The organism is Candidatus Dependentiae bacterium, assembly GCA_018266175.1.
Classification (GTDB): Bacteria; Babelota; Babeliae; order Babelales; family RVW-14; genus JAFEAY01.
Map to the genome: position 1 here is coordinate 173,015 of JAFEAY010000021.1, position 57,671 is coordinate 230,685.

Annotated in this window: 45 protein-coding genes, 1 tRNA gene and 1 other RNA gene (2 of these 47 running past the window's edge); 23 read left to right on the forward strand and 24 right to left on the reverse strand. The window is 37.0% G+C overall.

The features are described from left to right. The 3 genes from JST56_04895 to JST56_04905 form a co-directional block, all read left to right on the forward strand. Positions 1–2,036, forward strand: the 3' portion of a protein-coding gene (locus JST56_04895; protein MBS1988305.1) for a DUF1343 domain-containing protein. The gene continues 646 nt to the left of window position 1, outside the view; 2,036 of the gene's 2,682 nt are visible here — the last part of the coding sequence; the start codon falls outside the window, past its left edge; its stop codon occupies positions 2,034–2,036. A gap of 90 nt (positions 2,037–2,126) precedes the next feature. After that, a complete protein-coding gene (locus tag JST56_04900) occupies positions 2,127–2,651 on the forward strand; it encodes a hypothetical protein (protein ID MBS1988306.1) in 525 nt (174 codons plus the stop codon). Between the two features lie 21 nt (positions 2,652–2,672). Next, positions 2,673–3,200, forward strand: a complete 528-nt coding sequence (locus tag JST56_04905; protein MBS1988307.1) for a hypothetical protein — start codon at positions 2,673–2,675, stop codon at positions 3,198–3,200. Here JST56_04905 and JST56_04910 read toward each other — a convergent pair whose 3' ends face one another. Together JST56_04910 and JST56_04915 are read right to left on the reverse strand one after the other, a co-directional pair. Then, a complete protein-coding gene (locus JST56_04910) occupies positions 3,201–4,319 on the reverse strand; it encodes a hypothetical protein (GenBank protein MBS1988308.1) in 1,119 nt (372 codons plus the stop codon). 148 nt (positions 4,320–4,467) lie between these two features. Further along, entirely contained in the window at positions 4,468–5,394 is a 927-nt protein-coding gene (locus JST56_04915) for a hypothetical protein (GenBank protein MBS1988309.1), read from the reverse strand. Positions 5,395–5,560: 166 nt separating this feature from the next. On the opposite strand from JST56_04915, the gene JST56_04920 reads away from it, so the two are divergent. Both JST56_04920 and JST56_04925 read left to right on the forward strand, forming a co-directional pair. Then, positions 5,561–6,202, forward strand: coding sequence for a hypothetical protein (locus tag JST56_04920; protein MBS1988310.1), 642 nt, complete (start codon positions 5,561–5,563; stop codon positions 6,200–6,202). Further along, positions 6,199–9,840, forward strand: coding sequence for a mechanosensitive ion channel (locus JST56_04925; GenBank protein ID MBS1988311.1), 3,642 nt, complete (start codon positions 6,199–6,201; stop codon positions 9,838–9,840). Before JST56_04920 ends, JST56_04925 begins: the two co-directional genes overlap by 4 nt. 55 nt (positions 9,841–9,895) lie before the next feature. Here the strand turns inward: JST56_04925 and ssrA are convergent. From ssrA to JST56_04940, 3 genes are all read right to left on the reverse strand, one after another. Continuing rightward, positions 9,896–10,273, reverse strand: a transfer-messenger RNA (tmRNA) gene (gene ssrA, locus JST56_04930). A gap of 112 nt (positions 10,274–10,385) precedes the next feature. Beyond that, entirely contained in the window at positions 10,386–11,267 is an 882-nt protein-coding gene (locus tag JST56_04935) for a hypothetical protein (protein MBS1988312.1), read from the reverse strand. A 213-nt stretch (positions 11,268–11,480) separates the two neighbouring features. Further along, entirely contained in the window at positions 11,481–11,960 is a 480-nt protein-coding gene (locus tag JST56_04940; GenBank protein ID MBS1988313.1) for a hypothetical protein, read from the reverse strand. 179 nt (positions 11,961–12,139) lie between these two features. On the opposite strand from JST56_04940, the gene rsmA reads away from it, so the two are divergent. Both rsmA and JST56_04950 read left to right on the forward strand, forming a co-directional pair. Further along, positions 12,140–13,021, forward strand: a complete 882-nt coding sequence (gene rsmA, locus JST56_04945) for a ribosomal RNA small subunit methyltransferase A (protein MBS1988314.1) — start codon at positions 12,140–12,142, stop codon at positions 13,019–13,021. A gap of 76 nt (positions 13,022–13,097) precedes the next feature. Further along, complete coding sequence (locus JST56_04950) at positions 13,098–13,790, forward strand: hypothetical protein (protein ID MBS1988315.1); 693 nt, start codon at positions 13,098–13,100, stop codon at positions 13,788–13,790. A gap of 11 nt (positions 13,791–13,801) precedes the next feature. Here the strand turns inward: JST56_04950 and JST56_04955 are convergent, their stop codons facing one another. After that, on the reverse strand, positions 13,802–14,893 hold the full coding sequence (locus JST56_04955; protein MBS1988316.1) for a hypothetical protein: 1,092 nt from the start codon (positions 14,891–14,893) through the stop codon (positions 13,802–13,804). Between the two features lie 138 nt (positions 14,894–15,031). Here JST56_04955 and ppsA point away from each other — a divergent pair, with 138 nt between their 5' ends. Continuing rightward, complete coding sequence (gene ppsA / locus JST56_04960; protein ID MBS1988317.1) at positions 15,032–17,425, forward strand: phosphoenolpyruvate synthase; 2,394 nt, start codon at positions 15,032–15,034, stop codon at positions 17,423–17,425. A gap of 75 nt (positions 17,426–17,500) precedes the next feature. Here ppsA and JST56_04965 read toward each other — a convergent pair whose 3' ends face one another. Next, on the reverse strand, positions 17,501–17,965 hold the full coding sequence (locus JST56_04965; GenBank protein MBS1988318.1) for a hypothetical protein: 465 nt from the start codon (positions 17,963–17,965) through the stop codon (positions 17,501–17,503). Between the two features lie 573 nt (positions 17,966–18,538). Between JST56_04965 and JST56_04970 the strand changes: the two genes are divergently transcribed. From JST56_04970 to JST56_04985, 4 genes are all read left to right on the forward strand, one after another. Beyond that, positions 18,539–19,396: a F0F1 ATP synthase subunit A gene (locus JST56_04970; GenBank protein ID MBS1988319.1), complete on the forward strand. Its 858-nt coding sequence runs from the start codon at positions 18,539–18,541 to the stop codon at positions 19,394–19,396. After that, positions 19,393–20,352, forward strand: coding sequence for a hypothetical protein (locus tag JST56_04975; GenBank protein MBS1988320.1), 960 nt, complete (start codon positions 19,393–19,395; stop codon positions 20,350–20,352). Before JST56_04970 ends, JST56_04975 begins: the two co-directional genes overlap by 4 nt. Positions 20,353–20,376: 24 nt before the next feature. Next, positions 20,377–21,552, forward strand: coding sequence for a glycosyltransferase family 4 protein (locus JST56_04980; protein ID MBS1988321.1), 1,176 nt, complete (start codon positions 20,377–20,379; stop codon positions 21,550–21,552). A 115-nt stretch (positions 21,553–21,667) separates the two neighbouring features. Continuing rightward, positions 21,668–21,946: an acylphosphatase gene (locus tag JST56_04985; protein ID MBS1988322.1), complete on the forward strand. Its 279-nt coding sequence runs from the start codon at positions 21,668–21,670 to the stop codon at positions 21,944–21,946. 32 nt (positions 21,947–21,978) lie between these two features. On the opposite strand, the gene JST56_04990 is transcribed toward JST56_04985, so the two are convergent. Next, positions 21,979–22,053: transfer RNA gene (locus JST56_04990), tRNA-Glu, on the reverse strand. A 67-nt stretch (positions 22,054–22,120) separates the two neighbouring features. Between JST56_04990 and JST56_04995 the strand changes: the two genes are divergently transcribed. Both JST56_04995 and JST56_05000 read left to right on the forward strand, forming a co-directional pair. Next, positions 22,121–25,051: a BamA/TamA family outer membrane protein gene (locus JST56_04995; protein ID MBS1988323.1), complete on the forward strand. Its 2,931-nt coding sequence runs from the start codon at positions 22,121–22,123 to the stop codon at positions 25,049–25,051. A 155-nt stretch (positions 25,052–25,206) separates the two neighbouring features. Then, positions 25,207–26,328, forward strand: a complete 1,122-nt coding sequence (locus JST56_05000) for a hypothetical protein (protein MBS1988324.1) — start codon at positions 25,207–25,209, stop codon at positions 26,326–26,328. 35 nt (positions 26,329–26,363) lie between these two features. Here JST56_05000 and JST56_05005 read toward each other — a convergent pair whose 3' ends face one another. Both JST56_05005 and JST56_05010 read right to left on the reverse strand, forming a co-directional pair. Further along, positions 26,364–27,155, reverse strand: a complete 792-nt coding sequence (locus tag JST56_05005; GenBank protein ID MBS1988325.1) for an ABC transporter permease — start codon at positions 27,153–27,155, stop codon at positions 26,364–26,366. A gap of 25 nt (positions 27,156–27,180) precedes the next feature. Then, a complete protein-coding gene (locus JST56_05010) occupies positions 27,181–28,125 on the reverse strand; it encodes an ABC transporter ATP-binding protein (GenBank protein MBS1988326.1) in 945 nt (314 codons plus the stop codon). Positions 28,126–28,363: 238 nt separating this feature from the next. On the opposite strand from JST56_05010, the gene JST56_05015 reads away from it, so the two are divergent. Then, positions 28,364–29,593, forward strand: a complete 1,230-nt coding sequence (locus JST56_05015; GenBank protein MBS1988327.1) for an ankyrin repeat domain-containing protein — start codon at positions 28,364–28,366, stop codon at positions 29,591–29,593. Positions 29,594–29,717: 124 nt separating this feature from the next. Here the strand turns inward: JST56_05015 and JST56_05020 are convergent, their stop codons facing one another. The 7 genes from JST56_05020 to JST56_05050 all read right to left on the reverse strand — a co-directional run bounded on the left by JST56_05020 (position 29,718) and on the right by JST56_05050 (position 38,811). After that, on the reverse strand, positions 29,718–30,737 hold the full coding sequence (locus JST56_05020) for a ribonucleotide-diphosphate reductase subunit beta (GenBank protein ID MBS1988328.1): 1,020 nt from the start codon (positions 30,735–30,737) through the stop codon (positions 29,718–29,720). Positions 30,738–30,765: 28 nt separating this feature from the next. After that, on the reverse strand, positions 30,766–33,303 hold the full coding sequence (locus tag JST56_05025) for a ribonucleoside-diphosphate reductase subunit alpha (GenBank protein ID MBS1988329.1): 2,538 nt from the start codon (positions 33,301–33,303) through the stop codon (positions 30,766–30,768). 674 nt (positions 33,304–33,977) lie between these two features. Beyond that, a complete protein-coding gene (locus JST56_05030) occupies positions 33,978–35,132 on the reverse strand; it encodes a branched-chain amino acid transport system II carrier protein (GenBank protein ID MBS1988330.1) in 1,155 nt (384 codons plus the stop codon). A gap of 115 nt (positions 35,133–35,247) precedes the next feature. Next, positions 35,248–35,469 carry a hypothetical protein gene (locus tag JST56_05035; GenBank protein MBS1988331.1) on the reverse strand — a complete coding sequence of 74 codons (222 nt, stop codon included), beginning with the start codon at positions 35,467–35,469 and terminating at the stop codon, positions 35,248–35,250. 196 nt (positions 35,470–35,665) lie between these two features. Further along, positions 35,666–36,697, reverse strand: a complete 1,032-nt coding sequence (locus JST56_05040; GenBank protein MBS1988332.1) for a hypothetical protein — start codon at positions 36,695–36,697, stop codon at positions 35,666–35,668. 142 nt (positions 36,698–36,839) lie between these two features. Continuing rightward, positions 36,840–38,486, reverse strand: coding sequence for a chaperonin GroEL (gene groL, locus JST56_05045; GenBank protein ID MBS1988333.1), 1,647 nt, complete (start codon positions 38,484–38,486; stop codon positions 36,840–36,842). Between the two features lie 28 nt (positions 38,487–38,514). Then, positions 38,515–38,811, reverse strand: a complete 297-nt coding sequence (locus tag JST56_05050; protein MBS1988334.1) for a co-chaperone GroES — start codon at positions 38,809–38,811, stop codon at positions 38,515–38,517. A 435-nt stretch (positions 38,812–39,246) separates the two neighbouring features. On the opposite strand from JST56_05050, the gene JST56_05055 reads away from it, so the two are divergent. After that, a complete protein-coding gene (locus tag JST56_05055; GenBank protein ID MBS1988335.1) occupies positions 39,247–40,368 on the forward strand; it encodes a hypothetical protein in 1,122 nt (373 codons plus the stop codon). Between the two features lie 185 nt (positions 40,369–40,553). Continuing rightward, positions 40,554–41,252 carry a dual specificity protein phosphatase family protein gene (locus JST56_05060; GenBank protein ID MBS1988336.1) on the forward strand — a complete coding sequence of 233 codons (699 nt, stop codon included), beginning with the start codon at positions 40,554–40,556 and terminating at the stop codon, positions 41,250–41,252. On the opposite strand, the gene JST56_05065 is transcribed toward JST56_05060, so the two are convergent. After that, positions 41,249–42,088 (reverse strand): hypothetical protein, encoded by an 840-nt coding sequence (locus JST56_05065; protein ID MBS1988337.1) that lies wholly within the window; start codon positions 42,086–42,088, stop codon positions 41,249–41,251. The genes JST56_05060 and JST56_05065 overlap by 4 nt on opposite strands. 91 nt (positions 42,089–42,179) lie before the next feature. Continuing rightward, positions 42,180–43,274 carry a hypothetical protein gene (locus tag JST56_05070; protein ID MBS1988338.1) on the reverse strand — a complete coding sequence of 365 codons (1,095 nt, stop codon included), beginning with the start codon at positions 43,272–43,274 and terminating at the stop codon, positions 42,180–42,182. Positions 43,275–43,384: 110 nt separating this feature from the next. Between JST56_05070 and JST56_05075 the strand changes: the two genes are divergently transcribed. The 3 genes from JST56_05075 to JST56_05085 are packed head-to-tail and all read left to right on the forward strand — an operon-like array spanning position 43,385 to position 46,140. Beyond that, a complete protein-coding gene (locus JST56_05075; GenBank protein MBS1988339.1) occupies positions 43,385–44,650 on the forward strand; it encodes a pyridoxal-phosphate dependent enzyme in 1,266 nt (421 codons plus the stop codon). Continuing rightward, positions 44,650–45,495, forward strand: coding sequence for a deoxyribonuclease IV (locus tag JST56_05080; GenBank protein MBS1988340.1), 846 nt, complete (start codon positions 44,650–44,652; stop codon positions 45,493–45,495). Before JST56_05075 ends, JST56_05080 begins: the two co-directional genes overlap by 1 nt. Before the next feature lie 18 nt (positions 45,496–45,513). After that, positions 45,514–46,140, forward strand: a complete 627-nt coding sequence (locus tag JST56_05085; protein MBS1988341.1) for a hypothetical protein — start codon at positions 45,514–45,516, stop codon at positions 46,138–46,140. Between the two features lie 78 nt (positions 46,141–46,218). Here the strand turns inward: JST56_05085 and JST56_05090 are convergent, their stop codons facing one another. The 5 genes from JST56_05090 to nusA all read right to left on the reverse strand — a co-directional run bounded on the left by JST56_05090 (position 46,219) and on the right by nusA (position 53,191). Next, entirely contained in the window at positions 46,219–47,238 is a 1,020-nt protein-coding gene (locus JST56_05090) for an ABC transporter substrate-binding protein (GenBank protein MBS1988342.1), read from the reverse strand. 303 nt (positions 47,239–47,541) lie between these two features. After that, positions 47,542–48,531, reverse strand: coding sequence for an undecaprenyl/decaprenyl-phosphate alpha-N-acetylglucosaminyl 1-phosphate transferase (locus JST56_05095; protein MBS1988343.1), 990 nt, complete (start codon positions 48,529–48,531; stop codon positions 47,542–47,544). 21 nt (positions 48,532–48,552) lie between these two features. Further along, entirely contained in the window at positions 48,553–49,704 is a 1,152-nt protein-coding gene (gene lpxK, locus JST56_05100) for a tetraacyldisaccharide 4'-kinase (protein MBS1988344.1), read from the reverse strand. 2 nt (positions 49,705–49,706) lie between these two features. Beyond that, positions 49,707–52,058, reverse strand: a complete 2,352-nt coding sequence (locus JST56_05105; protein MBS1988345.1) for a translation initiation factor IF-2 — start codon at positions 52,056–52,058, stop codon at positions 49,707–49,709. Positions 52,059–52,087: 29 nt separating this feature from the next. Then, a complete protein-coding gene (gene nusA, locus JST56_05110) occupies positions 52,088–53,191 on the reverse strand; it encodes a transcription termination factor NusA (GenBank protein MBS1988346.1) in 1,104 nt (367 codons plus the stop codon). 612 nt (positions 53,192–53,803) lie between these two features. On the opposite strand from nusA, the gene JST56_05115 reads away from it, so the two are divergent. The 3 genes from JST56_05115 to JST56_05125 all read left to right on the forward strand — a co-directional run. Continuing rightward, positions 53,804–54,847, forward strand: a complete 1,044-nt coding sequence (locus tag JST56_05115; GenBank protein ID MBS1988347.1) for a C40 family peptidase — start codon at positions 53,804–53,806, stop codon at positions 54,845–54,847. Between the two features lie 23 nt (positions 54,848–54,870). Then, positions 54,871–56,001 (forward strand): C40 family peptidase, encoded by a 1,131-nt coding sequence (locus tag JST56_05120; protein MBS1988348.1) that lies wholly within the window; start codon positions 54,871–54,873, stop codon positions 55,999–56,001. 110 nt (positions 56,002–56,111) lie between these two features. Beyond that, positions 56,112–57,671: the 5' portion of a hypothetical protein gene (locus JST56_05125; protein ID MBS1988349.1), read on the forward strand. Its footprint extends 3 nt past the window's final position; the window shows 1,560 of its 1,563 coding nt (coding positions 1–1,560); the start codon lies at positions 56,112–56,114; its stop codon lies beyond the right edge, outside the window.

Consider the following 57,671-nt stretch of genomic DNA (forward strand, 5'->3'; position numbering starts at 1 on the left):
AAGACCTCTTTGATGAGCATAAACAACCGTTTGAACGTGCATTACAAGCCGGAATTCCTATGATTATGGCTGGGCATGCTATCTATAATCAATTTGGCGATCAGCCGGTAACGCTCAACAAAAATGCTACCGATTATCTGAAAAAAATTAACCCTGATGCTCTGTTAATCACTGATGATTTTTGTATGCAAGGAGTTCGAGAAAATAGAATGTTGGAAGACGCGTTTAAGGAGTCGCTCAATGCTGGGTATCACCTGATTATTTTCTCGCCTGCACATGCTCCAGAATTTATAAAAAAAAACTCTTCTCAGATTCAGCTTCAAAAACTTTTAAACGATCTTTCTTTGATTTGTGACAAAACTCAAATAGGTAATGGCATTAAGCACATTAGCCGCATTAAAGAAAAATATCTTGCTCAAAAAATGTCTTTCGCTGATCTTGACGAAAAAAAGCTCAGTGTATTTATTGCAAAACGCTGCTTACAAACAGATGACATTAAGCACCAACTCACAGGCCCTGTAGCGCTTATTTCTTTACGATTACCTAAAATTCGTACTGCTGAAGCCTGGTTCATAGACAACAAACAAAGTTATTTGTGTCAAAAACTCAATACAAAAAACATTCAAGTAGATGAGCACATTCTTGATCCAACAAGTAAAGACAGCATTCAAGAACTTGAATCGCTTATTGCTGAGTTTAAAAAAAAATCAACACAAAAAATTCTAGTTCAAACCATGTTTTACGGTGGGGGTGCATGGAATGCAATCCAAAAACAATGGCTTGAAAAGCTTGCACCATTGCAAGATCAGCTGATCATAATTTCACTTGGACACCCCTACGAACAAACAATACTACCTGATGCAACGGTTATTCATATTGGATCATTTCAAAAACCATTACTCGATAATTTAGTTGAAGCTCTCCAGAGAAAACCACTTCAAACAGGCGCAGATAAACTTGCTGCAAAACCTGAAGCGTTTTTAACAGGAAAAAAATTTGGTCTTTTATGTCATAGATGCAGTGTTGCCCAGAAAAATGGTATATTAAAATTTTTGCCAGACATTTTAAAAGAGTGGGCTGATCAGCAAAAAGAACCAACCCAGCTTGCTGCTCTTTTTTCTCCAGAACATGGCTTACTCGGAACACAAGAAGCGTTTGCGTTTATCAACTCAGAGCATAAAAGCCAATGGGGTTGTCCAAACTATTCACTGCATGGCAATAACAAAAAACCAACGCCTGATATGCTCAAAAATCTTGATCTGCTGATTATCGATTTACAAGAAGTTGGAACACGCTGCTTTACCTACTTAAGCTCAATGAAGCTTGTTCTTGAAGCGGCTGCTGAGCAGAAAGTTCCTGTTTTAGTACTCGATCGACCAAATCCACTCGCACTGTGGGGAGCTGCTGGCCCAGACCTTGAATCAGAGCATGAATCGTTTCTTGGAAAAGTTCAGACGAAATTTTTGCATGGATTAACAATTGGGAAACTTGCCCAAATTATGAACCAAGAAATTAATGCACAACTCCAGGTGCTTTTATGCGAAAACATTGCCCAAGATCATTTTTTATCAAAAGTGTTTATTCCACCCTCACCAAACATCATGAGTATTGATCATGCCTATGCATATCCAATGACCGTTTTTATTGAGGGAGTTAACTACTCAGAAGGACGCGGTACCAATTACCCTTTTCTGCAAATAGGTGCCCCCTGGGTTGATGCAGACCAACTTGCAGGAACGCTCAATCAAAAAAAACTATCTGGGATTTTCTTTGAAGCAATCAGCTTTACTCCTCGCTCTATTCCTGGAGTAGCAGATAAGCCTAAACATCAAGATAAGTTATGCCATGGCGTTTTTATCCATATCCACAATCGAGAAAAAACAGAACCAATGATAGTCGCAAAAACTATTTTAGAAACTCTTTTTACGCTTTATCCTGAAAAAACTCAATGGATTACTTATGGCAAACGATACGCTCTAGACTTGCTCGCAGGAACAAGCTCGTGGCGAAAGCATATTGATATCGGCAGAGCCTAGAAAATTATTTCTATTGACAAATTCAATTCATTTTACTAACGTATCAGAAACAAATCATTAATGAATCATATTTCTTACATGAAAGATTTCATGAAAATTTTACGCAATAGTATTTTCATACTCATTATCATACTTACAAGTACTCCATTATTTTCGCTTACTGCAGATACTAATCAGATCAATCACGGAGAGAAAGAAGATATTGAGACACTTACTCAGGAAGCTCGCGCTCTCATCAAAGCACTAGGAAATAAATATATAGATTTTGTTCGTACTGATGAGTCTAAAAGTATATTGAATCCGATGCTTAAATATCTGGCTATGGTGCCCGCTTCTGTGTTTATTGGAGCTGGAGTAGGACTTGGTGCAGCAGCATGCATAAACAGCAGTCCTGATAGATCAGTTGAATTTATTGATGTAGCAGCAAAACTCCTTTTTTTTGCGATAATAACGCCATGTGCAAGTGGGATTATTTATTTTATTTTAATGAAACTTCTTCAAGATCCTCATGTAAGCACAGACAGCCTTAAAGAAGTTATAGCTGAACTTCGGCAGATTGACAGTCATATTTCAGCTGCTGTACGAGCATCTGCTAGACGTGCAAGCTCAAAATAACTATTAATGACGAAAGATCCTATGAAATATTTACATACCAATGATTTTATACTGATTATTATCCTTGCAGGAATGTCACAGTTTTCACTTACTGCAGATATTGCTGGAATAAATCAGGGCAGCGCAATAAATCTTGAGAATCAGATTGAAAATGCGCATATTCTTATCAAAAAATTAAAAACTAAATATGGCACTGATAAGCCTCAGAGCCCTTTAAATCCTATACTTAAGCAGCTTGCTATGATATCAGCAGCCACAGCTGTTGGAGCTGGAACTGCATATTCAGTAACAGATAAAATACATGATTTCGGCAATAGGTGGGATTTGTTCCCGATGCTCCAGAACTTTCCCTTCGAAAATCTAGATCACCAAATCGTTGCTTTTATCTGTGGCCTTGGAACAGTCGGGCTTGGTGTAGGAAGTATTACTTATTTAATCTTAATCAAGCTTTTTCAAGATCCTTACGTAAACACACAAGAGCTTAAAGACGTTGTAGCTGAACTTCGCGAGATTGAAAAACAAATTATATCCGCTGTGCAGCTACAATAATTATCGATACAAAATAAATGCATCGGCAAATTGCGGCGATGTTTTCATATACTGAGAAAAATGTTGCCGGCTGGTAAAAAGGCCGGCAAATAAATCAAGTTGATAGAGATTATTTGAAAATGCACTTCCAGTATCTGCAAGAACCCCAAGTTTTAATGAATTTTTACCGGTGATCGGATCTGGATACTTTAACGCAATCAGTTTTCCAATCCCTAAATTTTCAATATCTCCAGCAAACACAACCTGTGCACGCTGAGCAATCAACTTTGCGGCCTCGTTGGCTGGAGCACCTGAGCACGCAACACGCCTATAAAACCAGTAACGTTTTTGATCTTTGGGATCTTTAATAGCCTTGTCGTAAACAATACCATTATCACAGTCAAGTCCAAAAACATCGACATTTCCATTAGGCATTCGAACAGCAATAGTCCCCTGCATAAGCGCATCTTCAATTCCATCCCGACTCAACCAAACTAAAGGCTTTGCCTTTCCATATCGCACCGCTGAGTCAAGTGCTCCTGCAAGTACCTGATGTTTGGTGTATTTTTTTTGCAAACCAGGATCTCTCAATTGATAAAGAGCATAGGGGAAGTTGGTTGTTTTAACAGAACTTCCTTCAACGCAAAATACCGCATAATTTGTCAGCCTAATGCGTCCATCAGTCGGAAAATCAGAATTATTTTTAGATGCCTGCCTTGAATCTGCAGCCCATTTTAATGCTTTAAAATTTTCCTGAATAAACTCAGGGTCAAGAATTCTAAAATTTCCTGAGGGCAAATCTCGCTCAATAGTTGCAGCCACAAATTCAAGGGTCTGCCGGACGGTTTGGCACGAAAGCCAGTCATTAGTTGGATACAAACTTGCAGAAGCACTGTATGTATCAAAATAACGCAAAGTATCTTTTATTATAGTAAGCAAAGCGCGCGGCTCAGTTACAACCTCCTGCATAGCATTAAAAGCCCGCCTTACAGGCGAAAAAAAATGTCGAGCCTGTGTAATCTTTTCAGCTGCAACAGCCCCAAGCTTTCCAGAGTAAAGATTATCAATATGAAAAGCCGAACAATAACCTAAACTTATTGTAATAATAAAAAGAATAGCCGCAGTACATTTGATGGTCATAAAAATCCTCCCCAGAATCAAAACGGATGACCCTTTTCTATAACCAGCTCATCAAAAAATAATACTGCGTGTCAATATTTAATAAAATTTGCACTAACTACAGCAATCAATCATAAGCTATTTAATATTTCAAACTGAAACAATTAATCTAATAAGCCTCTTCTTTACCGGAAGCTTGAGGCAACTGGCGCTCGATTGCTTGTTGAATCTCTTGAAACTGCCCCTTCAAAATCTGAGCTTGATTGCGGACATCTTGAAGTTGGCTATTCACACTATTAAATTGCTTATCAAGGCGCATAAATTGCTCAGAATTTATTTGCTCCTGATTGCGTGCTTGCATGAACTGAGCGCTACCTTGCTGAGTTTTTTGATTTACAGCACCAGATAAACTTCGCCTTATTGCTCTTTGAACCTGCAAACGTTGAGCTGTATTAATTCGTTGCGCATTAATTTTTGCTAGCTTATCAGTAAGATCATTCGCTAGCTTATCTTTTTCAAAAAGAGCATTTTTTGCTGTTTGCAACTGCTGAAGCAATGATTGAGCCTGTATTGCTTTTTGTTCTTTTTCTGGCGAAGAATACCTCTTCTGCCTAATACCATCAGCTTTTACCTTAAAATTCTTCCATACTTTTTGTTGCATCTTTAAATATTCTTGTTCTTGCAGAATCGCTAACATATGTTGTTTACGACTATCTTCATTTAAGCGTTCTTCTAATATTTTTTGAGATTTTTTTTGAATGTCAGTTAAAATTCGATCTTCAATTTCTGGGCCTGTACTTTGAAAATCATTTGAAACTATTTTACTTTTTGCTATTTTTTCAGCCTCAAATTCTGTCGCTAATGTACTCAGAGACTCACTCTCTTTTTTATGAGCTATAAAATCTGTCACATCTTCACGCTCTTCTTTTGTATCAAAAGAATTTGAAAAATCGGTGGTTTGAAAAGCACTATGGAGGCTTTCAACAATTTCACTCGGATTATCCTCATAAACAAATGGCTCAAATGAAGCAATCAAATCAACAACAAAAATCTTAGCTAATAAAAGCAATATTATTGGGTAGCTTATGGTTTTCATTAAAATCTCCTTTTTGGAATGATAGGTAATAATCCAGGATTCTATTTTTTCAGGAATTAATTGATCTTTGCAATCTTTTTTAAACAAAGCTAACACCCAGGAAAGTCTCATGATAAAATAAAAAAGAAATAAAAATATCACAAAATAGCAAGTCGTACTGGATTTTATGGATAACACGAGAGAACAAGGCTTTATTGTGCGGCGTTTTCTGCCTCATAAACAAAAAATAAGCGTCATAACTAACACTATGGGTAAAATTTCCCTGGTTATTAAAAATCCTATAGTTTGTAGCCGGTTCTGGCCAGGAATGCTTATCAACTTTGCATTATCTGAAAAAAATAACACCTTTCACCTAGCCCAAGAATTAGAAATTATCGATCTTTTTGCCTATTCATCGCCAGATGATACTCAATGGACACAGCAACTATTAGAACTTTGCTACTTTTTTGTTCCAGCAAATAGCATGTGTGATGATATTTATCACTTCCTCTCTCAATGCCTTTGGCTTGCACGTCAAAAAGATCGCTTTTCCTCTTTACCGGAAGAACTTTATCTCATGAGTTTTATTCGTTTTTTTATACTGGTTGGCTTCTATCCAGCAGATCATATTCTTCAGCTTGGAATTTTATTTGAAAACTTCCTTACAAGCTCTATTGACTTTAATGACCCTCAAAACATAAAATCAGTCAAAGAATACCTTTATGCTCTCCATGAGAAAAGCATTCAAGATGCGCATCTATGGATAGCAGATTGCATAAAAAGCCATCCTAATTTTGCATCATTCAAAACGATGGATATACTACGATGATTAATAGAAAAAAGCTTAAGATTATAGGGGTTGACATGCGTCGATTATCCACGCTCAAAGTTATTATAGTTGCAATGACACTCCTTGTTTATTTGCCAGGTCACTGCCTTCTTCCATTTGCTGAAGTAGACAAAGCTGTTGCTCTTACTTTTTTTAGCGCAATTGAACAGCGAAAAAAACGAATTGAGGAACTTGAAAAACAGCTTACGGCTTTCAAAAAACGAGCTGAAAATGAAAATGTTTCTCTCACTAAAACAATTACCAAAGTTAAACTTGATATTAACAATGTTCAATTGTTACTTAAAAAAGCATCCGATGAAAAATCAACCGATGTTGATTATTTAAATAAGAAATTGATGCTCCTTTACGACCGCAAACAAAACATTAGCCGAACTCAGGAACTTTGGAAAAATGGAACTGAGTTTATTGAAAAAAATATAAAAATCGATCGTGAAATCATTGAATTCCTACAAGCAAAAAAGGAAGATCTTAAGCCTGTATATTCATGGAAAGAGTTTCGCGATGCACAAATTCGAGTATCCGAGTTTTCTGCAAAAATTGACGCTTCACGAAGCAGGCGCGATCACCTTGCAAAACAACGTGATGCTGAACGAGAAAAAGTGGTCACATTACTTAAGCATATCGAAGTAAAAAATAGAGAGCGAGACAAGGTTATTGCCGGAGCTCAAAGTGGCACAACTTCTATTCAAAAAAATGAAATATCTCATGATGCGGATCTCTTGCATGAAGAAATTAATACCCTGGAAGAGCAGGCTCAATTTGCACGATTGACTATTGATGCACTTAATCTAGAGGCAAAGCTACAAGATGATGAAATCGATTTTTTCAACTATCGCCTTAACGACTTTAAATCAGTACTCGGTTTTATTGAAAAACGACTTGTTCTTGACTATGACGATGTGGAACTTGCTCGTAGCGAATGGAACCATGAAGCTCAAAAAACTCTTCAAATAAAAGAAGATATTGATTTTGCAACAGAGTCTAAAAAAGATGAAAAAATTAAGATAGGAATTGAACTTGATCAAGTACGCACAGAAGTAAGCAACCTTAAAACTGCAGGCAAAAAAAATGATGCTTCAACTAAGAAACTTTCCTCTCTACTGAAAAAGCTTGAAACTAAATTTGCTGTTATTGAAAAAGAACTCGCGCTTTTTGAAGCAAAAAAAACCCTTGCTGAAATGAGCAGAAGCATCAAAGAACAACAGTTCAATATGATTGATCTTCAGTATCGCCTACGTCGACCGATTGAAAAAACCGACCTTATCCAGCTCTTAACCAACTTTAAAACACAAAAAGAGTTTGCTGTAAGCATCTTAAAGAGCTTAAATAACAAACGAAATGAATCGTATTCTGAAAGCACACGTTCAACCGAGTCAATGCAAGCCCGCGAAGAAAAGATCAAAGATCAAGAGAATACTATCTTCAAAGATAAAGCACTTATCTTTGAAGAAACCTTAAGAAATATTCGTGAGGCTAAAAAAAATCTTGATCAACTTATTGTTTTAAGAGAACAATACTTAGGCGTTAATTCTGACCTGATTAACACACAAGAAAAAATCATTAATCAATACGATCTTATTTTGAATGACCTAGAACACCGCGTTAAAACCATGAGTATTTGGAAGCGATCTTCAAAGGCTATTACGTTTAATGAATTTACAAGCGCAATTAACGAAGCTGATACGCTTTTTAGACGAATGTTTTGGGAGACGCCTCGCTATTTTTCACCAATAACGGTTGTTCATCTTGTGAAAGACTGGGTTATCTATGATACATCACTTTTTTTCTTTTTTATCATATTCTTCTTAGGAGCATTTGTTGGAAGTCGCTTTTTACTGAAAAAATCTGGTCAACGAACACGTAATCAATTAACAAGAACTCACCCTTCAGAACGAGCATTCTTTTATAATAACATCATCTTGGCATGCATTAATTTTGCTCTTGAACATTTTATTCTTTTATTTACTTGGTTTTTTCTTTACCTCCACATACTTTTTAAATTCTCTTATATTTTTGCTGGGCTCAAAAGATTTGCTGCTCCTTTTTATTTATCAGCATTCTTTATCTTCTCGATTCCAATTTTAGTCTATCTTTCTCATCAGCTCCTCTCTGCACTGAAAGATCTTAATAAAAAATTGAGCTATCTCTTTTTTGCAGAAAAGTTACAGGATCGACTCATCTCACTATTGACCATGTTCTTCTATTCAACCGCAATTTTAATTCCACTTCGACTTGCTCTGATTTCTTATGCGCAAGCACCATCACAATTTGCGGTCGTTATTCTTGCGGCTTATTCGCTCATTTTAATTATTATTTTGGCTCTTTTTGTCAGCAAAGAATATGCTTTAACCCTCATCCCGGTTAAACACCCTATTTTAATGTGGCTTAAACGCTCAATTGATCGACACTACTATCCGGTTTTCTTTTTTGTTATCGCTTTATTAATTCTTTCAAACCCTTATATTGGTTATTCAAACCTTGCATGGTATTTATCGTTTGTTGTTCCCTCTTCGGTACTTCTTGTATTAGCAATTTTTTCACTCCATCACTATATCCGAAAATACTCCGTCTTTTTGTTTATGAAAGAAGAAGACGATGAGATTAGTGATAAGTTTGAATATGCTAAAACCTACTATGGTTTTTTTGTTATTTTCACGTTTATAGTACTTTTATTTGTAGCATTTTTACTTGTATCACGCTTGTGGGGATACAATTATGGACCTGCTGATATCTGGAAGCTTTTAGCTGAAGAATGGGTAATCAAGATTGATGGTTCAACATCGCTGGGGTTCGTACAATTTATAGTACTTACTTCTTTTATTGCGGGTGGATTTCTTATCTCCTCACTCACGCATAAATTTGTTTTCAATAAACTTTTTGATATTTTGCGCACAGAGCCTGGAACTCAAAACACATTCTCACGCATTTTTCATTACACCACTATTGGCATGGCAATTATGCTTGGCTTTACTGCTATCAAGCTTGGTCAATTTATAGGTTGGGTCGGCGGCTTTCTGATCATTGGTATCGGTTTGGCACTCAAAGATTTGGTCGTCGACTTTGTTGCAGGATTTTTTGTTCTTATTGAGCGACCAATTGAAATTGGTAACTATATTTCAGTTGATGACGTCGAAGGAACAGTGCGTAAAATTGCTGCACGTTCAACGATTATTACAACCGGAAGAAATCAATCGGTTATCATTCCAAATAAAGATTTAGTAAATAAACAGATTATTAATTGGGGCCATGGGCGATTTGCAATTGGAGTTGAATTATACATTCGTGTAGAACATGATGCTGACCCTGAACTGGTACGAAAAATCATCACTTCTGTGCTGCAAAGCAACCCTCTGATCTTACGCGTTCCAAATATTGTTGTTCGCCTTGAGGGACTTGAAGAAAACGCACTCTACTTCCTGGCTCGTGGATTTATTAGCGCCCGTCGAGTGAAAGATCAATTTGAGATTGCTTCAGGTTTGCGTATTGAAGTAGTCAAAGCATTTAGAGAACATCGAATAACACTTGCACAGCCTCAACGAGTTATACACATGGCTGCAGATCGAGAAAACGAGCAAAAGCCTGTAAGCCCATTAGAAATTAAGTTTGATCGGCCATAAGATCTAGTAATAACTTATTCGAATAAAAAAATTGTTGATTTCGGAAAAAGATTTTTGGTGGAGGCGATGGGAGTTGAACCCATGTCCGCAAAAGAAAACGGTTAAAGCACTACATGCTTAGCTCTTGAATATACTCTTACCCAACCTCAAGAGCAGGAAAAGATAAGAGCCGGTTTTGTGTACAATCTTGCTACAAAACTAAAAATCCTCACAAGAAGGTTCTGTTGAATTATACGAGTAAGCCTAGCTAACAGACACGCCAAACTTACAAGTATCACAAGTTACCCTAATTTAGGCGTAAGCTTGGATCATGCTGTTTCCAGCATTGTTATATACGTTTGCACGTATGTTTCTGAACGTTTTTTACGAGCCACATTCAAAACTCGGCATGCTCTTTAAACGTATCCAATCACGTCAAGACCAGTACGCCCCCAAAATCTTTCAAAGAACTTATGAATAAAGTATGAATAAAGATTTTCAGTATGTCAAGAACTGACCCTGGGCTGAACGCTTACAGGGCCAATTCTTCACTGAATTTTTTAGGATTACCAGAATTTTAAGCTTGATAAAATACCGCTTGAATCTACTACTGGTTTCATAAGATCAACACAGTTGAGGTCTTGAATTAAATGAGATACCTGTGAGCATGTCGATGGCTGCATAAGATTGGTACAGCTTAATTTATCGATAAGCTGAGAAACATCTGCACAGTTAAGATTTTGCGCCGCTTCTTCTAAAGGCGTTTTAATAACTAAGGATCCACAGTTTGTTTGAAAATTTTCGCACATGAATTGCTTGAGCGTTACCGCATACTCTGGGCAATGCTCTAAAAATAAAGCTATTTGTTCTGCTGCATCTGAAGCAAAATTAATTGAACCAGCTAAGATACTTTGGATAAACGGGTGAGACGTGAACCCATCTGGTGCTGTATACCACATACAGAGAATTCCAATTACAGCAGTCAAAATAACAGGAGCTGCAACAAACTTATTTTTTATGTTTGCAAGCAAAGCATTCATAACAACCACAAGTGAACCGACCGCTGCTTTACCCCAATGACTTTGAATAAATTGTATAATTACAGGAAAGTGCTCATGGCTTGTAAACCCTTGCGTAGGACATGTTGATATCAAGTACATCATGTATGCACCAAGAGAAATTCCTGTCACGAAACTGGTAGTTTTTGCTCGTGAATAAAGAGACTCTATTGCCGTAACTGGAAGATAAAGGACATTTGAAACAGCCTTAACTCCATGAACCGGCATAGCCAAAGCTCCGCAGCTCGCTTGGTAAAATGAACCAAGAGTCTGCATCGTTGCATGCTTAAGACCTGATACCTTGCCATATTCGGGGGCCATAGCAACTACTCTTTCAGGGGCAGACCCAAGTGCAAAAATAATCGCAAAAGCGATGAATTGTTTCTTCATGATAACCTCCACGTAAGAAACGGAATAATCTGTAAAAATAACCTCTATTTGAATCCATATTTCTTAACTCTACCAAATTCAAAACAAGAGCTCAAAGGCCTACTTATTCAATCTGAACAGAAAAGAATATAAAACGGACGAAGTTTTCCAATGAGAAAACTTCGTCCGTTTTATATGAAAAATTTTTATATAATTTTTATAAAATACTTATGCTTAAGCAAAGACATTAAGTGATTCAATTATTGAATGCCAGACCTCTGGATCAAGATCCTGAGCGACAATATACCCTTCATACGCACCACCAGCAGCGAGTAAACCTGCAACAAATAAAGCTGCCTCTTTTGGATGTTCATAACCCTGAATGAGAGGTATTGCAATCAAATTGCCCCCCAAACGAATAAAACTGTACCCGAGGAGAACAGAATGTTTTATTGTTCCTTTTGCTGAACGAAAAACATCGACGATCTGCAAAATAAAGTGTTTAAGAGGAATAAATGGTATTTTTACCAAATTCCAACCCACAAGCGTTGCATGTTTTCCGATATCTTTGGTCGTCACACATGCATCACCAAAAGTACCAAAAGAATAGCGCTCATCAGAATCAGTAAATTGCTCTTGATTATTGGTATCGAGCGCATTAAGCCCAGAAATCCCAAGAATCAAAACGCCAACCATAAATATAATCTTTTTCATCTCTACCCCAACCCGAGTTTTATTGTAAACCGCTGTAAATCTATTATTTATCCCTATAAATACTATAGGGAATCGAGTTTAGGGCTATTTCTTCTTTTTGCAAACGCCCCCCAGGCATGGTAAAGTAAGAAACGAGTATAGTAAAAACGTTTTCAGCTCACAGGAAGTCTTAAAAGTCCATGCACAAGGCAAAACCAAAAAACAAACCTAAATCTCTCAAAGCAATAGCTCGAGCAAAAGCAAAATACCTCCCAAAAGCTCCACCTCCAGAACCAGGGTATCCTGTCCGAAAAAAAGCTTTTGGTCAGCACTTCCTACGTAAAAGCTCTGTTGTTGATCATATGATTGAGAAGGTTACCATTACACCGGCAAGCTCTACAGTTGTAGAAATTGGCTGTGGTGATGGCTTTTTGACCTCAGCTATCCTTAAACAAACAGAATGCAAAGAACTTTTAGTTTTTGAAATCGACCCGGACTGGGCTACCTATGTAAAAAACAAAGTAAGAGACCTGCGACTCAATCTTCAACTTCAAAATATCTTGGAAGTTGATTTTCAGACGCTTACGGATAAAGCACCATTGATCATGCTTGCTAACTTGCCGTATCAAATTACCTTTCCTATCATTTTTTTGATTCAAAAAAATAAGCATCTTTTCCAAGAAGGCGTCATTATGATTCAAGAAGAAGTTGCTCGGAAAATTGTCGCTTCGCACGGAAAAGGCTACTCTTCAACGTCACTTTTTTTACAATATCATTTTGAACTTGAGCTCATGGAAAAAGTTGAACCGGGCGCATTTGCTCCACCACCCAAAGTATTTTCTCGTCTTTTATACTTCAGACCAAAGCTTGATGTAAAACCTATCCCTCAAGAAGATGGCTTTTGGAAATTTTTAAAATTGTGCTTCCGTTCTCCACGTCAAACGCTGCGTAATAACTTACGAACAACCCATTATAATTTGGCAGAATTCCCTGAAAATATTTTGAAAAAACGTGCTCAAGAATTTTCTTTTGATGATTTCCTTCAACTCTGGAATTTAATTATATCTTTCAAAGATAAATAATAGATATTTGCGTTTCAGTTATCCATTAAGATATCCTGCATTCATGCTCATACAAATCATAAGAAAAGGACTTTTTATGAAAATTTACTTGCATTGTGCAGGATTATTTCTTTTACAATCTTGTTTATTAGCAAACCCAGTCGAGACTCAAGACCTACAAAAAAGAGATATTTTTTCTTGGTTTGGAGGAGAAATTATTCAGTTCCTTACTGGAAACGAAAATAGCGTTGAAGAGCAAATAACTCATTTTCTTGAAAATAGAATTCACATTATCAACATAGTTGAATTTTATATGACACATAAAGATACTTTACATGCTTTGGTTGGACAAAAAAGCTCATCTCTTCAAGTAAATAAAAAATCAGAATCTCAATTTCCAACCAAAGGCTTTACAGATCTTGCTTCATTTTACCTAGAGAACAGAAATACCATTCAGCGCGCAGTTGAGTACTTTGCTCAAGATAAAGAAAAAATTGAATCAGCACTCGATTTTTTTAAACAAAATGAAATAAAACTTAGATCTCTCATTCAAAAGAGCAATACACCAGAAGAACTTCTTCAAATCACATCAAAAAACAATGATCTAAATCATGCAATTATTCCAGATTCAACATCAAGAAGTTTTAGTAACATTGTATCGCTTTTTTCTGAAAATCAGTCAGAAATTGAATCGGGCGTAAAATTTTTTGAAGAACGAGAGTCCGATATGATTGCAGCTGTAAACTTTTTTTATGAAAATAAAAATATATTGATAACAAAGCTTGGTTAATCATTTTATTCTTATTTTTTTGCTGCCAGCATACCCACGGTATTATTATGAATAATCTGTAAACCAACCGATTGATACTCAAGCATTTTTGTTGGACGAGAAACCCAGTTAATAATGTCTTGTTCGCGAAAAAGCATGCCAAAATCTGCAGCTGCTAAGTAGCGCAAAAGTTGTACTGGTGGCGCTGAAAAAATAGTATATTGCTGTGGATTAATCCTATAAGCTTTCAATTCTTTTATAAATTTTTCACGATCATTCGTTAGAATCAACAAATGCGCTTGCTGAGATTGTGCTGCTACGCCAATAAAATATTCTATTGTTTTATCGGCACACTGCCATGGTCGCCAGGAACCACTATAGCAATACACAAGTGAGTCTACCGGTATTTTAAGCTCTTGACGGACATCTTGTCGCCAACTACTTACTTGTTCAACAGTGCATCGCTCAGGAATATCCTTGACTGCAATAACGATACTCATAGGATCGGCATTGAATGTTGTCATCAAATAATCTTTAAGTGCTGGACTCACGCTTTCAATAACCAAGTCTTTACTCAAATCTTTTTGTTTACCGCCGTACACATAACACTCAATTGCTTGCAAGCGATTATAAACAAAGTGCCGCCACCATGTTCGCCAAAAATGAGGTTTTTCATGTTGATAGGTGTAACGATACTCCTGTGCACACAAACCTCGAGCCTGCACAATAATTGACAAACCAAGATGACTTTCGCTGGAAACATGTGCCCACGAAAGAGCTGTCAGAAGCACATATGCTGCAAGCGGTCCTCGTGCTGTTATTTGCGTAAAATCAATCTGTTTAAGAATGCGCATGAGTTGATACGCTGCAAACCATAGACTTACTTTTCCAATAAATGATATTTTGCGACACAAAATTATATTTAAGCGATCATGGGCAGGAATTAATTTAAGTAACTTACTATTCTTGAGTTTTTTACTTTCAAATGAAATAAGTGTTATCTCAAGCGTTGGTGATAGTTCAAGCTCTTTAATGAGCGGTTGAAGCACCTGACTTTGAAAAACAGAATTTTCAATACCATCGTATACAACAAAAAGCTGTTTTTTATGTGTATAATTATCCATATAAACTCCTCTTTTTCTTATGATTAAAATAATAGTTTAGCGACAAAAAGAATCATTTGTCTTCATCTCTCGATCTTATTAAAGAACCCTTTTATACTGGGCAAAATTAAAAACAAATATTTAAAAATGGAAAAAATTATGAAATTTATAAAAATATTTGAAGAAGTTGGCATTAACGATATTGCTCTTGTTGGTGGAAAAAACGCATCACTTGGTGAGATGATTCAAAATCTTTCGGCCAAAGGAATTACTATTCCAACCGGTTTTGCCGTTACAGCTCAAGCATATCATTATCACCTTGAGGCAAACAATCTTGTTGAACCAATTACACAGCTTCTAAGCAAACTGAACAAAGATAACCTTAAAGACTTTGCAACGATTGGGCATCAAATTCGCTCACTCATCCGCACTGCACCACTACCTGAGGATCTTGCTGCTGAAATTAAAATTGCGTATTCAAATCTTGAAAAACGGTATGGTAATTTATGCGATGTTGCCGTACGATCGTCTGCAACAGCAGAAGATTTACCAGATGCCTCATTTGCAGGACAACAAGAGACTTATTTAAACATTCGAGGCGAGCAAGAGTTACTCAATCGCATTACCTACGCATTTGCTTCACTTTTTACCAACCGTGCAATTTCATACCGCATTGATCATGGTTTTGATCATATGAGCGTTGCACTTTCAGTTGGTGTACAAAAAATGATCCGCTCCGACCTTGCGTGCTCAGGCGTTATTTTTACGCTTGATACAGAAAGCGGCTTTAGAGATGTGATTTACATTACTTCTTCATACGGCCTTGGTGAAAACATCGTTCAAGGAACCGTTAATCCTGATGAATTTTATATCCATAAATCAACCCTAAAAAAAGGGTTCTCGCCCTTGCTCAAAAAACGATTAGGAACTAAGCAGCTTAAAATGGTGTACAGCGATGATACGTCCGGTTCTACCGTTAACTATGAAGTTCCGCTTCATGATCGCATGATGTTTTCTATCACCAACCAAGAGGCACTTGAGCTTGCAGCTATGGCCTTGAAAATTGAAGAATATTATTCAGATCTTAAAGGTCACTGGATGCCAATGGATATCGAATGGGCAAAAGATGGCCTTGATGGAAAGCTGTATATCGTACAAGCACGCCCAGAAACTGTTCATTCACAACAACAACAGCAAACATTTTTAGAAGAATACTTGCTCGATAAGCAAAAAGCTACGCAAGCAAAAACACTGGTTATTGGAAAAAGTGTTGGACGTAAAATTGTAAGCGGCGTTGCACGTGTTGTTGAATTTGCAAAACAAATGCATGAAGTAATGCCGGGCGAAATTCTTATCACCGATATGACTGATCCCGACTGGGAACCGATCATGAAAATAGCTAGTGGTATTGTTACCAACCGTGGAGGAAGAACCTGCCATGCTGCAATTATTAGCCGCGAACTGGGAATCCCTGCTATTGTTGGAAGCTGCAATGGTACAAGTAAAGTAGAGACAGGACAAATGGTGACGCTGGACTGCAGTAGTGGCGAAGTTGGTGTTGTCTATGAAGGAAAAGTTCCATTTCAGATTAAAAAAATGGAATTGAGTAATCTTCAGAAACCACCAGTCGATATTATGATTAACGTTGCAAATCCTGATGAAGTTTTTAATATTGCAAAACTACCCGTTGATGGTGTTGGGCTTGCACGTCTTGAATTTATCATCAATAATGCAATCCAAATTCATCCAATGGCGCTGATTCATTTTGAAAAAGTTGAAGACACTCAAACACGCGATCTAATTGAGCGAATTACGATCGAATACAGCGATAAAAAACAATATTTTATTGATAAACTTGCCCAAGAGGCCGGAACAATTGCTGCAGCTTTTTATCCAAAACCAGTCATTATCCGGATGTCTGACTTCAAGAGTAATGAGTATCAACAGCTTATTGCTGGAAAATATTTTGAACCTCACGAAGAAAACCCTATGATTGGATTTCGTGGTGCTTCTCGCTACTATCACCATCGCTACATGGAAGCATTTGCACTCGAGTGTGCAGCAATGAAGAAGATACGTGATGAGATGGGCCTTATAAACACAGTTCTCATGATCCCCTTTGTGCGTACCGTTACCGAAGCAAAAAAAGTTATTGAGGTGATGAAATCTCACGGCCTAGAACAAGGAGTGAATGGTCTTGAAATTTACATGATGTGTGAAATTCCATCAAACGTTTTACTTATCGATGAGTTCTGCAAAATTTTTGATGGCTTTTCTATTGGATCAAACGATTTAACGCAACTTACATTGGCGGTAGATCGTGATTCTGAACTGGTTGCACCGGTTTTTGATGAACGAGATCCTGCCGTTAAAAAGATGCTTGAAATGGCAATTATTGGGGCCAAAGCAGGCAATAAGAAAATTGGTATTTGTGGTCAAGCTCCATCGGATTACCCTGAAGTTGCTCAATTTTTGGTCAAACTTGGAATCGCTTCGATTTCACTGAATCCAGATACTGTTCTCAAAACAATTATCGATTTAAATGCTCAATAAACGAGCTTGTAGAAAGCCAACAAAGAGGCCAAGGTGATTACCTTGGCCTCAAAATTTTAAGCACTTATTTAGGTATTAAATGTTCCACTTAGCAATAATGCTTGCTGCTGGATCACGAATAACTTTACCGGCCCTTACCCTCTTTCCAGGATTTGGGTCATTAAGATAATACTTATAGGTATTAAATGGTGCTGGTGCAGTTGGAAGGGTAAAGTAAAGCATGATTGCTTGATACTTTGCCATGGTTGCACTGGTTAAAACACCTCCAGCGACAAGCTGAGCAATGCGTGCAGGATCTTGATTTAACACAACAGATTGACCGTTATACGCACTCAAATCAATTCCTTGCGAACCCTTTGTTGTCAAAATAAGAAAACGTGATGTCTTTGCAGGATTGTTAGTATTAATCAAGTTAAACAACTGTCCAACATTATATGTTCCACCAGTCTGAGGAACAGGAATTTTGGTTGCCGCACAAACAATCGCAACACTTGCAAGTGATGCAAAGAAGAACATCCAACCGATACTTTTCATCTTCATAAACTCCCCCTTCATTGAAATTACCCCGAAATAGTTATTTTCTATTTATAAAAATCAAACTCATAGTAACTCATATCAATTTCATATATATTAATGTTAGTTTTATTTATAATAGAAAATCAATTAATTCGAAAATAAATTCAAGAGTATGAGAATTAACAAGCTTTTTTTAATATCTCAAAAGATCAAATTCAAGAAATCTTGCTGTTTTTGAGAATGAATATTAAGCTTTTGCTTCAGAACCAATAAATCAAGATACGCAACAATTACACGGGCTCAGCAATTGCTTATGTTCTACACTATTTCCGTCTCTATTACCGCAGGGCTCATATGTGGCCTTGGATACGCCTACCTTTTTGAAAAAGCCCATCAGTTAATGGTACATGACACCTCAAGAACCCCTGCAAGAAAAGCTATTGCCTCTTCCATCTTTCTCTTTCTTTTTCGATATGCTTTACTTGCTATAACACTTTTTAGCCTGGTATATCTGTTTAAGGTATCTCCGACAATTTTTTTGCCTCTATTTCTCAGCAGTTTTTTAGGGGTAATTTATTTTAAACAAAGGCTCAATCAATGAATGTATCAATTTTTGAATATCATGAGCTTCAACCCTTATCGTGGCTTGGAATAACAAGCCGATTCTGGACTATCCACATTGATACCCTCGTTTACACCTGGGTAGGAATGATCTGTCTTTTTGGTCTTGCCCTTTTAGGCCGATGGGCTATTAAAAAAGATGGAACGCTCTGGTATGCCGCTTACGAAAAACTTGGAACTATTCTGGTTGGACTCAACAAAGAATCGTTTAAAGACTTTAAGTACCCTTATTTTGTATTCATCAACTCGCTCCTTTTTTTCACCCTTTTTAACTGTATGGTTGGAGTTTTGCCCTTTATGGACGAAGCAACTAAAGATCTCAATACAACATTTGCGATAGCATTAGTAAGCTTTACCTTTGTGCAATATTGCCGCATCAAAGAAAATGGTATTCTTGGTTATTTTAAAGAATTTGCAACACCTAATATTGTCTTTGCTCCCATGCATATCATTGGAGAATTCGCAAAAATTGCTTCAATGACCTTCAGGCTTTTTGGAAATATTTTGGGTGGAAGTCTTATTTTTATTATGGTTGTACAGTTTGTATCAATGTACAAACTCTATTTTATGCCATTTTCTATCGCTACTATCATTTTTGTCTGGGGCTTACGAATACTCGGTATTGCTAACAAATTTAAAGCTCTTAAAATCATTACAACATCAATGCTTGCAGTTGTTTTTGCATTATCATTTTTAGAGATATTCTTTGGAATATTTGAAGGCCTTATTCAAGCATTTGTTCTCACCATGCTTACTTCAACCTACTTAGCCATGTCTGGACACGGCGGGGACGAAAAGCACGATAGCAATAAATTTCACCGGGAGCCGGCATGATCGACCCAAATTTTCTTCACTATTTTTCCGCATGTCTTTCTATTGGCTTAGCTGTTCTTGGGGCAGGCATAGGTCTTGGAATTGCGGGATTTGGTACCATACAAGAAATGATGCGCCAGCCACTTGCTCACAGCCCCTGCTTTCGTGCAATGCTTATTGGTCTTGCACTCATTGAAAGTGGCGCAATTATTGCATTGGTAATGACCATTATTTTACTCATTGGATCATACGATGTAATAACATGGCCTTTAGCATTAACAGAGCTTTCGGCAGCACTTGCGGTAGGAATTTCAGCTGCTACCATTGGTTTGGCATCAAGCTTTGTTGTAAGATCTGCAACACGAGCAATTGCACGAGAACCTCATTTTTCTCAAAAAATTACCACCCTCATGCTGATTACTCAGTCGATTATTGAAGCCCCTGTTATGTTTGCCTTTATCGTGAGTTTAATTATCCGTCTTAATGTCTCAGAGGCAATTGACCTTGCAGCGAGCATTAAGTTTCTTGCTATTGGAGCTTCAATGGCCCTTGGTTGTGTTGGTCCATCAATTGGGCAATCTATGCTTGCATCTTCAAGCTGCTTCACGCTGGGACGATTTAAAGAAGCTTATCCACGACTCTTTCCCTTCACACTTCTCAGTCAAGCAATGATTGAAACACCGATAGCGTTCTGTCTTTTATTCAGTTTTTTGCTGATTTACACACCAATGCCATTAATTCCTGAAAGCAGTATCTCCGGAATAGTAATTCCTTTTGTTATTGCTGCACTTTTAATGGGAATTGCCTCTATTGGACCAGGCATTGGAATTGGATACATTACTTCAAAAAGTATTATTCAAGTAGCTGAGAATCCTGCACTTTATCAAACAATGGTTAAAGTAACACTTCTTACTTGTGCATTCCTTGAGGCATCATTGATTTACGCACTTATTATTGGGCTTTTTTTAATTACATGATAAACACAAAAAAGGAAGGTGAATATGAAGAAGGCTCACATCGTCTATCTAGTTACCAAACTAGAATTGGGTGGCGCTCAAAAAGTCTGTCTTGCACTTCTTAATGGATTACACCAAGAAGATCCTTCATCCTGCTCACTCATTTCAGGCTCCGATGGGGCCTTAGTTGATCAAGTAAAACAATTCAAATCGGTCTTCTTAATTAAAGAATTACAACGAGAAGTTGGAAGCGGAATTAAAAAAATATATCAAGAATTCAAAGCATTTTTTTCGATCATTAAAATTCTAAAAAAATTAAATAGGGATTATCCAAATCTTATTGTTCATACTCATAGCACTAAAGCTGGCATAATGGGTCGTTGGGCAGCGTACTTTGCACGTGTGCCTATACGCATTCACACCGTTCATGGATATGGATTTCATGACCATCAGTCACGCCTAGCATGGCTTGCTGTTTATCTTCTTGAATATCTTACAAGTTTTATTACAACTCATTTTGTATGTGTATCAGAACAAGATAGAGATACAGGTATTCGCCTTTTCCCAAAATTTTTTCAAAAAAGTTCTGTTATTCGAGCTGCCGTTCAAGATGAAAATTTTTATCCAGCACAAGTAAATATTACCAACAATCAACAAGATATTATTATTGGTACGGTTTCATGCTTTAAACCACAAAAAAATTTATTTGATCTTCTTAAAGCATTTCACTATCTCTATCAAGAAACGCCCGTCTCCATACAAAAACGACTTCGTCTTCAAATTATCGGTGACGGAGTCTTACGTAATGAACTTGAAACATGGATTATTCATCACAAGCTCCAAACACACATCGATTTACTTGGATGGCAAAACAATGTTGCCGACTGGATGCGCACTTGGAATATTTTTACACTCAGTTCTCTCTGGGAAGGGCTTCCATGCGCTATCATCGAAGCTCGTCTATGCAAGCTTCCTGTTGTCGCTTATGATGTAGGCGGTATTCGCGAAGTTATTAAAAATGGTTACAATGGTTTTCTCATCCAGCCCGGAGACTGGAAAAAACTTGCAGAAAAGTTTAGTCAACTTATATGCTCACAAGAGCTTTATGAAAGTATGTATAACAATAGTGATACGTTAGACTCGTTCAAAAATAACACAATGATCGGCAGCCACAAGAAACTGTATGACAATTTTATTGCACATCAACCCATCACTTCTTAAGCTAAACGTTGTGCAATCAATTGGCAGCAGAAAGAAGAGCTATAAAGTGAAGATTTTTGACATTCATAAATAGATTCTTGGTTGCTTACAAACGACGTCAAAAGGAGATGTAGGTATGAAGCGCTGTGTCAGAATTACCGTCTCGGGAAAAGTGCAAAACGTTTCCTATCGAGCTTTTGCTCAAAAAAAAGCACAAGCTCTGAGCATTGAGGGAACCATACAAAATACGGACAATGGAAGCGTTCTTATTTATGCATGCGGCCCTTCAGAAAAACTCGATACATTGATTGATTATTTATACGAAGGCACACCAGAATCTCAAATTAAAGAATTAACGGTTGAGCCTTTTATTAATGAAAAAGACTTTCGAGGGGTTTTTAGAATTATTGGGTAAAATAAATGAGTAGAAAAAAGAATTGCAAATACTGGCGGCCCCAAAGGGAATCGAACCCTTATTTCTGCCTTGAGAGGGCAGCGTCCTAACCGTTAGACGATGGGGCCAAAAATGCTTTAAAATAGTACTCAATAAATATAAAAGAGTAAAGTTGTTATCTAAAGGCTATTGATTGTGCAGATTATTTATCGAGTCCTGTTTATTCTTTCTTTGATTTTTACAAACGCATACGCAACAAATGAATGTCATGGAAATTTCACACAAACGATTAAAACGCTTAAAAATCAATCCTTCTTTTTAAGTAAACTTACATTTCAAGCCGATATACCGTTCAGTAACGATGAATTCTTACACTTGACCGATTTACAAGTTGGAAAAAATTATACTTCAGTAGATGTAAGAAGGGCTTATAAATTCCTGTGTAATAAGAAGCGATTTTCAACAATTGATATTAAAATAGAAGAGTATCAAAACGGCAAACATCTTCACTTTATACTCAAAGCACACTGGATTTTTAAAAAATTAAACTTTTATGGAGTTCTTTTTGGAAAGCAAAAATATATTGCTTTATACGCTCAACAACCAGGAGATATATTTGATATTCAACTCCATGAAGAATCCATTAAAACGCTCAAGCAAGCACTCAATGATGAAGGATATTTTAACCATACAATCAATGCTGAGCTGATATATTCAAAAAAATACAAAACTATTAAAACTTCCATAAAAGTCAGTCGAAATAAAAATTTTACTATTTCTGATATCAATTTTGATATTAAAGATCTTGACCAACACGAACAAGCAACAGAAACTTACGGCATCAAAAGACTCCCTCATTCATTGCGTCGCAAATTTCGAAAACCATTGATTTCACGCAATTATTCAAAAAATCGTATCATTAAACATATTGAAAAAATACGCACATACCTTAAGAAAAAAAATTTCTTAAATTGCCGAATTGCATTCACACGTACGATAGATACAGAATTAAGCATCGTTACGCTCATTATTCATATCACACTTGGTAAGCGAAAAGTTTTAACAATCAGTGGAAATGAATTTTTTTCAGACCAAGAAATTAAAGAAGAAATTATCGGATCTGATGAACCGGATTGGCTTTTTGCGCCTGATATTATTACCGAACAAATTATGCACGCTTATTACAAAAAAGGTTATTGGGAAACTAAAGTTAACTACCGAGCACTTGACCATTCTGGATATCATTTTAACTTAGAAGAAGGCAAACCAACGCTTATTGAAAATATCCATATCAAAGAAGGTGCTGAGGTTATTGCGCAAAATCCTACAACCTTCTGGCCTGAACTCATGCGCAACCAACAATTTGATCAAGAAGATCTAGATCTGGGAATAGAACGATTAAAAAGTTTTTATTTTGCTCAAGGTTTTTGGGATTTTTCAATTATCGGTACAAGGTTTCTTAAAAATACTGAATCAGGTCATTACAATATTCGTATCCTTGTTTCTCAAGGAATTCAACGTTTTTGGGGTGGATTTGAAATTGAAAATTTTAAACACCTTGAAAACTCAGAGTTTTTTAAAAAATACTATCTCCAAGCATCGAGTCAGCAAATTCCTTTTAATTATAACTGGCTTGCTGAACAACGCTTATATTTGATGAACTATTTTCAGAATCAAGGCTATTGGTACGTTGATGTACAACCAACATTTCAGTCATCGTCACTTGAACAAAAACAAATGAAAATTTTCGTGCAATGGAAAGTCAACCTTGGTCAACGAGTACGCTTTGGCAAGGTAGTCTTACATGGAGATACTCGATTGCCCTTCAAACGTATTATGCATGAAATTAAATTCAAAGAAGGACAGCTATGGAAACGAGAAAAGCTTGATTTAACAAGAAGAAAACTCAAGCGGTTGGATATCTTTAAATCGGTTTATATTACACCAACACAACTTGCAAAGCAGACCAGCAAAAAGCCGATTAATCTTTCATTAATAGACGATGACCCAGCAGAAATCCGATTACGACTTGGTTACTTCTTAACAAGCAAAAATTTCTTATTCAGACGCGAATCAACACCAAAACTTGGAGCCTCTCTGGTTGTTAAAAACCCGACAAATCACGCTGACAAACTTTCGCTCGATTTTGACTGGACCCGCTTTGAGCAGAAATTTGACGCCGATTATCAACAGCCTTCATTTTTTGGACTTCCCTTCACGGGAAAATTTAAAGGATATGCAAATAAATACGTACACCCTGTTCGTATTGGATCAAGCAGCTCAGCCTATGAAGCAATTCAAAATGGTTTTTTGATGGGTATTAATGATGAATATAAAAAAGATTATTTCTGGGGAATTAATCTTGGTAATGAATGGATGCGAACGAGCCGAGTACGCGGTTTTTTAAACCTCAGTCCGTCGCTTATCGACACAACACTTCCTTTCTTCTTTGCTGAACCAAGCTTACTAATCGATAAACTGGATAATCGTATTGATCCTCACAAAGGGACGCTTACCTTTATTGCACTCAAAACAATGATTCCTGAAAATCGAGGATCTATTTTTGCTCGTTTTGTATTTGAACAATCATTTTTTCATCCACTATGGAAAAACAAGTTTATTCTTGCCAGCCGCATTAGGCTTGGACATATTTTTAGACGATCGTTTGATCAAATAATGCCCATCGAACGATTCTATCTTGGAGGACCATATTCAGTACGTGGTTACGAAAAAGATGCGCTTCCCCCTATTGGTGTTACAGAAAAGGATGCTGCAGGTAATGTTGTTAACGAATTCACCATAAAAAGTGATGATGAATTGCCCTACAATCCAAATCTCACACGTGAATTTACGATTCAAGGCGGCAGTACCATGGTTAATGGCAACCTAGAAATTCGCTTTCCGCTTATTAAATCACTCGGCGGAGTATTATTTCAAGATATTGGCGTACTGAGTCAGACAGGATTTCTTGGCTTAAATGATACATGGTTTCCTGCATCAGGGTTTGGATTGCGCTATAAAACACCAATTGGAGCTATTCGCTTTGATATCGGCTGGAAATGGCGCCGACGACTCCCCGGCGATGTAAGCTATTCATGGTATCTAACGGTCGGTGAAGCATTTTAATCAGAACCAAAAAATTTCACTTTGATACTTGCTCGAAACAATTCACACCTCATTAAAAGCCTTTTACTTAATGTCTTAGATGTTATTGCATTCAGAGAACCACCTCTTGTATAATTTTTTCATTCAATATTTATAAAATAGGCGGGGGCTTCTTTATGTTTAAAAAAATATTACTGATCATTTTCAGTTTTATTGTTCTCAATAATTTTTTTGATCAGCAGATAGATGCCATGCAACCACAACTTCCATCAACAGTTTTTAAATCTTATGAGATACAGAAAGAAATAGCACTTACTCAAGAACATGTGATGGAGGGAATTTATACAGGAAATTTTGATGTCACGATTTTTCAAGATGAAGAGTCGAAGTATCTTATTTTAAGTGATGATGAAATCGTCATTATTTATAAAATAACCCCTCATGGCCCTGAGTATTTTTCAGGTTTTTCATGCGACCTTTATTTCAAAGAAATTTTTCCAATCAAAGACTCTGATCAGAATATTCACCTGGCAATAACCTCTACTAATCTAGTAAATTATCCTAACAAGAAAATTTTTGTCTATTCACTAGAAAATGACTCTCTCAAAAAAATTAATGCAGACAATATCATTTCTTCTTTTACTGCCACTACAGACTCTGCAAAAAATATTCTTCTTGTGAGTGCACACTGTAAAAAAATTGCTTTCTGGACTCTTGATGGAGTACAAGTTTCTGAAATAAACAATCAAGCACGCCTTTCAGCTCTTCATACATGCCAAACAACTGATCAGACCCCTTACATTCTTACTGCCGACAATATGGGAAATTTAACAATCTGGAATCATCATGGTGAAATTATAAAATGCTACCAAACAGGAATAAGATTTTCAGCTGTTCATCTTCAGTATAATCCTGACAACAGCTACCAAATCATAGCTGCTTCAAAAGAAAGTCTTTGTATACTCAATCAAACTGATGATGCTTTTAATCCAGGAGATCATCTAAAATCTATCACGCCATCCTGGAGTGATGTTGTGATTAAAATTATTCCAGCACCAGAAGCCCCATTGATAATCATGTATGCTCTCTTAAAAGAAGAAGCCTCTACCTTTTTGGCACTCTCTATTTATACGATTGATCAAAAGCACATAGGAATCATATACTCAGATTTTAGACTCAAACGACTGGAAAATATTCTCCAAGCATTTTGTACGCCAGACAAACTATTTATTGTATCTCATGTGAATACATCGCTTTTTCTTCAATCGTGCCCAATAATGAGCTTTTTAGAATCATAATCAAATATCATTGAGTATTTACTACAAAAACTGTATCACTCAAGTCGGTACAGGCCTCGACTTCGACTTTTTTTGAACATGAATAAAAAAATGCTCAAAGCAACCGCAAGATACAGTACACTCAGCACAACACTCACTACAAGTTTGTCCCAAGTAAGCATACCGTTCTCGATGTACTGCCGCATACTTTCAAAAACATACGTAGTCGGCAAGCAATAAGAAATGCGCTGCATCCAGACCGGCAAGCTTTCAACCGGATAAAATACCCCACTAAATGGTGCAAAAAGATATCCTGCAATCCAGGGCAAAGAGCCCGCACGCTGCCCCGTTCGCATGATAGCTGCAGCTGAAAAAAATCCAATACACCAGCCTGAAAGAACAAGTGGTACAACAAACAAAAGGAGTGTTAACCCAAGTGAAAAAATATTGCAGGCGTATAGCAGACCAACCATGGCGCCGCCAAAGGCAAGAACTGCACAAACCTTGAATAATCCAGACAAAAGTACTGCGATAATCCATTCAAGCTCGTTGAGCGGTGAAGCAAAAAGATTAATAAGGCTCCGACCCCAAATTTCTTCCATGAGTGTAATTGAAATTTCATAACACGACCTGAGCGTCACTTGCCACAATACAAGCCCTGCCATTAAAAGCAGTACCAATTTTGTTGTTGTTTTTTGTGATTGTTCAATCCATGAAGCGGTCATTCCCCACATGGTGATGTCAAGCAACGGCCAATAAAAAAATTCTGCCATACGCACAACATTGCGTCGTTCGAAATAAAGAATTCTCAGCATAATTGCCTGAATTCTATGCCACACAATATCCATCTTGTGCTCCTATCATATGCTCAGCTTATGTAGCCCGAGCAATTTGTAAAAAGTAATCTTCAAGGGTTGGTTTTTCAATAGCAATATGAGAAAACTGCACGCCACACTGAGCAACTTGCATAATAAACTGCGCAACTGATTGTTCATTGACCTCGACTTCAATCCACCGCTCTTTTACGGTGTAGGCAAGATTTTCCCTTTGAGCATAAGCAATTAATCGTTTGAGACCGTCAACAATCACCAACTGCACTCGAGCTCGAGAGATACTTGCAGCAAGGACAGCAGGAGCATCGTTGGCTATAATTTTTCCGTTCTGCAACACAAGTACACGCTGGCATACGGTGGCAACTTCATCCATATTGTGCGATGTAAACAAAATAGAAAGCTTTCTGCTTTGCTGCTCATGCAAAATGAATTCACGCACTTCACAGGCAACGTCCGGATCAAGTGATGCCGTAGGTTCATCAAGCAGTAAAAGTTTTGGTTCGGTCATAAAAGCCTTAACCAACATAACGCGCGTTTTCTGACCCGCAGAGAGCGTGCCAACCTCACGTCGCGCAAACCCAGTTGCATGAAATTTTTCAAGATATCGTGCAATCCGCTGGCGCAATACAGCTCCGGTAAGACCATACAACATGCCATGAATAGTTAAATTTTCCTGAACACTCAGGTTAGCTGGAAAATTGATGTAGGTGCTTGCAAAACCGACTTCTTGCAATACTTCAGAATGATGCGTTAAAAAATTTTTACCAAAAACGGTTACACTCCCGGCTGTGGCAGTCAACGTGCCAAGCAGCATGTGAATGGTGGTGGTTTTTCCAGCTCCATTAGGTCCAAGAAGTCCCAATATCTCGCCTTCACCGATGGAGAACGAAATGTTATCGACAGCGGTAAACGGCTTCTGAACCTTGCTTTTTCCCGGAAAAATCTTGGTTAGATTTTGTACAACTAAAACCGAACTCGTATTCATAATGACCTCACTTTACGCTTTGGAACACAGTGTAGCACAAAAACCGCTACCTCCCAAAAATGAATTCCTAGCAAAAATAACCGGTTTTACAGATTTGCATGAGTCTAAATACCCCCTAAAAATAGGCTTTTTTAGAGATCAACACCTACCCCACTTGCATTAATTTAATTTCAATTATAGAATTAATATAGATTCTCAAATCAAGAATTTGTCTTTATGTAATAAATGGAGGTTTCTTATGAAAAATGTAAGCAAAATAATTGTGTTATTTGGTTTTTTTACAGTACTAATAACTTCAACAACATGGGCGATGAGGCCAGATTTTCAACAACAACTTAAAGAGCGCAGAGAAAGACTAGAAAAAGAACGCCAAGAGAAGTTGACACAGGAAAATGCTCAAAATCAAACACCTACTCCTCAGCTCGAAGTTCAAGATCAGAATATAATTCAACATCAATTCACTTTTGACGAAGATATTGAAGTAATATTCAAAAAATATCTTCCTGATAATGTTCTTTTGAATTCAAACAACAACAATAATAACGTCGTTACCAAACAAGACTCTGATACAAACACTATTGATACCGACGATTTAATGTTAGAAGAAGAAACTATAATTCCTAACTCAAAATCTAATCAGAAAAAAAGAAAGCGTAATCAAGGAGATGAATTACAACACGAAGTCATTAAAAAATCTAAAATACCAGCAAGCGAAGTCCAACTTGATAAACTATACAACCAGTCAATGGTAATAAAATATTTTCCGCATAACATGCATCTGAAAACAGAAAAATATACGGTAAATAAAGAAATACTGGAACAGCTTATCAACTCGGACAATCTTGATATATCGTTTGGATCAAGCAATCAAACAGCACTTCATTACGCAGTATGTTATCTTGATCTGCAAACAGTAAAATGCCTTATACATGCAGGCGCTAACGTTAATGCTCGTGACAGCCAAGGGCAAACTCCACTTCATTTTTGTGCAAAACAAGACAATTTGGTTTGGGGAGCTCGAACACTACCAGGCAACACAACCACCATCAAAAACCTATTATACTGTGGCGGTATTGCTTTACCATCAAAAGAAACTAGTGAAAAACGTACACAAATAATTGATGCACTTAGAAGAGGTGGCGCTGACCTCAATGCGCAAGACAATCAAGGATCAACTCCTCTCGCTCTTATCATTTCTAATATTTTAAATGACCGTAACAATGATGAAGAATTCAAAAATCTCCTTCACACAATTGAGTCCTTACTTCAAGAAGGAGCTTACCTATCAATACCCAGCGATCATCTTATAGCTGAATATACACCAGGATCAATTGAGGGTATAAAGCGAAAGAATGCACTGATAAATCTTCTTCTGAAATACAACGTATCTTTTGATCAAGAATGCAAAAAATTAATGGTAAATGCATGGTCGGCATTTTTCTTGCTTAATCATCAAGAATCAAAATAGATAAATGTTACGAGGTTCTTTAGATCTCCGATCTAGTCAGTAATGACATCCTAAAAAAAGTTCTTTTTTAAAAGCAAAGCAGGGCGCGATGCGCCCTGCTTTGCTTTTAAAATCTACAAAAAACCTAGTCCCAATTCAAAGAACCGGCTGTTTGATACTCGGTTACACGAGTTTCGAAAAAGTTCTTTTCTTTGGTTAAATCAGTAGCCTGCGACATCCATGGAAATGGATTTGGCTTGTTATAAATCTTTGGCAAGCCAATGCGCTCAAGGCGACGGTCCGCCATGTGTTCAACGTACAAACAGAACTGCTGCGCATTGATACCCATCACACCTTGCGGGCAAGCATCAAGCGCATAGTTACTTTCAAGTTCAACCGCTTTTTTGATCAATTCAACAACTTTTGTTTGAAATTCCGCATCCCAAACCTCTGGATTTTCAGCTTTAATGGTGTTGATGAGATCGCAGCCAAAAGCCAAGTGAATACTTTCATCACGCATGATGTATTCAAACTGTTCACCAATACCGATCATCTTTTGTTGGCGCTTGAGCGCAAGCATCATTGCAAAACCTGCATAGAAGAAGATACCTTCCATGATGACGTAGTAGCCAACAAGGTCAATAAGAAAACGTTGGATATTCTTTATACCATCTGTTTTAAAAGAAGGATCAAAAATTGTTGTTGTCAGGTCAACAACAAAATCATCCTTCGCTTTGATTGAAGGAATGGTCTGATACATATTATAAATGTAGTCAGGGTCAAGACCTAATGAATCGCAGCAGTAAATGAACGTATCAGTATGCACCGCTTCTTCATATGCTTGGCGCAACAAATATTGCCGACACTCTGGATTGGTTACGTGACGATAAACTGCCAAAACAATGTTGTTAGCAGTCAACGATTCTGCGGTTGAAAAAAAGCCCAAATTCCAAAGAATAAGCTTGCGTTCTTCAGGTGTTAAACAATCCTGAGATTTCCACTGTTCAACATCCTTTTGCATGGAAACTTCTTCAGGTGTCCAATTATTTGCAACACCATCTTTATAATGTTGACGTGCCCAATGATAGGTCATCGGCAATATTTTATTTGGATCAATCGACGAATTATTAATAATCGTCTTACGTTTATCTATATTTCCAATCATAGAAGACCTCTCTTATGATGAATATTTTTTATTGGCAAGATTCACACGACTCATCTTCAATTCCACATGAACGCTGGCCAAGATCTCCAGTAAAAGATGTCTCATCCTGCCCATCATTTTGTCCTATAGCCGACTCTTGGACCTTAGAATATTCACGTTTTTGTGTGAATCCAAACTTTTGTGCATCTAATGTCGATTTTTCAATTTGGCTCGCTGCAAGCGTTCGTAAATAATAGGTTGCTTTTAAGCCAGAACGCCACGCAAGCAGATAAATATCATTGAGCTTTTGCCCAGAAACACCCTGCATAAAAACATTATGCGATTGGCTTTGATCAATCCATTTACCACGAACGGCAGTCATTTTTATCAACCACTCAGGGTCAATTTCAAAAGCTTCTTTATATTTTTCTTTAATATGAACAGGAATTGATTGAATGAGTTGAATATTGCCATCACAATATTTCAGCTGATCAAGCATATCCTGATTCCATAAGCCAAGTTTCTTCAAATCATTAACAAGATATTCGTTAATAATAGTAAACTCTCCGCTCATGTTTGCTTTTACATAGATATTCTTATAAATCGGCTCGATGCTTGGAAAACTTCCTGCAATATTTGAAATGGTTGCTGTGGGGGCAATTGCCATCAAGTTAGAATTGCGCATGCCATATTTTTTGACCATCTCGCGCACAGGTTTCCAGTCCATTGAACTTGTTCGTGAAACTTCGACCGGAATGCCTCGTTCTTTTTCAAGCAGATCAAGTGTATCAAGTGGAAAAATTCCACGATCCCATTTTGAACCCTTGTATGAACTGTAATAACCGCGCTCTTTTGCAAGCTGGCTCGAAGCTGCAATGGCATAATAGGATATAAATTCCATGGTAGTATCAGCAAGTTCAAGTGCTCGAGGATCTTCCATTGGAATATCGATTATAAAAAGTGCATCCTGAAAGCCCATAATACCTAGTCCAATTGGACGATGACGCAGGTTTGAATTTTTTCCTTCAATCGTTGGATAGAAGTTAATATCAATAACGTTATCAAGCATCCGAATTGCCGAATTAATGGTATCAATCAAAAGATCTTTATCAAGCTTCCCATCTTTGACATGTCGAGCTAAGTTTATTGATCCCAGATTACAAACAGCGGTCTCATCTTTGGAAGTATTAAGGGTAATCTCGGTACATAAATTTGAAGAATGAACAACACCAACATGATCCTGAGGCGAACGAATGTTACACGTATCCTTGAAAGTAATCCATGGATGACCAGTTTCAAAAAGACGGCTCAACATTTTTCGCCAGAGTTGACGTGCTGGAACCGCTTTAAAAAATTTAATTTCTCCGGAGTGAGTCTTTTGCTCATACTCAACATAGCGCTGCTCAAATTCACGTCCATAAATTTCATGCAAATCAGGTGTTTCATGCGGAGAAAACAAGGTCCATGATTCATCGGCAATCACACGCTTCATAAAGAGATCAGGTATCCAATTTGCAGTATTCATGTCATGGGTACGACGCCTGTCATCACCAGTGTTTCTTCGTAAATCTAAGAAATCTTCAAAATCATAATGCCAGCTTTCAAGATAAGCACACGTTGCACCTCGTCTGCTTCCACTACGATTAATTGCTGCAACAACGTCATTAGCAAGTTTAAGAAAAGGAATAATACCTTGGCTCTTTACACGAATACTGCTAATTGGAGAACCTGTTCCGCGTAATTGCGTCCATGAATTTCCTAAACCACCTGACCATTTTGACATGTGCGCATTGTCTTTGAGACATTTAAAAATATGATCCAAATCATCATCAACATATGTTAAATAACAAGAACTGAGTTGTGGATGAGGAGTTCCTGCGTGGAAAAGAGTTGGAGTTGAAGAAACATAACGCAATGATGAAAAAATGCGATAAAATTCGATTGCTCGATCAGTACGCTCAAATTCTTTTTCATTAAGCGCAAGACCCATCGCCACACGCATCCAAAATGCTTGCGGTAATTCAATAACACGACCATTATGCCGACGAAAATAGCGTTCATACAAAGTTTGAATGCTGATATATCCAAATAAGAAGTCATTTTCAACTTCAAGAGCATGAGAAAGTTTTTCAAGATCAAACTCAAGAAGTTTTTTATCAAGAACTTCATATTCAACACCGGCGCTAATGTACTCAATAAAATTTTTTCGATAGCTTTCAGCTAACCGCTCATCGGTAAGAGAACATCCAATAGCCTCTTTATAAATTTGCTGTAAAAAAAGTCTTGCAGATACATAACTGTAAGCAGGATCGCGTTCAATAAATGAAACGGTTGCAAGTACAAGTGCCTTTTCCAAATCACGTGTGGAAATTTTATCATAAATAATTTTAATAAGTTCAGAAAAAATAAGCTCTATCGATACAGATTGTTCAAACCCTTTTGCGGCACGCTGAATAGTCTTAATAATTTTTTCTTTTTCAAATGGCACCAAACTTCCATTACGCTTGGATACCTGAACAATCGATAAATCTCCCCACACCGTAGAAGTTGGCGCTTGGGAGGCTGTGCTAGCGAGTTGATTTGACATAAATTCCTCCTCTTAAATTTTTATTCTGACTTTTTTCAACAATCTATATGTACTATATTTTCTGTTGATAAAAAATCATAAAACTATTTTCTCATTGCAAAATTATTTTTTTCGACGTGAACTATACTCTAGCAGGTTGCAAAACCACAATCAAATAATTTTTTTATTATAGAGAATGTCCTGTACCAAAGCGCTTTCCTAAATATTTTGAAAATAAATTTGATAGAAAAAGTCAAGAAATTTTTTCATTAAAAATCTATAATCACTCTTCTATTTTATCGTCAAAAAATAACTGTTTTTTATTTTAGAATAGAAAACAAATAAAAAAGATGATCGTTGTTCGTCTGCAATTTTTCTCTTACTATGGCTTTTTATAGTATGGCAGAATAATAGATGAATAAATTGTTGTTAGTCTTTTTGATTCAATCACTCATCTTTAAAATATGATGTTTTTGTTTAAAATCTGCGAAATAAAAGATTTCATGCTTGAACACAACTCTTTACCGTGTCAATGATTGATCGATTTTTTCAAAGTGGATTATGAATACACCAAGAGCTTTTTGTAATTAATATACAATAGAATAACCGCTCAATAAAAACAGCTACGGCATGAATCAGATTGTAATAAATAAAAGCGACCGCATATAATACAATCGCTTTTATTTATTCTAAATTTATCTAAGATTTAAAAAAATTGTCATCAACAAAGTTCCAAAGACTGGAACTTTAATATATTTAAATCCAAAGAGCTTGTTTGCAATATTAAGCAATGACAACATGACAAGTGCTGGATAGCAGGTAATAACAACAGGAGAAATCATTTTCATGATACCTGCAAATCCAAGATTTGCCATAACAAAGGTACAAACAGTGGTGATAAGCAATGCATACAGGTAGCTAATGCGTCCATTAAAAACACCATTACGTATGTAATCCGCAAATACAGCTGTAAGCGCAAGTGCTGTTGTTATACAAGCAATTACTACGGTAATATTCGCTAATATTCCGGCATGTGATCCAAGAATTGAAATAGCAAGTGCACTCAAAATTTGATCTTGTGCAACATCAACAAGTTGAGCTCCATGCATTGCTGCAATAAAGCAAAAACCGGTGTATACAAGTCCAAGCAAGAGACCACCAATAATTCCACCTTTTAAGCCAATCATTGCAATATCTCTTGTTGTAAGATTTTCTTTTTCCGATTTTGCTCGACGTCGAACCGCCTCAAGAATTAATCCTGAAAAGAAAATGGTACCGAGCAAATCAAGCATCCAAAAACCTTCGCGTAAGCCATATATAAAACTATTAAATGCTGTAAATCCAACATCAACTGGTTTCAGTGGACTAAAAATTCCAACTATTATGATAGAAAAAAGTAAGACGAGCTTTATCGGACCAAAAACTTTACCGAGTAATTCAACAAGCAAGCTCTTACGCATGGTGCAAATAAAAATAAATACAACTGCAAGAAAGCTAAACCAAAAAGCTGTGCATCCAGGGACGTACCAACGAATTACCGCATGGGCAAGGGTTAAGCAGCGAGGAATTGCTCCAAAGGGCCCAATGAGAACCATACATATAAAGGTTATGACGGCAGCAGGGATAGCACCCATTGTCCCCATAAATTTCTTATAATTCCCATCAAATAACATCGATGCAATAAGTCCAATTACAGGAATCAAGATAGCAGAAATGCAAAGCCCAAGCAGCGCATAAAGCACCTGATCTCCAACAGTACGACCAAGACCAAGAGGAAAAACAACGTTGCCGGCACCAAAAAGCATTGCAAAAATTGCAAGACCAACAGTAAGTGAATTTGAAAATTTCACAATAAATCCTTTCATCAATACTCAAAAGCTATCTTTGTAAAATACAACAAAGTGCTTTAAAAAAATTACCCGCGATAACGAGAGTAACAAACAAAAAACATACAAAAAATAAATGTTAAACAATAAAAAAGAATGCCGCGCTTGCGGCGACAATAGTATTCATGGCTAAAAGCCACATAGAAAGCGTCAAAATAGAACGCATTGTATGAGAAGCTGGAGAAGAAGATTGCCCTACTTGATTAAACATCAAAAAAGGTGCTGCATAGCCGGTATGGCTTTTTTCCAAATATCCGAGCACAAGGTCAAAAACCTTGGAGGATGCTATGAGCTGGTACATATTAACTCCTCATCGTTCCGCGTGCATTGAATGCATAAAGGCTCTCGCAGCACGTATTCACTATAAAAAACGCTTTAGTGGGCATTATAACTCAGATTCACTATAAGCGCAATCGCTAAAATTCAAATTGTAAACCCTGGATAGCGATTTTCTACCCAGGGTTTACAATTCGTTTTATACTTCACAAAACAGGAGTTTATTTTCCTGGAAAGTCTGTGTATCGTGCAGAATGATCAACTCCCTGTGAAACTCCATAAATTTTTTCAAATAATGTTAATGAAGTATCATCATACACATGCATCTGGGTAAGGCGATCAATCGTTTGTTCTCTTACAGCCTCACCCAAACTCTTTTCAAGTCGAGCAATAACATTATCAAAACCATGTCTCATGGTCAGTTTTTCAAAGTATTGTATTAACTCAATAATTTCTTGATCTGCGCCATGTTTGCATGCTGAATGATAAGGAATGCCACCATTATTATTAACATGAAATACATCAGCTCCATTATGAAGAATAAGACTAATAAAACTATGATTCTTAACATCAGCTCTCAAAGCATGAAATAAAGCCGTTGAGTTACTTCCATCAACAACATTAATATTTATATCTTCACTCATAAAACTTAATGCTAAATCATAATTACCCTGAATGACACTATCTAAAAATTGATAACTCAGTATCAGCTTTTTAAGACGCTTAATAGTTTCCTGTTTTTCAGCTAAGTTCATTCTGCTTTTGCTAATTTGCTGAGCAACAGCTTGAGAACCATATTTATTTATTGTAGCAAACTCATAAAAGTTAATTGTATTTAAAATTTCTTGTGATGCGTTGCGATTTGTTGCTGAGAAATAAGGTATCCCCCCACGGCTGTTCACATGAAAAACATCCGCTCCATGTTTAAGACACAACTTAAGAGCCATCAGATTACTTGCTCTAATCGCATAAAAAAGCGGTGTTGAATTGTCTGCGTCAACAACATCAACATGCGCTCCTTGTTCAAGCAAATTCTTAACTTCATCGTTATTGCCAGTATTGATAAGTTCAAATAATTGTTGACCAAGAACCTGACATTGTTCTGAACTTATTTCAGGAACTTCTTGATCTACTGATACCACTTCTTGAGCACCTGAACCACAACTTGATTGATCTTCTTGCATAGCACTAAGACCATGCAGAGCGCTCAAAAGACCACCTATCAAAAAAATACGATTAAATTGTATCTTCATGAAAAACCCCTCATTTATTAAAAAGTAACAGCTACAAATATGATACAGTTCGATATTATCAAATAGAAAATATCTGTAAAGAGGGCAAAGAAAAAGCCCCATTTCTGGGGCTTTTTCTCAAATTTCAGAGTAAAGTAGGGTGTTAGTACATTCCGCCCATACCACCCATGCCTGCACCATGGCCATGGCCATGAGCAGCTGCGGCAGCTGGTTTTTCTTCTGGAATGTCTGCAATCATCGCCTCTGTTGTGAGCAACAAGCCAGCAATCGATGCTGCATGTTGTAATGCAGAACGAGTTACTTTGGTTGGATCAACAACACCTGCTTTGAACATATCAACATATTGTTCAGAGCGAGCATCAAAGCCAATATTACCTTCTGAGTTTTTAACTTTATCGATAATGACTGAAGGCTCAAATCCAGCATTAGAAACAATAATACGCGCTGGCTCTTCAAGAGCTCGACGAATAATATTAAGACCAATTGCTTGATCACCAGAAAGAACAAATGTTTCAAGTGCTTTTTGAGCGCGAAGCAATGCAACGCCACCACCTGCAACAATGCCTTCTTCAACCGCAGCACGTGTTGCATGGAGCGCATCGTCAACGCGATCTTTTTTTTCTTTCATTTCAGTTTCAGTTGCAGCACCAATCTTGATGACAGCTACGCCGCCAGCAAGTTTAGCAAGTCGCTCTTGCAACTTTTCTACATCATACTCTGAAGATGAATGTTCAATTTCAGCTTTAATTTGGAATACACGAGCTTTAATATCTTCTTGTGAACCTTGTCCATCAACAATAGTTGTATTGTCTTTGTTAATACAAACACGCTTTGCACGACCAAGGTCAGCAAAGGTTAAGTTATCAAGACGAACACCAAGCTCATCAGAAACAACACGTGCGCCGGTCAAAATTGCAAGATCTTGCATCATCGCTTTGCGGCGATCGCCAAACCCTGGAGCTTTAACTGCTGCAACGTGCAACGTTCCACGCATTTTATTAACAACCAATGTTGCAAGCGCTTCACCTTCAACATCTTCTGCAATAATTACTAATGGAAGACCTTGCTTTGCAACTTGTTCAAGAATAGGAAGTAAATCCTTCATGCTTGAAACTTTTTTATCACACAACAAGATAACTGGGTTTTCCAGAACAGCTTCCATCTTCTCTGCGTTGGTCACAAAATATGGAGAAACATAACCACGGTCAAACTGCATACCCTCAACGATATCAAGGGTACTTTCCATGCTCTTTGCTTCTTCAACAGTGATAACGCCATGCTTGCCAACTTTTTCCATTGCATCAGCAATCAAGTTACCAATGTAAGTATCACTGTTTGCAGAAATAGTTGCCACTTGAGCAATTTCGTCTCTACCTTGAATAGGTTTTGCTTGAGCGCGAAGCCCTTCAATAACCTTTTCAACTGACAAATCGATACCACGCTTAACTTCCATTGGGTTAGCACCAGCCGCGATGTTTTTAATGCCTTCGCGATAAATTGCTTGAGCCAACACAGTAGCAGTTGTTGTTCCGTCACCTGCAACGTCTGCAGTTTTAGAAGCAACTTCACGCACCATTTGTGCGCCCATGTTTTCAAGTTTGTCCTTGATTTCGATATCACGAGCAACTGTCACACCGTCTTTGGTGATTGTTGGTGAACCAAAAGATTTTTCAAGAGCAACGTTACGACCTTTAGGCCCAAGTGTAATTTTAACCGCATCAGCAAGGGTGTTTACGCCTCGCAAAATTTTGGCGCGTGCTTCTTCGCCAAATACTATTCTTTTTGCCATAGCTTTAAATCCTTATTATTTGAGTTAGTTACTTGTTAAAAACGCCAAGTAATTCTTCTTCGCGCAGAATAAGAAATTCTTGGGTTCCAAGTTTAACTTCTGTTCCAGAAAATTTTCCGAACAAAACTTTATCGCCATTTACTACTTTTAAAGGACGTAATGAACCATCGTTATTAAGCTTTCCTTCACCGGTCGCCATAACTGTTCCGTATTGTGTCTTCTCTTGGACAGTATCAGGAATGATAATGCCGCCAGCTGAGGTGTTGTCATTTTCAAGACGCTTAACCAGTACTCGGTCGTACAAAGGTTTAATAGTATCCGTCATTGCAGATCCTCCAAAAAATGAAATGTAACTTATTGAAAAAACAGTTTTAAGTAACACCATAAATTATAGGTGCTTAGGGTACTTTTTACCCGTTGTTATTAGATTTAAGTATAGGGTCAAAAATGAAAATTTCAACTAAAAGTTTATAGTAACCCACTAAGATTTCTTCACGGTTAATATATCAAGTTTAATTACTCACTTTATGTCAATATCATTAAAATCGTAAACCTTCTTGAAAATTTCTATTTTTCAAAAAAATAAATGCCCTACCCCTCAAAACTCGCATAACTCACTTACATCATAAAATTGAAAGATTACTGTAGTACTTTTTAATGCTAAACCGGATAAAATAATTGTCCATTTGATAATATTGTAAATTTTGTTAATATTTATTAAATGTTTCAGTATTTTTATTTTTTGAAATTGAGGTTAATTATGAAAAATCGAATAATAATGTTTTTAGTGGCTACAGGATTATTTTTTTCACAGATAACTCTGTTTGGTATGCAGGTAAATTTTAACCTACAACAAACCCCAGCTCTGTACAATATAAACAATCCATTCTATTTAAAATTGAGAGATGGAAGAACTATAAAAATTTGGGGTACAAACATACAAATTATAGAAAAAAACGGTGAAAACAGTGATTTATTCCATCCTTATGGATTTGCGCTCATTAATGGAGCACTTGAACTTCGCAATGGAAACCTACTTGTTCATAATAAATTTGGAATATCGATTATTGATCTGCTATCAAAAAAAATAATTAAATATTTTTTTACGGATTTCAGGCGTATAGCAGGAGTCTTAGAACTCAGCAACAGAAGATTGTTTGTACATTATACACCAAATACCGATAGTTCTATAACTTTCAGTATTCTTGATTACACCGAGAACGATAGTAACAATTTAACCCTTCTTAAAGTAATAGAAAAAAAATTGGGTTATAACACGATAATAACAGGTATGGCTGAAGTAGAAGAAAACAAGGTAATAACATGGGCTCAAACTGGAACAATTTATCTTTGGGATTTAGTATCAGAAAATCAAGAAGTTAAGTATTTTTTAAATCTTGCCCCTGAATCGCTTGTTAGACCTTCTGGAGAATATATTAATCTTGAACAAAAAATTACTATAAAAAAACTACCACATAATCTTTTTGTTTCATGGTTTTGCGAAGATACCTCAGAAGTGAGTATTTGGGATTTCAAAGCAAATGAAGGGTTGGTAACAATCCTCAAGAATGATCGCAAGCCAATAGAAAATATTAATGAACAAGAACTCTTTGATTATTTATTTGATGACGAAATTACAAACAAGCTCAATAGGCAAGAATTTATCGTTTTTTTAAGATTAAAAATCTATATACAAAATAACCATCATCTAACCGATATTAACTCGAGAGATTTAGCAAACATCCTTAAAACAATGACCCAATCTGAATTGCAAAAATCGGTTGAATATCTGTATTTTAAGATGTTAGTAGATATTAAATTCTACGAGCAGCATACAAATAAGGAAACAGTTTTCAATAACAACAACCTTATCGATGAATAATATCTCGATATTTCCAAAATTTTAAACACGCAAGTATAAGAACTCCTGGAGAGTAATACGATTAAAAACCTCATTGCTCTCGTTTTATCTTTCAACAATAGATAAATACTATCGATCATATTTGAATTTTTCGTATCATAATAAATGGGGTATCAAGGAAAAATTCAAATCAGTAGGAGTTGTTCATGTTTTTACTCTTAGTATTAAGCCTTGCTGCAGTCACAAGCCTCAAAGAAGCTGGAACTGAGCTTGAAAGAAAAACACATCGAGCAGTACATCGAGCTTATTACTCAGGTGAAAAACTTCCAAATTTTTCATGGATTCACAAAGATGAAGTCTGTGCACTTGGCGGTATGGCAGCACCTCGTACCAAAAAAGATGTACAAGAGCTTGAAAGAATGAATATCGGCCTTGTTTTTGATCTTCGTCTTACTCACCAAGATCCTGAAAAATATTATATCGGCTCTTCAGTTAAACGGATTAGCTACCCAATAGCAGATCACACAATTCCATCATTCAAAATGATTGAAGATTTTTTGGCACACACCCAAAAATCTTTTGATCAAAAAAAGAAAGTTGTTGTTCACTGTAGAATGGGCAAGGGCCGTACGGGAACTTTTCTTGCTGCATGGCTAATTGCCAATAAAGGGATGACCGCTCAGCAAGCAATTGATGCGGTACGCGCACAACGCCCAGGATCAATTGAACCGCCCCATCAAGAATATTTTTTGGATGCTTTTTGGCAATACAAAAAGGCGCAACAAACAATTGAAGAACTTAAAAAAGAAAATACTGAACTTAAAAAACGGGTTAAATCTGTTCGCGATGAAGCTGCAAATTCTTCTTCAGAAAGAGATAACCAAGAAGAAATAGTAACCCCTTAATCATTGTGGCGAGGTTCATGGTCCATCACAAAATCAGCGACAGTGTCCCAAACCTTAAAACCTGCAAGTAAGCAATCGGTAATCATATCGCATACAGTTTTCTTCGAGGCGATAAAACCTTGTTGAACTAAAAATTTTGCAAGCTGCACGTAACCTGCAAGTCCCGGTGTATACGTCCAAAATTCAACTTCATTAAAAATAGTTTGTACTGAACTATCATGCATAATTGTTGGCCATTCAAATGACGCCCTGATGCCAGGTCTTTCGCATCCTAATTTCTCCCATAGAAGATCGGTTGAACCATAATCATCGGGCTTACGTTCGTCATCTTCATTTCTAACAACGGTCAAAAAACAGAGACTTTGATATTTATTTAATTGTTTTACTTTTGTGCCAAGTATATACAAAAGACGCGGTAAAATTTTTTTATCTCGATATCCAGGAATGATGATCGCTTCGCCAATATAATAATATTGCTCAACAAGTAATCCATTTTGTTTAAAAAGACGTGTCCCGTCTCTGATAATTTCAATATCACTGGTAAAAGCACAACCGGTTAAAATACCAACAAGTTGCTTTTCATCAAACGCTTGAACTAAATAAGCATCGATCGCATTTTGTTGGTATTCAGCAAGATAATGTACCTCGTACTCTTTTTTTCCCTCATATAAATATGGGTACTCACGAAAATAAGTAATGCGCATCTGGGCAAGCGCATCAATTTCTTGATCGGTGCAATCAGTCATTTTTTTTATTTTAAAAGAAATCTCTCCGTTCAAGAAAGAGATAGAAGTACTTATACACAATAGAATTATGAATATAAAGCGAACACGCATAAAATCTCCTTTTTTATTTTGCTTCACATGACGTTGTTTATTTAACCAACAAGGTCATATTATTATCAAGAGATTTACCCTAATGCAAAGATCACTCTAAATCAAGTCGTGCAAATGCTTGCTCAAGGTTATTACTATCAAAAACAAATTTTTTGCTGAGCAAACAGTTAAAAATCCAGCCTATGAGCTTGCCATCTTCAAGAAGCGTTACCGGCAGTCTGCCATTAAGCATCTTAATTGTTTTTATACTTTCTGAGGTAGGACATTCAATAATTTCTCGTTTTTTAGCATTAAATAGAATTAACTGATTTTCAAAAAACAACGAATGTGAACCTATAAAAAAATCATTATTATTATTAATCTGGAGTGGGATCATAGTATCTAAAGAATCAATTCCATCAAACTTCGAGCAAACTGCGTGTAATTTTTGAGATAGGTCTATTTTTAAAATATTACCACTCGATGTTGTAATAATAAGAACGGATCGATTTTTTAGAAAATCAAGATTGATAATGTCTTTATAGCCAATAAAGCCTTTTTTTGATGGTTGACCATAGATATAATTCACATCAATCCAATTTTGTAAACATCCATCAGACAAGCGATACCATGATATAATACCAGAGTCATCATGCACAATAACACAATTACTGTCAGGAGTTATAACAGAAGTATTTATATTGATTTTTTTTTGCAATCTAAAAATCATGCTATTATTTTCAAGGTCCCAAACTTCAGGTAATTCACTTTTTTTTGTAAATTGATCTGGATAAAAAATTGCAAATCTTCCATCAGGCGATATTTTAATTGCTCTAACTATAAAGTGTTTTCTAAATATTGAAACGACAATACATTCTCGTTTTAATATTTTTCCATCATATCTAAAGAGAGCCACCATACCACTTGCAAAAGAAACGAGCGCTCTTCGTTGTCCAGGAATTTTTGCAAGCGAGATTACACGCTCTCCTTTATTGTGAAAAGAAAATTCCTGCTTTGTTCGCATATTAAATAATGCAAGATTTCCTGAAGCATCACCAAGTAAAAGTTCATCTTTGTCCCAGACATCAAATGCACTAACACCCGTTGCAAACTGAATCTGTTCGTATTGTGCCGCTGCACTTGAGCAATGCAATAAAAATAATGTAATCAAGATAAAAATATTTTTTCTTATTTTTTGTTTAAACATGAACTATTCATTCTTCGTATTAAGGAGTACTTTTTAAATAACATCGGACAGGAAGTATAAAGAAATGACAAAAAGAAACAATGTTTTATCGCCTAAAAAAAGGAACTACTATGAAAATATTTAATGTCACCCATTTTTCTTGTTTATTAATACTTACCATGACCATTTTTTTTACATCCTCTATCGGTGCGCAACGCATAGATGCAACACAAAAAATGCGACCAAGAAAACAGATCAATAGCAAACTTTCAACACCTGAGCAAAAAAAACAAATCCCCCTCTATAAGTACTTTCCAGCGCTGTGCGCAAAATTACCCCATGTAACCCTTACGCAACTGCCAACACCAATAGAACGTTTAAGTAAACTTGAAAAAATTATTGGCACTAAAAATATTTTTATTAAACGTGATGATTTAACAAGCCTATTGTTTGGCGGCAATAAAACTCGTAAACTTGAATTTTTGCTTGGTGATGCTCTCAATAACGATGCTCGTACAATTCTCACACGTGGTTTTGCCGGTTCCAACCACGCAGCGACTACTGCTCTGCATGCACAACAACTTGGACTACAATCAATTTTATGTTTTCTTGATCAAGAACCAACGGCCTATTTGAGGCGTAATCTACTACTCGATTTGCACACGCAATCACAATTCCGTATCTATAACACACCAGCACAACTTGATGCAGATTTGGTAGCAATTGGACGTGAACACATTGAAGAATGCGGTCTATCGCCCTACTACATTCCGAGCGGAGGATCAAACGAAGTAGGCGTCATTGGCTACATCAATGCAGCACTTGAACTCAAAGAGCAAATCACTCAAGGACTCTTGCCTGAACCTGATTTAATATATGTTGCATTGGGCAGCGGAGGCACGGTTGCTGGACTTTTGGTTGGCTTAAAACTTGCAGGACTCAAATCAAAAATTGTTGCAATACGCGTTGATGCGCAAAGCGAACCTGATTATTTTTTGAAAAAAATTATTACTTTGTGTACACAAGCAACTGAATACCTTACAAACCTTGATCCATCATTCCCTCAAGTATCAATCGCTCCTGATGACTTTGTCATCAACAATAATTTTTTGGGAGATGGCTATGCTATCATCTCAGAGCCTGGAGCTGAGGCAGTTAAACTTTTACAAGAACAAGAAAAAATTATGATTGATGGTACTTATGTGGGCAAGGCATTTGCCGCCCTGCTTCACGATCTTGCAACGCAACCAATCAAAGATAAGGTTATTCTTTTTTGGAACACATTTTTTTCTGGTGATCTCAAAAATATTACTGATCAAGTTGATTATCATGCACTTCCTGATAGGCTTCATGGATATTTTGAATGTTCACTTCAGCCACTTGATCAAGGAATATAATGACTAAAAAGATTCTTATTGGGGCTCATATGTCTGGCGCAGGATCACTTCATCTTGCCTTTGATCGAGGCGAAGAAGTTGGCTGTACCGCCATGCAAATTTTTACCAAAAGCAATCGCTCGTGGCACGAAAAACCACTGACCAATGATCAAATCGAAAATTTTAAAGCCCGTTGGAAAACATCTTCAATTGAATCGATAATGGTACATGCTTCGTATCTGATCAACATAGGATCAAGCAAACCAGACGTTGAGCAAAAAGCGGTCAAAGCATTAATCGACGAAGTGCAGCGCTGCAACCAACTCAACATTCCTTATTTGGTACTTCACCCAGGCTCACACCTCGGTGCTGGCGAAGAAATTTGTATTAAACAAATAGCCAAAAATCTTGATCTTGTTTTTGATAAAGTTAATGGTAGAACTATGATTTTACTTGAAACCATGGCTGGCCAAGGAACCAACGTTGGCAATACTTTCGAGCAACTAGCAGCAATTCGTAGCGCATGCGAACATAAACGTAAAATCGCTATATGTCTTGATACTTGTCATATTTTTACTGCTGGCTATGAACTTACAACTGAAGATAATTATAAAAAAATTATGAAACAATTTGATGAAATTATTGGCCTAGACAATCTCAAAGCAATTCATTTGAATGATTCAAAAACAGCCTGCGGATCACGCGTTGATCGCCATGAATGCCTTGGCAAGGGACAGATTCCGCTCAAAATTTTTCAGCTCATCATGAATGATCACCGCTTAAGTGACATTCCCAAGATTCTTGAAACTCCAGATCCAGATCTATACAAACAAGAAATAGATATTTTAAAAAAAATGTGTTCATAAAATTTGATGGGGGTGTTTATGAAAATATTAAAAACAAAGATACTTATAAGTGTTCTTATGCTTATGTTTGTTAAAAACACAAATCTTTTTGGCTGGACTGCTTTAATGAAAGCATCTTATAATGGGAACTTAAATGATGTTAATAAGTTATTAAACAAAAGCACTGATAATATCCTTTATCGTTCAAAAAAGAATAAAATTAAAAAAATTCATTTTAATGGAAAAAAGTATAAACAACTGTTTCCAGCAGAATGTGATGCTTTTACTATTGCAGCTTTCTGCGGGAATCAAGAAATAACATCCGCTATTTTTCCGTATCTTGCAGATGATTACACTATTCCTGAGTTTGATGATTACGGAATAACCCCACTTATGATTGCCGTTATGTCTGGCATCAAAATACTTATTGAACGGGAATTTGAGAAAAGCTCAACAAAAATCTATAATACTCTTCCTCAAGCATTTGGTCGCTTTCCCCGAGGAACAGCTCTTGTGAATATTGCATTGGCTACTAAAAATCAAGATATCATTGAATTGGTTCAAAGATTTTACGCAATAACAACCTTATTGCCACAAGAATCCTACCAACCATCAGATCTAACGCTCGGCATTTGTCTAACAAGACTTCGCGATCAATATGAATAAATATTACTATTGTCTTAAAAACAATAAAAGCTTGGTAACTCAAAGACCAAGCTTTTATTGTTTGATTTTTTAGATTATTTAAATGAGATCAATTACTTTAAAAATTTTAATTTGATCATCAGAGACATGCAAACCCTGAGGTTCAATCATTGCAGCATTCATCCGTAATTTATAACCGTGAGCAGCGCTGCATGGAATCTGAGCTGGCATCTTTTTAGACTCTAAAATTTCAAGCGCACACCGCGCACCTTGTACACCAAACTGCCGCTCAAGGACACCAAAACCAAGAGCTGCACCGCGAGCCGGTGAGTCTAAATCGCTTGCCATTAATGTTGAACCATGCAAACAACAGAGCTTTACAATGCTTTCAAGTGCAGAAACTGCTGTGTGATCTTTAAGTACAAGCACGACATCAACTTCTGACATTAATCCAGAAATTTTTTGATACACTTCATTTGGATGAAAGACCTCAGCTTTTGAAAACATAATATTTTTTGAGGTAAGAATCTGCTCAATAACCCCAGCTTCTTTGATTAAGCCAACTTGAGAAGGATTATAAACCAATAAAACATGCTTAACTGATGACTTAACTAATAACAGTAAATCAAGTTGTTCATGAAAGCGCAGTTCTTCGATAACCCCAGTTAATTGGTTACCAGAATTTTCGCACGACTCAATAATATCTTGTTCTACCGGGTCAGCAACTGCGGTAAATACCACGGGGATACTGCTTTTCTTTTTTTGAGTAACTTCTTTTGCAAGCTGCGTTGCCTTTGAACCAATCGTCATAACCAGATCAAATTGTTGTTGCACAACTTCTTCTATTTGAGCACGCATAAGCATGACATTATTATTGGCATTGAAAACGGTAAAGTTGTAGAAATTTTGTGATTCTTTTTCAATGGTTTGAATAAAACCTTGTGTAATTTCATCCATACTTGGATGGGTTGCTGGTTGTACCACAGCGATACGCCCCGCAATTTGTTGCTCTAACCCACGTTGCTGATTTTTTGAGAGAAGACCTCCACCCAAATAAAGCAATGTACCGACCAAAGCAAGATTCAGCATAAAGCTGATACCTAATAAAAGCTTTTTCATAAAAATCCTAATGTTTTTTAAATGTGAAAAGTTTATAACAATTATTTTTCGCACCAATACCAAAATACAGAATAAAAAACTGCATATAGAGTAAGGCTGTGCGAAATTTTCAGACGTGAAAAAAGTTAGAAAAATAAAGATTTAGCGCTTCAAGCGCCAGCAAGAAACTAAATGAAATGAAGCAGAGAAATTTTTATTAAATTCTATCATAATAATCCAATAATAACACAAATTATCAATTTGTCAACTTATACAAATCGATTACTCTAACAGAATAATTAAACTGTATCGCAAGGGTTAATTTTACGTAAAAACAAACCAACTCCAGGTAATAAAAAACAATATTCCAGAAAATATTAGGCCCCAAAAATGGAGATAGCCGAACAAAAATGCATAAGCTATAGATGTGAGTACAACTCCAGCTACAAGGGTAAATAAAAGAACCTGATACTTACTCCAACCTTTTTTCTGCAAATAAATAGCAAAATGATGAGGACTTCCTCGATAGGGCGCAATCCCTAAACGCAATCGAATGACAATTAAGCAGGCAACCTCAAGTAATGGAATACCTAAAATTACCGCTGGCGTGTAATAAGAATCCCATGATTGAGAGCTCCATGGAAAAAGCATTGGAATGGCAGCTAAAAATCCACCAACGAAAAGAGCTCCCGCATCACCCAAATAAATTTTTGCAGGAGGCTTATTGTAGTATAAAAATCCAATCAATGCTCCACAAAACGTAATCAGAAGTAAGCTTGCGCTATAAATTTTGAATATGAGAGCAAGTATCAAGAATGAAACTGATGCACCCAGCGCTATCGTTGAGGAAAGTCCATCCATCACATCAACAAGATTAAATGCATTAATAACAGAAAGCATCCAAAATGTTGAAAGTGCCAAATTTTCATACGATGAGAAAAAAATTGATTTGAGCGAGAATCCGCCTTTTAAAAAACAGAGTACTGCTATAATTTGGCCCAAAAATTTTTGTCCCGGTTTTAAAACTCTTAAGTCATCAATCAAACCAACAAACAACAATAATGTTGTTCCAAAAAGAAGCCATAAAATATGATTTTTAAATGGATAAGCCAATGCAAGCGGAGTAATAAAAGCTAAATAAACCGCCACCCCACCCATGTATGGAACAGGTGCTTGGTGATTTTTAATCTTACCATCAGGAAGATCAAGAACTTTAAGTCTATATGCTGCTTGAATTAAGAGCGGCACAATGTAGATAACCAGCAGTAACGCAAATACAAAACAAAACAAATGTCGTTGAATAACGGCATACATCCCAACACTCCTCTCTTCTTTTTATGAAAGCTTTTTTGTTACAACCTTCATAAAAGAATGATACTCCTGTGTGGATAAAAATTCAAATTCAACCGGAACAACATACCATGTAACCAAAGACGATTGTGAAGTTTGTGCTAAAAGCGGTGCTATTTTGCACCAGTCTTTTTGTGTGGTAATAATCCCCTGGCAACTATTTTCTACGGTTTTATGTATTAAATTTGTAATATCTTTGGAAGTGTACTTGTGATGATCTTGAAATTCAACAATTTGCGTATAACTCAATTTCAGAGAATCAAGACTTTGGAGAAATCCTAAAAACGATCCAATGCCAGCGCACGCAAGCAACGGCTTATTTGCAAGATCATTAAGATGAATTGGTTCTTTATTATCAATTAAAATACGTGATACTTTATGTATGCCACAAAAAATATGTGTGGAAATGATTTTTTTTAAAAGATTTTTTTTAATATCCCAAATTTTTTGAGATGATACTCGGTCTGCATGAGTTAAAATAATAACATCTGCACGAGTGTAATCTTTTTCACGCAAACGCCCTGCTGGTAAACAATGACCATTTTCAAAAGGCTTACGGGCGTCGAGCAGTAAAATTTGAAAATCTTTAACTAACTGCTGGTTTTGGTAGGCATCATCCAAAATAACGATATCAAGAGCCTGTTCGTTATGATGAGCAGATTGCATTAAACAATCAAAAGCTTGTACGCGGTTTGCACCAATGGCAAGCGGCACTGAAGTATTACTGGCAATCATAAAAGCTTCATCGCCACAGTTATCTGGTCCATAAAAAATATTTTTACCGTCACTGACGAGTAAGCTTTTATTTTCAAGGTTTGCTTGTGATTTATAACCGCGCATAACAACAGCACATTGCAAGCCGGTAAGGTTTTTAATTAAAAATTGAGTAAGGACTGATTTACCTGTTCCACCAACCGAAAGGTTGCCAAGAGCAACTACTTTACATGGGGCATGATAGGGACGAAAAAATATAGGCTTGGCCTTCTGAGTAACAAAAAAGCCAAGCCTATAAATAATTTCACATATACGTAGGAAGAAGAAAATAACTTTCTCGGACAAATAAAGAACCGATGATGTTGTTGTCTTTTCCCACAACGCAATAACGTTGTCGGCTATAATAGCTTGCAGCGTACGCACGTTTATTGTAGTTTTTCGCGAACTTCGTTGTAACAAATAGCGATATCATCTTCAACCCAGTCTTGAAACGAATCGGCTGAAAATCCGCAGTCAAATCCCGCATGGACTTCTTTAACCGGTTTTTTGTCTCGTTGTAAGCTGTTAATTTTGCCTTCGCCGACTTTTTGGCCACCACGCATGCAAACAACTTTACAATTACGACCGAAGGTACCTTCTTTGATATAACAACCAGCGATAACGCCAACACCTTTAATATCAAAGACTTTTTTAACGTTTGCTTCGCCGCATTTAACCCAAGAAATAACCGCTTCTCGTTTTGATAGAAGAAGTTTTTCAAGATCTTCAATCACACGATAAATAATATCATGAGTCCAAACTTCAACTTCAAGCTTTCTTGCAAGCTGCATGGCGTTTTTTTCAACTTTTACATGCAACGCAATTAAAATTGACTTGGTGTTTGATGCTAAATCAATATCTCCCTCAGAAACATCACCGATGCCGCTCTGAATGATATTAATTGGGCACTTGATTGCTTTATGTTTTGAAAGGAGCTTATCAAGCGAATGAACCATAGCATCTTGAGAACCACGCGTGTCGGTCTTCAAAACAATATTGATCTCTTTTTTAACTTTTTCAGTAATAACTTCAAAAGATCGTTGCTGTGGGTTTTCAAGCGCAGCTTTTGTTGCTGTCGACTTTGAAGAACGAATTTTATTGTACTCAGCAGCTGGAATAACTTTTAACCATTCGCCAATTGATGCAACGCTATCAAAACCTACAACTTGTACAGGAATTGAAGGAGCTGCTTGCTTCACTTTTTGGCCATGTGAGTTAATTAACAAACGCACTTTTCCCGTAGAATCACCACAAACAAAGAAATCGCCTTGATGCAATGTGCCTTCAGTACAAATAATTGTTGCAACAGGACCGTAGCCTTTTTCTAAGCGCGATTCAAGAACATACGCTCGAGCTGGCGCTTGTGCATGAGCACGAAGGTCCATAAGTTGAGATTGCAATACAATCATCTGCAAGAGTTCATCAACACCTTGTCCTGTTTTAGCAGAGATTGGCACCATGACAACTTGTCCACCCCAGTCTTCGGCAAGAAGATCGTGTTGTGATAATTGTCGCTTAATGGTATCCAATGCAGCTTGAGAAGGAGCTTTATCAATTTTGTTCAGTGCAACAATAATCGGAACTCCAGCCTCTTGAGCATGACGAATTGCTTCAACGGTCTGAGGCTTTACGCCATCATCAGCAGCAACAATTAAAATTGCTATATCCGTGACGCGCGCGCCACGCTGCCTAATGGTAGCAAACGCTTCGTGACCAGGAGTATCAAGAAATATAATTTTTCCATGAGCACTATCAACTTCATAAGCGCCCAAATGTTGTGTAATACCACCTTTTTCAGAAGCAGCCACTTTCATTTTGCGAATATAATCAAGAAACGTTGTCTTGCCATGATCAACGTGTCCCATCACAACAGCAATAGGCCATCGAAATTCACCCGTTGCGTGCTCTAAGGACTGTTTTTTTGCAAGCAGAGATTCAGATTGATTAACAGGAGATTCGTCTTGCTTAACAATTTCTACACCAAACTGTTGTGCAAGTGATTCGATAATATCAACAGAAAGTACATAATTGCGATTGCAAACCATGCCTCGCTTTAAAAGCGCAGAAATGATATCGCCTGCAGATTTACCTAAAAGAACAGCAGCTTCGTGAAGAGGCAAACTTTTTGAAAGCGTTATTTCTGTAACGACGGGAGCTTCTTGTACAGTAGCTGGCATTCTTCCACGACGTCGACGACCTCGTTTACGAGTAGGACGACGCTCAATAATAAGACCTTTGCGCTGGAGCAACAAAGAAATTTTTTCATTTTTAAGCGGAGCTTCTTCGGTAACTTCTTCATTTTCTAACTGATAGCGAAGCTGCTCGTCGTCTTCAACGCGATATCCTTTGATACCTGTTGTAGATCGAGTTTCTGCTGTTGATTGCAACCGAACAGCACCTTTTGTACTGTTAAGTTGTTCGTTTGATTGAAGAACAGCAGCCTCTTTACTCTCCCTAACCGGTGCTACAACTCCAGAAGGTGGAATGTTGTAATTTTCATTTTTTTTAACAGGACTCAATGGTTCAGACACAGTTTTTACCTCTTCAGACTTTACAGCTATCTTTTTGATTGGGGATGGGGCTTGTTTTTGAGACGGTATAGGTTTTTTGAGTAGCTCAAGAGCCTTATCGGATAAAACCGACATATGGCTCGGAAGCGAAATTCCATGCTTTTCAAGAAGCGCTAAAACATCTTTACTGTGCAAACCAAGTTCTTTGGCAATTTCGTATACACGCATGCTCTGTTCACCTGACTATTTTAAAAATATCATTCATTGTCATGTGAGGAGATATCATCTGCAGAATCATCTTCCAGGCTCATAACATCATCAGAGAAAAAATCTGATGATGAACCGCTCGGAGAAACATCTTGCAGCTGTATATCAAGACCCACAAGGCGCGATGCTAGCAGAATGTTCTGTCCCATTTTACCGATAGCATAAGATCGCTGGTCTTGTGCAAGCCAAACAATGACTTTTCTGTCATCAACAATTTCAACCTTGTCAATTTCTGCAGGCTTAAGACTATCACGTACCAAATCTTCTCCGTTCTCAGTCCACTCGATCAAATCGATCTTTTCTGAGCCGAGTTCACGCAAGATAGGCTTAATACGAGCACCTCCAACACCAACACAAGTCCCTACAGGATCAATCTCCTTGCTCGTGGAAGCAACAATAGCCTTTGTCTTGTACCCTGCAATACGCACAATTTTTTTAATTTCAACCAAGCCCTCAAAAACTTCTGGTATTTCAACTTCGACCAGGCGTTTAACAAAATCACCTGAAGCGCGATCAAGAATAAGTTGGTAATCACCACGGGCAACAGGAAGAACTTCGCGAAGTAATGCTTTAAGTGGATGGCCTATGCGAAGAGTTTCGTTGGGGATCATGCCTTCTTTTGGAAGAAGTGCCATAACATCGCCAACTTTGACCACAAAGCCATTACGTTCACGCTTGTGAACAATACCGCTGATAATAGAATCTTTACGATCTTTGAATGCGTTAAAGATAACCAATTGTTCAAGCTCTCGAATCTTACCCGCAATAACTTGCTTGGCTGTCAAAATTTCTATACGACCAACAGGTTCCTCAAAGGGTACGTTGATAAATTGCCCTGCTTCGATGTTTGATTCAAGTGTGCGAGCTTTACGCAATGAAACCTGAACATCGTCATCGTAAACCGATGATACAACTTCTTTATTTGCAAAGACTTCAATGTTGCCTGATTTTGCATTGAATGTAATAACAAAGTCAATGTAAGGAAATTTCTTTTCGTAAGCCGTACGAATGCCATCACAAACAATCGAAACAACTTTTTCTCTTTCAAGACCTCGTTCTTCAACAAGACCTTCTATTACATCCGCAAGATTCACAGTTTTTCTACCTCTGCATTTAGAACAATTTAACCGAAAAACGCTTTGAGCCGTACCACTGGTTTCTCTAAGTTTATGTTAAAAACAAAAAAAGTGAAGCAATTGCCTTTTTAGGTTAACAAGCATGAATGACTTTCTGACGCTTATTATTACTTATTAATATTTATATAAATATAAACTAATAATAATAGGCTCCCCCACTTTTTGTGGATAACTCAAAAAAAAACGCTGGATTAAGCCTCCTGTAAGATGTTATCACGCTTTGTCAAATTGTGGATAACCTGTGGATAACCTGTGGACAAGTGTTGATAACTTTTTTTGATTCTCTGGATTGATTGATTGGCAGCGCTTATTCAAGCGTCAATTTTGAAAAAAGGCTCAGGTGGCCACTATTGGATGTGTTTTTAAAAGTTATCCACACTTTATCCACAAGTTATCCACAAGTTATCCACAGGTTATCCACAATTTCTAAGAAGATTTTTATTATTAAACAAGTTTTATTATATTCTTATTTGGTAATTTTTTTGACCGTGGCTATTCAGATAAGCTTGTTTCTTTTTTATGCGAGTAAAAGTTTTTTATACTCTTTTTATCTTAGGGGAAGGGATTTTTATGAAGTTATCATTGAGATTTATTTTTTTTACCTGGTTTCTTTTTGGAGTTGGAGGAGTTATGGGCTTGGAAGATAAAGAGTTAGAAGTTCAAAGACTTGGAGTTATTGCTGTTCCCTGTGTAGATCTTGTTGCAACTCAAGTAAAATTTACCCTTGAAGAAGAGCCTGTTGTTCAGTTGGCAGCCACATGTATACCTGAGCTTTTTGGTGAGCAACAAGCTTATCGGCGAACTCAATTATTATTCAATGAACCAGTGATAATTTTGGAAGAAAAAAATGGATGGTATCGAGTTCGAGCAATAGAGCAGTCAGTTATTGATGATCAAGGTCTTCGCGGGTGTCATGGTTGGATAAAATCGAAGAATGTACGCATTATAAATAAGCCGATTGTGGATTTGAATCTTGTGGTCGTTTCAAAACAGGCAAACGTTTATGAAAAACCTTTAACAGATTCAGGTGGTGATGTATTGCCAGCTTGTATGAGTTTTTCGTGCGGCACAAAGCTTAGAGGTGTTGTTCATAATTTGGCATGGTGCAAAGTACAGTTTCCTGATGATAACCATGGATTTGTAGCTGCACGTGATCTGGTATCCCAAGACGAACTTAAGTTAATAAGTATTGACGGGTTAAGAGAAATGATTGTGGGGCAAGCTTTGCAATTTGCGCACATTCCTTACGTTTGGGGAGGGCGTAGTGGAGAAGGTATTGATTGTTCCGCGCTTATTCAGCTTGCTTATGTATCCTGCGGCATAACAACTCCTCGTTATGCTCATGGACAATGGAAAGCATGTAAGCCTCGTGAGCTTGCCCAATTAAAGCAAGGAGATCTTATTTTTTTAGGAACGCTTCGAGATGATCAGCTTGTTATGATTCATGTGATGTTATATATCGGTAACGGAATGTTAATAGAAGCTCACGGTTTTTTAGGTAAAGTACGCATGGTAAGCGTCCATGAGCGACTTGGTAAATCATTGCATGAGTTAAAAAATGGTGACGCTGTGCTGCTGCGCAGATTTGTCTACGGGGGTAGCTTTATAGAATAATTATTTAAGGGAGAGGAAGAGACATGAATCTTTTTGCAGCTTTATTAAGTACTGCTCTTTGTATGATTTTTATGACGCGGGTTATTGAGGCAGGCTATCCATGTAAAATGGTTGTAATTGCATCTGTTGCAAATTTGGTTGATACTCCTGGTTTTGATAATGCACCGCATAGAGGTTTTTCTTTTTCAAGAAACGTGCCTCATCTACAGACCCAGCTCTTATGTAACGATCAAGTTATAGCGCTCGAAGAAAAAGTTATCTGTGATCAAAAATGGGTTAAAGTGCAAGTTCAAGAACAAAAAAAAGTTCATTTTGATGATGAAAAAGGGTTAGTTATTTCTCATTATACAGGTTGGATGCGTGCAAGAGATTTGAGTTTGATTTTTGATAATTGTAATTATCGACAAGATTATATTGTTAGTAGTTTGTATAAAACTATGTGTATCGGTGAGTCAAAAGTAATACTTCCGTTTGGAACTAAGTTACATATTGGAGATGAATTTATACCTGGATTTTGTCGTGCTGAGCTCATCAAAAATAATGGGCTTGTTTTAAGTGGAAAGTTGGATACTTTGGAAAGAGATTCTTTTACGCAACTTCCTGATCTTAAGAATTTGACGAGTGACTTATTGCTTCAAAAGGAACTTCGAGATGCTACGGTGCACTATGCACGGCTTTTTCTTGGCATGCCCTATGTTTGGGGTGGTTGTTCTCCTTATCTCTCTCATGTTAATCATTTAACCGGTGTTGACTGTTCTGGCCTGATCTATTTATGTTATCGCGCTTGTGGATTTGAATTGCCGCGTGATGCGCACGATCAATTTCTTGCAACCTATCCGGTTCATCCAGCAAATTTGCAGCCAGGAGACTTGGTTTTTTTTGGAGCAGAGCATGAGCAAGATGGAAAAAAAATGGTATGCATTAACCATGTCCTCATGTATACCGATCAAGAGACGCTTATTGAGGCAAGAGGTAATCAGGCTTATGACAATGTTGATAATATGTCTGATGAAGAAAGAGCAGTCTTACTTGTATGCGAAACGCCTTTTGAAGAGCGGCTTGGAAAGCCCTTGAGTCAATTTTTTAATGGTGAATTTTTTCAAGAAAAAAATGTCTTTGTTTATTTTCGAACAGTATTCCCGTTAATAGACTAATTTTTCAATACAGTAATTTTTAAATTACGAATTATTTACATTGCCATGAATTCCTAACTATATTTTTTGCGATTGATTCCTCACAAGAAAATTAAAGAAAGGAGAGTCTTTTGAAGATACCAATTTTTTACAGAGTGGCACTTGTGCTTGCTGCTGCCTGTTTAATGCATGATGTTCATGCAAAGAAAGTAACGAGTAAAACGCATTTTTCAACACGGCCACAGTTTCAGTCTGCTTCACCTGAATTTATTTCAGGGTGTCGTTACGACAAAAATGTTACAAAAAAGAGTTCTTGGGGAGGACATTTTCAGGCAGTTCTTTTTGGTGGCGCTTCAACTGAATCAGATGATTTTGGAACTTACTTTATGCCGTTTGGTTCGCCGTCGGCAAAGGTGAGCGAGGTGTTGGTTGCTGATGCAAGTACAACGTTACATGCAGAACATTTTAATATATTGAGTTTACGTGCTGAAGCTGGAATGCTTCATATAATGCGAACTAATGCCGTTGCTGATACTTTTAAAAGTACGATTTCACTCCACCCTCGTGAATGGTCAGTTGGGCTTGGTTTGCACTATCAACACCTTTTTAATAAACAGTCTAATCATCCATTTTACTTGAGCATTTCCACGCCAATTCTTCATGTTGAAAGCGATGTCCGTTTGCAAGAAGTAATAATTAATGAGGGTGGCGGGGTTGCAGCTCAAATTCCAGGAGTTCAACCTCTTTTTGGCAATATGAAAGATGCGCTTCATCAAGAAGCATGGTTGTATGGAAAAATTGATAACCATGCCCATCATAAAACAGGCTTTGGTGATATCGAAACAAAACTTGGTTTTGTGGTTGCGCAAACTGAGAGCATAGTTTTTGATCTGTCACTTGGTTTGATTATTCCAACGAGCAACAAGCAAAAAAACCATTTTATGTTTGAACCGCAACTTGGTAATGGTCAGCATGTTGGCTTGTTGGGAGGTGGAACATTCCGTGTCGTATTAAGTGAAGATGATGCAGCTCATTGGAATTTTTCTTACGAGGCAGCGCTTACAGCTCAGTATCTTTTTGAAAATACTCAAAAACGTTCGTTTGATTTGATCAATAAACCATGGAGTCGTTATCTTGAAATGTATGAAAGTTTAGCACAAGCTACAGCGGCAGGAATAGCTGGTGCTAATGTAAGGAATCTTATTTCAACGCCGGGTATCAATATCTTAACGCAGGATATGAAAGTTGAACCTGGATTCAATGTCACATGGAATAATGCTTTTGTTTTAAACTGTTGTTCATGGGAATTTGAAGCAGGTTATAACTTACATGCACGTGAAGCTGAGTCGGTGAAACTCAAAAATCAGTGGGTTGAATCTGCTGCAGTTAAAAAAGCTAATGGCCAGGGAGTTACTAATTCACGACGTGATATAACAGCAAATAGAACTCTTAATGATGGAGCTTTTGGTGATGGCGCCGTGTATATACCTATCAAAGCAACTGACCTTGATTTAAAATCAGCAGCACACCCTTCAGTGGTTTCCCACACCGTCTATGGGGCTGCAGGTTACCGCTGGACCACCTGCAAGTGGCCATTTGGTGTAACCTATGGCGGTTCGTATGAATTTCCATCAGATGGTAATAAATCTTTGTCGCGTTGGACCATGTGGTTAAAAGCTGATATTTCGTTT

Bases quoted from the DNA above. Each gene is read 5' to 3' on its own strand.
- JST56_04900 (MBS1988306.1), top strand. From the start codon at position 2,127: ATGAAAATTTTACGCAATAGTATTTTCATACTCATTATCATACTTACA.
- JST56_04975 (MBS1988320.1), top strand. From the start codon at position 19,393: ATGATCGACCCAAATTTTCTTCACTATTTTTCCGCATGTCTTTCTATT.
- JST56_05025 (MBS1988329.1), bottom strand. From the start codon at position 33,303: ATGTCAAATCAACTCGCTAGCACAGCCTCCCAAGCGCCAACTTCTACG.
- rsmA (MBS1988314.1), top strand. From the start codon at position 12,140: ATGCACAAGGCAAAACCAAAAAACAAACCTAAATCTCTCAAAGCAATA.
- JST56_05120 (MBS1988348.1), top strand. From the start codon at position 54,871: ATGAATCTTTTTGCAGCTTTATTAAGTACTGCTCTTTGTATGATTTTT.
- JST56_05010 (MBS1988326.1), bottom strand. From the start codon at position 28,125: ATGAATACGAGTTCGGTTTTAGTTGTACAAAATCTAACCAAGATTTTT.
- JST56_05050 (MBS1988334.1), bottom strand. From the start codon at position 38,811: ATGACGGATACTATTAAACCTTTGTACGACCGAGTACTGGTTAAGCGT.
- JST56_04935 (MBS1988312.1), bottom strand. From the start codon at position 11,267: ATGAAGAAACAATTCATCGCTTTTGCGATTATTTTTGCACTTGGGTCT.
- JST56_05070 (MBS1988338.1), bottom strand. From the start codon at position 43,274: ATGTTTAAACAAAAAATAAGAAAAAATATTTTTATCTTGATTACATTA.
- JST56_05015 (MBS1988327.1), top strand. From the start codon at position 28,364: ATGAAAAATGTAAGCAAAATAATTGTGTTATTTGGTTTTTTTACAGTA.
- JST56_04980 (MBS1988321.1), top strand. From the start codon at position 20,377: ATGAAGAAGGCTCACATCGTCTATCTAGTTACCAAACTAGAATTGGGT.
- JST56_04970 (MBS1988319.1), top strand. From the start codon at position 18,539: ATGAATGTATCAATTTTTGAATATCATGAGCTTCAACCCTTATCGTGG.
- groL (MBS1988333.1), bottom strand. From the start codon at position 38,486: ATGGCAAAAAGAATAGTATTTGGCGAAGAAGCACGCGCCAAAATTTTG.
- JST56_05080 (MBS1988340.1), top strand. From the start codon at position 44,650: ATGACTAAAAAGATTCTTATTGGGGCTCATATGTCTGGCGCAGGATCA.
- JST56_04910 (MBS1988308.1), bottom strand. From the start codon at position 4,319: ATGACCATCAAATGTACTGCGGCTATTCTTTTTATTATTACAATAAGT.
- JST56_05090 (MBS1988342.1), bottom strand. From the start codon at position 47,238: ATGAAAAAGCTTTTATTAGGTATCAGCTTTATGCTGAATCTTGCTTTG.
- JST56_05095 (MBS1988343.1), bottom strand. From the start codon at position 48,531: ATGTATGCCGTTATTCAACGACATTTGTTTTGTTTTGTATTTGCGTTA.
- JST56_05005 (MBS1988325.1), bottom strand. From the start codon at position 27,155: ATGGATATTGTGTGGCATAGAATTCAGGCAATTATGCTGAGAATTCTT.
- JST56_04905 (MBS1988307.1), top strand. From the start codon at position 2,673: ATGAAATATTTACATACCAATGATTTTATACTGATTATTATCCTTGCA.
- JST56_05040 (MBS1988332.1), bottom strand. From the start codon at position 36,697: ATGAAGATACAATTTAATCGTATTTTTTTGATAGGTGGTCTTTTGAGC.
- JST56_04965 (MBS1988318.1), bottom strand. From the start codon at position 17,965: ATGAAGATGAAAAGTATCGGTTGGATGTTCTTCTTTGCATCACTTGCA.
- JST56_05060 (MBS1988336.1), top strand. From the start codon at position 40,554: ATGTTTTTACTCTTAGTATTAAGCCTTGCTGCAGTCACAAGCCTCAAA.
- JST56_04950 (MBS1988315.1), top strand. From the start codon at position 13,098: ATGAAAATTTACTTGCATTGTGCAGGATTATTTCTTTTACAATCTTGT.
- JST56_05085 (MBS1988341.1), top strand. From the start codon at position 45,514: ATGAAAATATTAAAAACAAAGATACTTATAAGTGTTCTTATGCTTATG.
- ppsA (MBS1988317.1), top strand. From the start codon at position 15,032: ATGAAATTTATAAAAATATTTGAAGAAGTTGGCATTAACGATATTGCT.
- JST56_04915 (MBS1988309.1), bottom strand. From the start codon at position 5,394: ATGAAAACCATAAGCTACCCAATAATATTGCTTTTATTAGCTAAGATT.
- JST56_05115 (MBS1988347.1), top strand. From the start codon at position 53,804: ATGAAGTTATCATTGAGATTTATTTTTTTTACCTGGTTTCTTTTTGGA.
- JST56_05055 (MBS1988335.1), top strand. From the start codon at position 39,247: ATGAAAAATCGAATAATAATGTTTTTAGTGGCTACAGGATTATTTTTT.
- JST56_05020 (MBS1988328.1), bottom strand. From the start codon at position 30,737: ATGATTGGAAATATAGATAAACGTAAGACGATTATTAATAATTCGTCG.
- JST56_05105 (MBS1988345.1), bottom strand. From the start codon at position 52,058: ATGCGTGTATACGAAATTGCCAAAGAACTTGGTTTGCACAGTAAAGAT.
- JST56_05035 (MBS1988331.1), bottom strand. From the start codon at position 35,469: ATGTACCAGCTCATAGCATCCTCCAAGGTTTTTGACCTTGTGCTCGGA.
- JST56_04955 (MBS1988316.1), bottom strand. From the start codon at position 14,893: ATGGATAATTATACACATAAAAAACAGCTTTTTGTTGTATACGATGGT.
- JST56_04940 (MBS1988313.1), bottom strand. From the start codon at position 11,960: ATGAAAAAGATTATATTTATGGTTGGCGTTTTGATTCTTGGGATTTCT.
- JST56_04925 (MBS1988311.1), top strand. From the start codon at position 6,199: ATGATTAATAGAAAAAAGCTTAAGATTATAGGGGTTGACATGCGTCGA.
- JST56_05000 (MBS1988324.1), top strand. From the start codon at position 25,207: ATGTTTAAAAAAATATTACTGATCATTTTCAGTTTTATTGTTCTCAAT.
- JST56_05075 (MBS1988339.1), top strand. From the start codon at position 43,385: ATGAAAATATTTAATGTCACCCATTTTTCTTGTTTATTAATACTTACC.
- JST56_05065 (MBS1988337.1), bottom strand. From the start codon at position 42,088: ATGCGTGTTCGCTTTATATTCATAATTCTATTGTGTATAAGTACTTCT.
- JST56_04985 (MBS1988322.1), top strand. From the start codon at position 21,668: ATGAAGCGCTGTGTCAGAATTACCGTCTCGGGAAAAGTGCAAAACGTT.
- JST56_04920 (MBS1988310.1), top strand. From the start codon at position 5,561: ATGGATAACACGAGAGAACAAGGCTTTATTGTGCGGCGTTTTCTGCCT.